47 protein-coding genes, 1 tRNA gene and 3 pseudogenes (1 of these 51 running past the window's edge) are annotated in these 57,671 nt (G+C 69.0%); 25 read left to right on the forward strand and 26 right to left on the reverse strand.

Features of this window, described 5'->3' with window-relative positions; translation table 11 throughout:
* From GA0115254_RS45185 to GA0115254_RS07010, 5 genes and pseudogenes are all read left to right on the forward strand, one after another.
* Positions 1 to 337: pseudogene (locus tag GA0115254_RS45185) on the forward strand (histidine kinase); the annotation flags it as partial.
* Positions 334 to 813, forward strand: coding sequence for a roadblock/LC7 domain-containing protein (locus GA0115254_RS06995; protein WP_093894418.1), 480 nt, complete (start codon positions 334 to 336; stop codon positions 811 to 813). The pseudogene GA0115254_RS45185 and the gene GA0115254_RS06995, both read left to right, overlap by 4 nt.
* Positions 810 to 1,223 carry a DUF742 domain-containing protein gene (locus GA0115254_RS07000; protein WP_037689183.1) on the forward strand — a complete coding sequence of 138 codons (414 nt, stop codon included), beginning with the start codon at positions 810 to 812 and terminating at the stop codon, positions 1,221 to 1,223. Before GA0115254_RS06995 ends, GA0115254_RS07000 begins: the two co-directional genes overlap by 4 nt.
* Positions 1,204 to 1,854, forward strand: coding sequence for a GTP-binding protein (locus tag GA0115254_RS07005; protein WP_093894419.1), 651 nt, complete (start codon positions 1,204 to 1,206; stop codon positions 1,852 to 1,854). Before GA0115254_RS07000 ends, GA0115254_RS07005 begins: the two co-directional genes overlap by 20 nt.
* Before the next feature lie 30 nt (positions 1,855 to 1,884).
* Positions 1,885 to 3,132 (forward strand): styrene monooxygenase/indole monooxygenase family protein, encoded by a 1,248-nt coding sequence (locus GA0115254_RS07010; RefSeq protein ID WP_093894420.1) that lies wholly within the window; start codon positions 1,885 to 1,887, stop codon positions 3,130 to 3,132.
* 84 nt (positions 3,133 to 3,216) lie between these two features.
* Here GA0115254_RS07010 and GA0115254_RS07015 read toward each other — a convergent pair whose 3' ends face one another.
* The 5 genes from GA0115254_RS07015 to GA0115254_RS07035 form a co-directional block, all read right to left on the reverse strand.
* Positions 3,217 to 4,392 carry a C40 family peptidase gene (locus GA0115254_RS07015; protein ID WP_256102434.1) on the reverse strand — a complete coding sequence of 392 codons (1,176 nt, stop codon included), beginning with the start codon at positions 4,390 to 4,392 and terminating at the stop codon, positions 3,217 to 3,219.
* A gap of 160 nt (positions 4,393 to 4,552) precedes the next feature.
* Positions 4,553 to 7,102: an outer membrane protein assembly factor BamB family protein gene (locus tag GA0115254_RS07020; protein WP_093894422.1), complete on the reverse strand. Its 2,550-nt coding sequence runs from the start codon at positions 7,100 to 7,102 to the stop codon at positions 4,553 to 4,555.
* A gap of 81 nt (positions 7,103 to 7,183) precedes the next feature.
* Entirely contained in the window at positions 7,184 to 7,450 is a 267-nt protein-coding gene (locus tag GA0115254_RS07025; RefSeq protein ID WP_093894423.1) for a hypothetical protein, read from the reverse strand.
* 17 nt (positions 7,451 to 7,467) lie between these two features.
* Complete coding sequence (locus GA0115254_RS07030; protein WP_093894424.1) at positions 7,468 to 8,223, reverse strand: TetR/AcrR family transcriptional regulator; 756 nt, start codon at positions 8,221 to 8,223, stop codon at positions 7,468 to 7,470.
* A 47-nt stretch (positions 8,224 to 8,270) separates the two neighbouring features.
* On the reverse strand, positions 8,271 to 9,206 hold the full coding sequence (locus tag GA0115254_RS07035; RefSeq protein ID WP_093894425.1) for an AurF N-oxygenase family protein: 936 nt from the start codon (positions 9,204 to 9,206) through the stop codon (positions 8,271 to 8,273).
* A gap of 380 nt (positions 9,207 to 9,586) precedes the next feature.
* On the opposite strand from GA0115254_RS07035, the gene GA0115254_RS07040 reads away from it, so the two are divergent.
* Positions 9,587 to 10,705 (forward strand): ferritin-like domain-containing protein, encoded by a 1,119-nt coding sequence (locus GA0115254_RS07040; RefSeq protein WP_093894426.1) that lies wholly within the window; start codon positions 9,587 to 9,589, stop codon positions 10,703 to 10,705.
* A gap of 196 nt (positions 10,706 to 10,901) precedes the next feature.
* Here the strand turns inward: GA0115254_RS07040 and GA0115254_RS07045 are convergent, their stop codons facing one another.
* From GA0115254_RS07045 to ligD, 8 genes are all read right to left on the reverse strand, one after another.
* On the reverse strand, positions 10,902 to 11,969 hold the full coding sequence (locus GA0115254_RS07045; protein ID WP_093894427.1) for an amidase family protein: 1,068 nt from the start codon (positions 11,967 to 11,969) through the stop codon (positions 10,902 to 10,904).
* A gap of 4 nt (positions 11,970 to 11,973) precedes the next feature.
* Positions 11,974 to 13,431: a peptidoglycan D,D-transpeptidase FtsI family protein gene (locus GA0115254_RS07050; RefSeq protein ID WP_093894428.1), complete on the reverse strand. Its 1,458-nt coding sequence runs from the start codon at positions 13,429 to 13,431 to the stop codon at positions 11,974 to 11,976.
* 76 nt (positions 13,432 to 13,507) lie between these two features.
* Complete coding sequence (locus GA0115254_RS07055; RefSeq protein WP_093894429.1) at positions 13,508 to 14,887, reverse strand: FtsW/RodA/SpoVE family cell cycle protein; 1,380 nt, start codon at positions 14,885 to 14,887, stop codon at positions 13,508 to 13,510.
* 120 nt (positions 14,888 to 15,007) lie between these two features.
* Complete coding sequence (locus GA0115254_RS07060) at positions 15,008 to 16,375, reverse strand: sensor histidine kinase (RefSeq protein ID WP_093894430.1); 1,368 nt, start codon at positions 16,373 to 16,375, stop codon at positions 15,008 to 15,010.
* Complete coding sequence (locus tag GA0115254_RS07065) at positions 16,372 to 17,148, reverse strand: hypothetical protein (protein WP_256102435.1); 777 nt, start codon at positions 17,146 to 17,148, stop codon at positions 16,372 to 16,374. The genes GA0115254_RS07060 and GA0115254_RS07065 overlap by 4 nt, the downstream gene beginning before the upstream one ends.
* A 101-nt stretch (positions 17,149 to 17,249) precedes the next feature.
* Positions 17,250 to 17,585, reverse strand: coding sequence for a zinc ribbon domain-containing protein (locus tag GA0115254_RS07070; RefSeq protein ID WP_093894431.1), 336 nt, complete (start codon positions 17,583 to 17,585; stop codon positions 17,250 to 17,252).
* Positions 17,582 to 19,762 (reverse strand): HEAT repeat domain-containing protein, encoded by a 2,181-nt coding sequence (locus GA0115254_RS07075; RefSeq protein WP_093894432.1) that lies wholly within the window; start codon positions 19,760 to 19,762, stop codon positions 17,582 to 17,584. The genes GA0115254_RS07070 and GA0115254_RS07075 overlap by 4 nt, the downstream gene beginning before the upstream one ends.
* Before the next feature lie 232 nt (positions 19,763 to 19,994).
* Positions 19,995 to 20,891, reverse strand: coding sequence for a non-homologous end-joining DNA ligase (gene ligD / locus GA0115254_RS07080; RefSeq protein WP_093894433.1), 897 nt, complete (start codon positions 20,889 to 20,891; stop codon positions 19,995 to 19,997).
* Positions 20,892 to 20,952: 61 nt separating this feature from the next.
* Here ligD and GA0115254_RS07085 point away from each other — a divergent pair, with 61 nt between their 5' ends.
* A complete protein-coding gene (locus GA0115254_RS07085) occupies positions 20,953 to 22,017 on the forward strand; it encodes a non-homologous end joining protein Ku (protein ID WP_093894434.1) in 1,065 nt (354 codons plus the stop codon).
* 73 nt (positions 22,018 to 22,090) lie between these two features.
* Here GA0115254_RS07085 and GA0115254_RS07090 read toward each other — a convergent pair whose 3' ends face one another.
* The 4 genes from GA0115254_RS07090 to GA0115254_RS07105 all read right to left on the reverse strand — a co-directional run bounded on the left by GA0115254_RS07090 (position 22,091) and on the right by GA0115254_RS07105 (position 27,827).
* Positions 22,091 to 24,349: a HelD family protein gene (locus tag GA0115254_RS07090; protein WP_093894435.1), complete on the reverse strand. Its 2,259-nt coding sequence runs from the start codon at positions 24,347 to 24,349 to the stop codon at positions 22,091 to 22,093.
* A 443-nt stretch (positions 24,350 to 24,792) separates the two neighbouring features.
* The gene (locus GA0115254_RS07095; protein ID WP_093894436.1) at positions 24,793 to 26,742 is read right to left on the reverse strand and encodes a S53 family peptidase; all 1,950 of its coding nucleotides are present in this window, start codon (positions 26,740 to 26,742) and stop codon (positions 24,793 to 24,795) included.
* Between the two features lie 315 nt (positions 26,743 to 27,057).
* On the reverse strand, positions 27,058 to 27,498 hold the full coding sequence (locus GA0115254_RS07100; RefSeq protein WP_141720772.1) for a hypothetical protein: 441 nt from the start codon (positions 27,496 to 27,498) through the stop codon (positions 27,058 to 27,060).
* 128 nt (positions 27,499 to 27,626) lie between these two features.
* Entirely contained in the window at positions 27,627 to 27,827 is a 201-nt protein-coding gene (locus GA0115254_RS07105) for a superinfection immunity protein (RefSeq protein ID WP_093894438.1), read from the reverse strand.
* Between the two features lie 161 nt (positions 27,828 to 27,988).
* On the opposite strand from GA0115254_RS07105, the gene GA0115254_RS07110 reads away from it, so the two are divergent.
* Entirely contained in the window at positions 27,989 to 28,366 is a 378-nt protein-coding gene (locus GA0115254_RS07110; RefSeq protein WP_176740008.1) for a hypothetical protein, read from the forward strand.
* 101 nt (positions 28,367 to 28,467) lie between these two features.
* Here the strand turns inward: GA0115254_RS07110 and GA0115254_RS07115 are convergent, their stop codons facing one another.
* Positions 28,468 to 29,838, reverse strand: coding sequence for a hypothetical protein (locus tag GA0115254_RS07115; protein WP_176740009.1), 1,371 nt, complete (start codon positions 29,836 to 29,838; stop codon positions 28,468 to 28,470).
* 107 nt (positions 29,839 to 29,945) lie between these two features.
* Between GA0115254_RS07115 and GA0115254_RS07120 the strand changes: the two genes are divergently transcribed.
* Complete coding sequence (locus GA0115254_RS07120) at positions 29,946 to 30,473, forward strand: GNAT family N-acetyltransferase (RefSeq protein WP_093894440.1); 528 nt, start codon at positions 29,946 to 29,948, stop codon at positions 30,471 to 30,473.
* Positions 30,474 to 30,571: 98 nt separating this feature from the next.
* Here GA0115254_RS07120 and GA0115254_RS47410 read toward each other — a convergent pair whose 3' ends face one another.
* The 4 genes and pseudogenes from GA0115254_RS47410 to GA0115254_RS07135 all read right to left on the reverse strand — a co-directional run bounded on the left by GA0115254_RS47410 (position 30,572) and on the right by GA0115254_RS07135 (position 33,193).
* Positions 30,572 to 30,730: a hypothetical protein gene (locus GA0115254_RS47410; RefSeq protein WP_370740839.1), complete on the reverse strand. Its 159-nt coding sequence runs from the start codon at positions 30,728 to 30,730 to the stop codon at positions 30,572 to 30,574.
* A gap of 107 nt (positions 30,731 to 30,837) precedes the next feature.
* A pseudogene (locus GA0115254_RS47415) lies at positions 30,838 to 30,888 on the reverse strand (hypothetical protein); the annotation flags it as partial.
* An 85-nt stretch (positions 30,889 to 30,973) separates the two neighbouring features.
* Positions 30,974 to 31,444, reverse strand: coding sequence for a GNAT family N-acetyltransferase (locus GA0115254_RS07130; RefSeq protein ID WP_256102436.1), 471 nt, complete (start codon positions 31,442 to 31,444; stop codon positions 30,974 to 30,976).
* Positions 31,445 to 32,062: 618 nt separating this feature from the next.
* Positions 32,063 to 33,193, reverse strand: coding sequence for a hypothetical protein (locus GA0115254_RS07135; protein WP_093894442.1), 1,131 nt, complete (start codon positions 33,191 to 33,193; stop codon positions 32,063 to 32,065).
* Between the two features lie 416 nt (positions 33,194 to 33,609).
* Here GA0115254_RS07135 and GA0115254_RS07140 point away from each other — a divergent pair, with 416 nt between their 5' ends.
* Genes GA0115254_RS07140 through GA0115254_RS07150 form a run of 3 tightly spaced genes read left to right on the forward strand, consistent with a single transcriptional unit; the run spans position 33,610 to position 36,301 of the window.
* Positions 33,610 to 34,077 carry a hypothetical protein gene (locus GA0115254_RS07140; RefSeq protein WP_093894443.1) on the forward strand — a complete coding sequence of 156 codons (468 nt, stop codon included), beginning with the start codon at positions 33,610 to 33,612 and terminating at the stop codon, positions 34,075 to 34,077.
* Between the two features lie 8 nt (positions 34,078 to 34,085).
* Positions 34,086 to 35,597: a hypothetical protein gene (locus tag GA0115254_RS07145; RefSeq protein WP_093894444.1), complete on the forward strand. Its 1,512-nt coding sequence runs from the start codon at positions 34,086 to 34,088 to the stop codon at positions 35,595 to 35,597.
* A complete protein-coding gene (locus tag GA0115254_RS07150; protein ID WP_256102437.1) occupies positions 35,594 to 36,301 on the forward strand; it encodes a hypothetical protein in 708 nt (235 codons plus the stop codon). The genes GA0115254_RS07145 and GA0115254_RS07150 overlap by 4 nt, the downstream gene beginning before the upstream one ends.
* 110 nt (positions 36,302 to 36,411) lie before the next feature.
* Here GA0115254_RS07150 and GA0115254_RS07155 read toward each other — a convergent pair whose 3' ends face one another.
* The 3 genes from GA0115254_RS07155 to GA0115254_RS07165 form a co-directional block, all read right to left on the reverse strand.
* Positions 36,412 to 36,864 carry an nSTAND1 domain-containing NTPase gene (locus GA0115254_RS07155; protein ID WP_141720773.1) on the reverse strand — a complete coding sequence of 151 codons (453 nt, stop codon included), beginning with the start codon at positions 36,862 to 36,864 and terminating at the stop codon, positions 36,412 to 36,414.
* 358 nt (positions 36,865 to 37,222) lie between these two features.
* A complete protein-coding gene (locus GA0115254_RS07160) occupies positions 37,223 to 37,441 on the reverse strand; it encodes a DUF397 domain-containing protein (protein ID WP_093894446.1) in 219 nt (72 codons plus the stop codon).
* Positions 37,442 to 37,448: 7 nt separating this feature from the next.
* Positions 37,449 to 38,300, reverse strand: coding sequence for a helix-turn-helix domain-containing protein (locus GA0115254_RS07165; RefSeq protein ID WP_093894447.1), 852 nt, complete (start codon positions 38,298 to 38,300; stop codon positions 37,449 to 37,451).
* Between the two features lie 204 nt (positions 38,301 to 38,504).
* On the opposite strand from GA0115254_RS07165, the gene GA0115254_RS07170 reads away from it, so the two are divergent.
* The 6 genes and pseudogenes from GA0115254_RS07170 to GA0115254_RS07195 all read left to right on the forward strand — a co-directional run bounded on the left by GA0115254_RS07170 (position 38,505) and on the right by GA0115254_RS07195 (position 49,690).
* Positions 38,505 to 38,921, forward strand: coding sequence for an ATP-binding protein (locus GA0115254_RS07170; protein WP_093894448.1), 417 nt, complete (start codon positions 38,505 to 38,507; stop codon positions 38,919 to 38,921).
* A gap of 145 nt (positions 38,922 to 39,066) precedes the next feature.
* A pseudogene (locus GA0115254_RS07175) lies at positions 39,067 to 39,156 on the forward strand (holo-ACP synthase); the annotation flags it as partial.
* A 529-nt stretch (positions 39,157 to 39,685) separates the two neighbouring features.
* Positions 39,686 to 42,967 (forward strand): ATP-binding protein, encoded by a 3,282-nt coding sequence (locus tag GA0115254_RS07180; RefSeq protein ID WP_093894449.1) that lies wholly within the window; start codon positions 39,686 to 39,688, stop codon positions 42,965 to 42,967.
* Entirely contained in the window at positions 42,964 to 43,443 is a 480-nt protein-coding gene (locus GA0115254_RS07185; protein WP_093894450.1) for a DUF7680 family protein, read from the forward strand. The genes GA0115254_RS07180 and GA0115254_RS07185 overlap by 4 nt, the downstream gene beginning before the upstream one ends.
* An 11-nt stretch (positions 43,444 to 43,454) precedes the next feature.
* Positions 43,455 to 46,379, forward strand: coding sequence for a DUF1156 domain-containing protein (locus GA0115254_RS07190; protein ID WP_176740010.1), 2,925 nt, complete (start codon positions 43,455 to 43,457; stop codon positions 46,377 to 46,379).
* Positions 46,380 to 46,381: 2 nt separating this feature from the next.
* The gene (locus GA0115254_RS07195; protein ID WP_093894452.1) at positions 46,382 to 49,690 is read left to right on the forward strand and encodes an SNF2-related protein; all 3,309 of its coding nucleotides are present in this window, start codon (positions 46,382 to 46,384) and stop codon (positions 49,688 to 49,690) included.
* 312 nt (positions 49,691 to 50,002) lie between these two features.
* On the opposite strand, the gene GA0115254_RS07200 is transcribed toward GA0115254_RS07195, so the two are convergent.
* Positions 50,003 to 50,074: transfer RNA gene (locus tag GA0115254_RS07200), tRNA-Arg, on the reverse strand.
* 171 nt (positions 50,075 to 50,245) lie between these two features.
* Between GA0115254_RS07200 and GA0115254_RS07205 the strand changes: the two genes are divergently transcribed.
* From GA0115254_RS07205 to rho, 7 genes are all read left to right on the forward strand, one after another.
* A complete protein-coding gene (locus tag GA0115254_RS07205) occupies positions 50,246 to 50,728 on the forward strand; it encodes a response regulator (RefSeq protein ID WP_093894453.1) in 483 nt (160 codons plus the stop codon).
* Positions 50,729 to 50,783: 55 nt separating this feature from the next.
* The gene (nrtL, locus tag GA0115254_RS07210) at positions 50,784 to 51,779 is read left to right on the forward strand and encodes an ArgS-related anticodon-binding protein NrtL (protein ID WP_093894454.1); all 996 of its coding nucleotides are present in this window, start codon (positions 50,784 to 50,786) and stop codon (positions 51,777 to 51,779) included.
* Between the two features lie 26 nt (positions 51,780 to 51,805).
* Positions 51,806 to 53,197, forward strand: a complete 1,392-nt coding sequence (gene lysA, locus GA0115254_RS07215; RefSeq protein ID WP_093894455.1) for a diaminopimelate decarboxylase — start codon at positions 51,806 to 51,808, stop codon at positions 53,195 to 53,197.
* Between the two features lie 95 nt (positions 53,198 to 53,292).
* Positions 53,293 to 54,648 carry a homoserine dehydrogenase gene (locus GA0115254_RS07220; protein WP_093894456.1) on the forward strand — a complete coding sequence of 452 codons (1,356 nt, stop codon included), beginning with the start codon at positions 53,293 to 53,295 and terminating at the stop codon, positions 54,646 to 54,648.
* 6 nt (positions 54,649 to 54,654) lie between these two features.
* A complete protein-coding gene (thrC, locus tag GA0115254_RS07225) occupies positions 54,655 to 55,725 on the forward strand; it encodes a threonine synthase (protein ID WP_093894457.1) in 1,071 nt (356 codons plus the stop codon).
* A gap of 308 nt (positions 55,726 to 56,033) precedes the next feature.
* Positions 56,034 to 56,951, forward strand: coding sequence for a homoserine kinase (thrB, locus tag GA0115254_RS07230; protein WP_093894458.1), 918 nt, complete (start codon positions 56,034 to 56,036; stop codon positions 56,949 to 56,951).
* Between the two features lie 393 nt (positions 56,952 to 57,344).
* Positions 57,345 to 57,671 carry the beginning of a transcription termination factor Rho gene (gene rho, locus GA0115254_RS07235; RefSeq protein ID WP_093894459.1) on the forward strand. The gene runs 1,692 nt beyond the window's last position, so the window shows 327 of its 2,019 coding nt (coding positions 1-327); it begins with the start codon at positions 57,345 to 57,347; its stop codon lies off the right edge, out of view.

A 57,671-nucleotide genomic window follows, 5' to 3' on the forward strand; every position in this document is an offset into this window, starting at 1 on the left:
CAGCACGCGCAGCTGCAGCAGGAGCGCATCACGGACAAGGGGCTGCCCAAGCGCACCCCCAACGGTCGTCAAGCCCACCACGGCATCCAGCACCGAGCGCAAGGGCAGCCTGGACAAGGAGGCGCTGCGTCGTCGGCTCGGCGGCTTCCACCAGGGCGCGAAGGACGGCCGCCGGGACGTCGAGGCGGAGATCGCCGAGATCACGGCGACCCAGCCGTTCCCCGGGGGCCCCGCACACGCAGGGCGCTCCGCACCTACCGAGCACAGTGAGCCGGCCGACCGTAGCGACGGCCGAACCGATGAGACGGGGGACACAGTCGAGGAGGCACGCAGTTGACTGCGCCCAGCACATTCGGGCTGAGCACCGAGGCCCGGAACCTTCACTGGTTGCTGAGCAATCTCGTGGAGGAGGTGCCAGGGGTCCACTCGGTCACCGTCGTCTCGTCCGACGGACTGATGCTGCTCTCCTCCGACCCCGGCCATCTGACAACTCAGAACACCGGCCGGCAGGACGGCCCGAAGGGCTCCAGCGCCGACCTGGCCACCATCGTCTCCGGCATCGGCAGCCTCACTGTCGGCGCCGCCAAACTGATGAACGGCGGCGGCGTCAAGCAGACCATGGTGGCCATGGACGAGGGCAGCGTCTTCGTCATGTCGATCAGCGACGGCTCGCTGCTCGGTGTGCACGCCACCCCGGACTGCGACATGAGCGTCATCGCCTACCACATGGCGCTCTTCGTCGGCCGAGCCGGACACGTACTCACCCCCGAACTCCGCAGTGAACTGCGCAAATCGATGGAGAGCGCCCAGTGACGCCCGCTGCTGAACCCGCCCGCAGGCTCCCCGTCCGCGGGTCCGACCGAAGGCCCGCACGGGTCCGCCCGTACTCGCTCACCGGCGGTCGCACCCGCTTCGGCCACGTCCTGCTCGTCGAGACGTTCGTCGCCGCGCTCGAAGCGCCCGAGGAGCGCCGCGAGCTGACCAACGGCAACCTGGCCACCCGCGTCATGCCGGAGCTCCAGGCCATCGTCGAAATCTGCCGCCGGATGCGTACGGTCGCTGAGATCTCCGCCCTGTTGAAGATGCCGCTCGGTGTGGTGCGGGTGCTGCTCAGCGACTTGGCCGACCAGGGAAAGATCCGCGTGTACGGGACCGGTCACGGCACCGGCCAGCCCGACCGCGCACTGCTCGAAAGGGTGCTCAATGGACTCCGCCGTCTCTGAGTCGCCGCTCTTCACCCCGCGCCAGCCGGGGGTCAAGGACCAGGCCGAGGAATCGCTGCAGGCCTGGCAGTTGGACCACACCAGGGCCCCCGTCGCCACGAAGATCGTGGTCGCGGGCGGGTTCGGCGTGGGCAAGACGACCTTCGTGGGGTCGGTCTCCGAGATCACCCCGCTGAAGACCGAAGCGGTGATGACCCAGGCCAGCGAGGAGACCGACGATCTCTCCGCGACACCCGACAAGGTCACCACGACCGTCGCGATGGACTTCGGCCGGCTCACGCTCGACGACGACCTCGTGCTGTACGTGTTCGGCACACCGGGCCAGCAGCGCTTCTGGTTCATGTGGGACGACCTGGTGCGTGGCGCGATCGGTGCGGTCGTGCTCGCCGACACCCGGCGGCTCGCCGACTGCTTCCCCGCACTCGACTACTTCGAGAGCTGCGGCCTGCCGTACATCGTTGCCGTCAACCACTTCGAAGGAACGCCGGGGTTCGAGGCGGAGGACGTCAGGGAGGCCCTGACTGTGCCGCCGCACGTGCCTGTTGTGATCATGGACGCGCGTAACAGGATCACCGTCGTCGAGTCGCTGCTGGCCCTCGTCGGCCACGCCCTCGATGCCACCCCGGCATAGCTCGCACGCAACACGTAACGGAGAACCGCGATGCGGAAGATACTCATAGTCGGAGCCGGTCAGTCCGGTCTCCAGCTCGCCCTCGGACTGCAGTCCCGAGGGTACGAAGTCACCCTGATGTCCAACCGCACCGCCGACGAGATCCGCTCCGGCCGGGTCATGTCGACGCAGTGCATGTTCGACACGGCGCTCCAGTACGAGCGTGACTACCAGCTCAACTTCTGGGAGTCCCAGGCCCCGCGCATCGAGGGCCTCGGCGTCTCGGTCGCCGCTCCCGACTCCTCCCGCGCCATCGACTGGGTCGGGAAGCTGGACGGCTTCGCCCAGTCCGTCGACCAGCGCGTGAAGATGGCCGGCTGGATGGAGACCTTCGCCCAGCGCGGCGGACAGCTCGTCATCCACGGCGCCGCCGTCTCCGACCTGGACTACTTCTCCCGCACCTACGACCTCGTGATGGTCTCCGCGGGCAAGGGCGAGCTGGTCTCCATGTTCGGCCGGGACGCGTCCCGTTCGCCGTTCGACGCCCCGCAGCGCGCCCTGGCCGTCGCGTACGTCCACGGCATGGGCCCGCGCCCCGAGCACCCCGAGTTCGACGCGGTCCGCTGCAACCTGGTCCCCGGTGTCGGCGAGCTCTTCGTGATGCCGACCCTGACCATGTCCGGCCGCGCCGACATCCTGTTCTGGGAGGGCGTCCCGGGTGGCCCGCTGGACGTCTTCCAGGGCATCAAGGACCCCTCCGAGCACCTCGCGAAGACGCTGGAGCTCATGGAGCGGTTCCTGCCGTGGGAGTACGCCCGCGCCACCAAGGTCGAACTGACCGACGCCAACGGCACCCTGGCGGGCCGTTACGCCCCGACCGTCCGCAAGCCGATCGGCCGGCTGCCCGGCGGCGGTCTGGTCCTTGGTGTGGGGGATGTGGTCGTCGCCAACGACCCGATCACCGGCCAGGGCTCCAACACGGCCTCCAAGTGCGCGAACTCCTACCTGAACTCGATTCTCGAGCACGGCGACCGCGAGTTCGACGCCGAGTGGATGCAGGCCACGTTCGACCGGCACTGGGAGAACACGCAGCACGTCGTGAAGTGGACCAACGCGATGCTCGGCGTTCCGCCGGAGCACGTGCTGAACCTGATCGGCGCAGCCGGCCAGCTCCAGCCGGTCGCCAACCGCTTCGCCAACGGTTTCAACAACCCGGCGGACTTCGAGAACTTCTTCTTCGACCCGGAGAAGACGAACGCGTACCTCGCCGAGGTGTCCGGGGCCGCATCGGCCGCCTGACCACAGCAGCCGGGCCGAGTCCCGTCGGGAATCCGACGGGACTCGGCCCGGCTGTCATGTGCGGACGTCACGGCCCCCGGCCGGCTACTGCTCGGGCGCCGCCGACGAGCTGTACCCCGCGTCCGAGCCCGAGGACGCCCCCTGCGGGAGCTGCGGCGACTTGTACGCGGACAGCGGCGCGCTCCGCGGATCCGGCCGTACGGCACCCAGCAGCGGATTCGACGCCACCGGCGAGACCTTCACCTGCGAACCCGGCCGGGGCGCCTGCACCACCTGGCCGTTGCCGATGTACAACGCCACATGGGTGGCCTTCGGGAAGTAGATCACCAGGTCGCCCGGGCGCAGCGCGTTGAGCGGAACCTTCGGCAACTGCCGCCACTGCTCCTGCGAGGTCCGCGGAATGACCCGGCCCGCCTTCGCCCAGGCCTGCGAGGTGAGCCCCGAGCAGTCGAACGAGTTCGGACCCTCCGCGCCCCACACATACGGCTTGCCCACCTGCCCGATCGCGTACTTCACCGCCTCGCCGCCCGCCCGGGACGGTGACCCGGTCGAGGACAGGGCGCCCGAGGCGGCCAGGGCGACCTGAGCGTCCGTCATGTCCTGCTGTTCCAGCCGGGACAGCTCGGCGAGCTGTGTGCCGGAGAGCGTGGCCAGTCTCGCCTCGACGGCCTTGAGCCGTGACTGCACCGCGTCCCGCTGCTTCTTCTGCTTCGTGGCCAGAGCCTGCTGCCGGTCCAGCACCTTGCGGGACTCGGCCGCCAGGTCGTCGGCGCGCTTCTCGGCGCCGGTGAGCCGCTCCACAGTGGCCGCCCGCCCGGCCGCCGCACGCCGGACCACATGCTCCTGGTCCAGGAAGTGCTCGGGATCACGCGCCAGCAGGAGCTGTATGTACGAGGAGATGTCGGACTGCCCCTGATACTGCTCACGGGCCAGCTGCCCCGCCTCGTCGTGGCTGTCGGACAGCGCTGTCCGGGCGGCGACGAGGGAGGTGTGGAGCTTCTTCGTCTGCGCCTTGCGCTTCTTCAGCTCCGCCGCGGTCCCGTTGTACGTCTCGGTGGCCTCCTCGGCCTGCTGGTACAGCTTGTGCAGCTCGGTCAGCAGCTGGGCGACGCTCTTGTTCGTGGCCGCGGGGGCGGCGGCCGAATTCGCGGCGGGGCCCGCGGCGGGGCTCGGGTCCACGGGAGCGGCGGCTGCCGGCGAGGTTACGACTAGCGTGGTCAGGGTCGCAGTGCAGACCGCACGCAGGAATCCGCCTGACACGACATCACCTCCGGTGACGGGGCGAGTCATGGGACTTCCCCATGAGTGAGCGCATCAAATACGGTCACTCGGTGTCACGAGATGCAAGAACCGTGCGGTGTGGCGGCAGACGGGTTCGCCCGGAAGGCGGCGGGCGGGGGCGGACCCCCTGAGCCTTCGCTCAGGCGACCGGAAAGGCGTAGAAAATCCGGTCGCGCTGGACGACGGCGGTCCTTCCGGCCGCCAGCACCCGGTAGGGAGCGGTGACCGTGGGCCCCTTCGGGTCCTGCGACCCGATGTCCTGGAACTTCCACAGCCGTCGCCCGTCCTGCGCGGCGAACGCGGTGACCTGGGCCCCGTCCGCGGCCAACAGCGTCCTGCCGGTCGTGCTGAGCGTCACCGCGGGGGCGGCGGTGCCGGGTGCCGCCTCCGTCGAGCGTCGCCAGCGCGGCCGCCCCGTCTCCCGGTCGACCGCGCCCACTTCCTGGTTGCGATTGGTGGTGTGCAGAAGCGTTCCGGTGGCGGCTGGGGTCCCGTACGGAGTCCCGGTGGTGCCGTTCAGCGTCCACTTCGGCTTGCCTGCGGGGATCTCGAAGGCCTGGAGATCGTCACCCACCGCCGCGTACAACAGGCCCCGGTCGTCGCCCATGGCTGCCCCGTCCGGTGCGATCGTGCCGAACGACCTGCTCCACAGCAGCTTTCCGGTCTTCTGGTCGAAGCCCCGGAAGACGGCTTTCCCCTTGGCGGCCTTCACATCGCCGGGTGTCAGCGTGCCTGTGCTCTGACGTACGACGAAGTCGTCCTGCCCGACAGCGATCAGCCGGTAGACAGGGGCGGCAGGCCCGCGCCCGGTGGGCACGGTGGTCCGCCACAGTTCCTTGCGTTGCAGGACGTCGTAGGCGAAGAGGTACGACTTGACGACCTGAGTGTCCTTGCCCCGCTTCTTGCCCTTCTTCGGAGCCGGGGCCTTGACCGTCACCTTGTTGGAGCCGGTGAACCAGACCACCGGTCCGAAAGTGCCGACGACCCCCGACACCGCGAGGTTCGGCGCCCCGGTGAACCCGTCCGCGTATCCCGCCCGGTGCGCGACCTTGCCGTCCTTCGGCGACAGCCACAGGAACTCGGACGGACCGGCGACGAAACAGAGATCCTGCCCGGCCGGCAGTGCGGCCTGTCCCTTGGCGGCGTCCGTGTTCTCCCAGACCCGGCGCCCGGTACGCAGATCGATGCCGGTCGCCCCGTTCTCGCTGGTCAGCACCAACAGCCGGCCGTTCCAGAGGGCGGCGGTGAGCGGCGGAGGTTCGGCCGCCGGGTGCGTGTACACCCAGCGCGGCTGGGGCGGCAGCCCCGCGACGGTGGGACCGCTGCGGCTCGGCGCAGGCTTGGGATCGTCCGTCGTCCCCCCGTCACCGGACCCGAGTGCGAGCCCCCCACCCCCGCCGACCACCAGCCCGGCGGCCCCCGCGGCGAGCCCGATGAAGAGGCTGCGCCGACCGACGGCGGGGGAGGCGGGAGCGGCCGGGGAGGCGGCGGGAGCCACGGGGACCGGCAGCGGGCGGGGCGGCGGCACAACGACGGGCGGGAGCACGGCAGGAAGGCCGGCGGCGGGCGCGGCAGGGGGCGCGGTGAGTTCGCGCGGTACGGACAGCTGGGTCGTGGGCCGGTCGGTCCTCGGGACGTGACGCCCGATGTCGCCCAGTTGAGCGGTACGGGTGTCCCGGGCGGGGGCGAGTTCGCGGCCGGGCGCGTCGGCCGGTGCGCCCGACGGTACGGCGTCCGCAGGTTCGTCGCCGGGCCCGTCGACCGGCGCATCCACCGGACGACCGGCCGACACCAACTCCCCGACCCTCAGCCGCTGTTCCGTCACCGCAGCCGCCAACCGCTCCGGCAGCCAGTCGTCCTTTGCCAGGCCCGCCGCCCCCTCGAGGGCCAGCTCCGCCGCCACTGTTCCCGCATTCGGCCGGTCGGCCGGGTCCTTCGCGAGGCAGCGGGCGATCAGGCCGCGCAACTCCTCTGGGACCGCGCCGAGTTCGGGGTCCGTGCGGGCGATCCGTTCGGCGCCCTCGGCGGCCGGGCCGTCGGCGAGCGGGGTCGTGCCGGTCGCCGCGTACGCCAGCAGCAGGCCCAGCACGAAGAGATCCGAGGCCGGTCCGGGCTCCTCTCCCTCAACGTGTTCCGGGGTGAGATAGCCGAGCCGTACGGACAACTGCCCGCCGGTCCGGGCCTCGGCAGCGGCCGCAGCGCCCAGCGGGCCGAACGCGGTGAGCCGCGGCCCGTCCTCGGCCAGCAGCACTGTCCCGGGAGCCAGGCCCTGGAGCACGGCACCGGTGGCGTGCACCCGGGAGAGGGTCTCGGCGATGCCCGCGCCCAGTATCCGCACAGCACGCTCGGGAAGCGGCCCCACGAGCCCGATCGCCTCGGAGAGCGTCAGCGCCGGTACGTAGGGGCCGGCCGTCCACGGCAGGTCGTCGTCCGCGTCATCGGCCGGGGCGTCGAGCTGTGGCTGGACCCAGCCGCCGGCCAGCCGGTCCGCGATGCGGGCCTCCGCCTGGAAGCGGCGCCGGAAGGCGGGCAGCGCGGCGAGTTCGGGGCGGGCGGCGGTGATCACCACGGGTCTGTCCGCGGCCGTGTCGTGCGCGAGGTACTGCACGGCGCTCGCGGTCTCGCGGCACCGGGCCAGCACGGCGTACGGACCGATGCGGCGTGGATCGTCCTGACGCAGCGCCTCCATGGCGCACCCCCTTGCTGACCGTGCCCGGCACCAGAGCGTCGATCTTAGACCGATCCCTCCGTCCCGCCGGGTGTCGCACCCTCAGTCAGGCTTCGACCAGGGCCACTTGGGGCTGTGCCGCACACGGCCCTCGGGGGCGTACTCGTACACCCAGCCCCGCGGAATCCCCAGCCGCTTGGAGTGACCGGCGGGCACCCGGCGGTACGCGTACACGGTGGCGGGCCCGCCGTCGGCGGCCGGTACCGGGACCTCGTACCACTTGGGCGGATGGCCGGTCGGACCGACGAGCACGGGCAGGACCCGCCCGTCCAGGGGGCCGCCGGTGAAGGGGGTGTTCTCGCTTCTCACCGTCCCAGTCTGACCGATCAGCCCTCGGGCAGCAGATGGGCCGCCCCGCCGACCACCGGGATCAGTCGTTCCGCCAGCTGCCCGGCCGGGCCTGCGGCGTTCTCCAGAGGCAGCAGCTCCGCCACCGCCGACGCGGTCTCCGGGTCCGTCGCCGCCGTCGCGGCCAGCAACGCGATCAGCTGGTCGACCAGCCAGTCGCGCAGATCGGCCGCGGCGGGCTGCTTCCCCTCGTCCAGCCATATCAGGGACGCCGCTTCGACGGCCGCGATCCAGGTGCGCACCATCATCCGCAGCCGGGGGCCGGGCTCGGCCCCCGCATCCGTGCCGCCCCGGCCCAGGTGCAGCAGGATCTGCTCGGCCGCCGCCCGCCGCACCTCGTCGACGATCGCGGTCGTACGGGAGGTCTCGACGACACTTCCGCCGCGCAGCAGTGCGCTGAAACCGGCGTCGTGCTCGTCCACGAAGGCGAGATAACGGTCGAGCACCCGCAGCACCCGCTCGGTGGGTGGCCCCACGGGCGGCTCGCTGAAGCACAGGATCAGTTTCTCGGCGGCCGACCTCAGCGCCGCCTCGTACAACTGCTGTCGTCCGCCCGGGAAGTAGCGGTACACGAGCGGGCGGGAGACCCCGGCGACCGTCGCCACCTCGTCGAGCGAGACCTCGTCGGGAGCCCGGTGTGCGAACAGGGTGAGCGCCGCACCGAGGAGCTGGGTGCGGCGCTCCTCGACGCTGAGCCTTCGGTACGCACGGGTCGGCGGCGCGGCAGTGGTCATGCCATGAAGCCTAGGCGCTCCGCCCGAACGGGCAACGGGGCGTCGGCTCAGGCGAGCAGGCCGGAGCTCTTCCACAGCCTGCGGCCCACCCCGTTGAGTACCCCGATGTCGTCCAGGAAGTCCGTCAGCCGCTTCGCGCCGGTCTGCATGATCTCCGCCCGGTGGCCGCTCGCCTTCACCTGGGCGACGGCCTCTCGGCGGTCCAGACCGACGTTCTCGTACACCAGCGGATTGATGAAACAGACGGAGAAGACACGGGCCGCCTCGCCGCAGCTCACCCGGGTGAGCTCGCGCTCCCAGCGCGGGGCGGTCACCATCTGGCGGCGCAGCTCCTCGCGGGCGTACCGGACGTGCCGCGCCTCCTCGACGACATGGATGCGGGTCACACCGCGCACCAGCGTCTGGACGCGCTCGTCCGGGAACGTCAGCCGCTGCATCCAGTCGAGGATCTCCTCGCCCAGCAGGGTCGCGGCGAACGAACCGGGCGTGGTGGAGATGGTCTTCAGCACGCGTGCGAGGTTGTGATAGACGCGCGGTACGGGGTAGTCGGGCGACCCGCTCCACTTGATCATGCGGCCGAACATCATCGAGTGCCGGCACTCGTCGGCTATCTCGGTGAGCGCGTAGCGGACGTGGTTGCTGGTCACCGGCTTGTCGTAGATGTGGCGGACCAGCAACTGCATGAGGATGATCTCGAACCAGATGCCCAGTGAGGCCAGCGATGCCGCCTCGTGCCTGGCCAGGTCCGACCGCTGCTCCTCGGACATCCTCCGCCACAGCGGGGTGTCGTAGAGCGAGACGAGCTCGGGCGGCCAGAACCACTTGCCGTCCTCCGCCGCCGATTCCCAGTCGAGTTCCTTGTCCGGATCGAAGGAGTGCTTGGCCGAGGATTCGAGCAGCCGCTCGGCGATCTGCTCGCGATCCCGGAGCGGGCCGAGTGCATCGCGAAGCAACTGCACGTCGCGTTCGGTCACTGTCGTCATGGCTGGAGGCACCTCGCACATGGGTTACCGGCGGTCACTTCTTATGAGACTATCCGTCAGCAAGGCCGTCAATCCCTTGCGCACGACTTGTTGACCCGGCGTCTACCAACGTGTGAACCTGCCAACTGACTTAGACCGACCGGCAAATGGGGGGTGGGAGAAGGAGCGGGGCTGGGTGCGTGCAGCTGCAAGGCGGAGGATTGAGACAGATGGGGTCTCCCCTGCTCGAGCGCAGCCGAGAGCTTGGGGAAGGAGCCATGGTGATTGACGACAACGCGGCAGATGCGCGTGCCCAGCCCCGCGACGCCGCCCCCCATTTGCCGGTCGGTCTTAACCGCCACGGAACTTATCGGAGCACGCAAGGCGAGAAGGAGCCGTCCGTGTCGACACACGACCTCTACACCACCGCCCCCGGCACACCGCTGTGGCAGGTGCCCGCCTCCGGCGCCGCCCGCTTCAGCTGGGACTACGACGACGGCCGCGAACGCCTGCTCGCCCTCTACCAGAAGGGCAAGGACAAGCAGTGGGACGGCAACAAACGCATCGACTGGTCCCTGGAGGTCGACCCCGCCGACCCGCTCGGCACCCCGGACGACGTCCTCACCCTGTACGACACGCCGCACTGGGCGAAGATGACCGACCAGGACCGGGGTGAGCTGCGCAAGCACTACACCGCCTGGCAGTTCAGCCAGTTCCTCCACGGTGAGCAGGGCGCCATGGTCTGCGCCGCCAGGATCGTGGAGTCCGTCCCCGACCTGGACGCGAAGTTCTACTCCGCGACCCAGACCATGGACGAGGCCCGGCATGCGGAGATATACAGCCGGTTCCTGCACGAGAAGGTCGGGATGCTCTACCCGATCAACGACAACCTCCAGGGCCTGCTCGGCGACACCCTCCGCGACTCCCGCTGGGACATGCCCTACCTCGGCATGCAGGTCCTCATAGAGGGCCTCGCCCTGGCCGCGTTCGGCATGATCCGCGACACGACGACCAAGCCGCTGCCCAAGCAGATCCTCGCGTACGTCATGCAGGACGAGGCCCGGCACGTCGCCTTCGGGCGGATGGCGCTGCGCGACTACTACAAGCAGCTGAGCGACGCCGAACTGCGCGAACGCGAGGAGTTCGTCATCGAGGGCTGCTATCTGATGCGCGACCGGCTCAGGGGCGTCGAGGTGCTGGAGAACTTCGGCATCCGCAAGCAGGAGGCCGAGGAACTCTCCGAGCAGTCACCGTTTCTGCAGCTCTTCCGCAAGCTGCTGTTCAGCCGGATAGTGCCGTGCGTCAAGGACATCGGCCTGTGGGGCGAACGGCTCCAGAAGGCCTACGTCGACATGGGCGTCTTCGAGCTCGGCGACTCCAGCCTGGACCTGCTGATGGCCCAGGACGAGGAACTGGCCGAACAACTGGACCGGGACCGTTTCGCGGCGGAGGAACAGGCCAGGGTCGCGGAGGTCGAAGAAGCGATGGCGCAGGGCGGGGCCGGCGCGTCCGGGGACTGAGAGCAGAGCGGCCGCCCGGCGGGGACCCGGGGGACGAGCCTCCGGCGTCGAGTTCCCGCACACTCGCGCGGAACGACGCCTCGTCCCGCGCGTAGGGGATGCCCAGCCCCATGCTGTACGTGGCCTGCTGCCGGGAATCCGAGGCGGGCCGTGTTCACCCGGGCCGGCTCATGGCCGGTCTGTCGGTCCTTGTGTGTCATGGCCGCACGGTAATCAGCACACGCTCCACCGCAAGGGCCATTCCGAGCAGTGGGACGTCCGCCCCGCGCTCCGCGGCCAACTGCAGCCCGACCGGGCAGCCGTCCGCCGTGAACCCGGCGGGCACACTAGCCGCGGGATGCCCGCTGAGATTGAAGGCCCAGGTCAGTGCGGTCGAGTAGAGATCGCCCGGACCCTCGTGGCCGTGCGGGCGGTTGGGGGTGGTCGGGGTGAGCAGCAGAGGGGTACGGGAGAACAGGGCGTCGAGCCGGCGGTCGTTCTCGCGGCGGATCTCCGTGGCGGCCGGGGACGGCTCCCCGCCCCGGACCGCCTCCCACGCCTCTCGCGGGTCGAGCAGCTCGCACGTACGGTCCACGAGCCGCACCACCCCGCCCGTCACGAGGCGCCCCACCGCGCGCCGGACGACCGACTCGATTTCCGGGTCGACCTCCGCATACCCCAGATCGGGGCTGAAGACAGCGGGGATCGGAAGATCCGTCGTCGCCGGTTCGCAGCTGTCCAGGACACAGCTCAGATAGGTCCGGGCCCGGGCCGCCGAACGGGTCAGCACCCCGGCGGAGGCGAGCCCGGACCGGTCGGGGGAGGGCAGCAGGCCGTTCGTCGTCTTCAGGCCGAACACCCCGCACCATGCCGCCGGAATCCGTACCGACCCCGCCCCGTCGCTGCCGGTCGCCAGCCCCACCAGATCCGCCGCGACCGCCACCGCCGAGCCCGCCGAGGAGCCGCCGGGTGTGCGCTCGGGGTGCCACGGGTTGACCGTACGGCCGTGTGCGCCCAGCCCCCAGGTCTGCCAGGGCGTACCGGGACCGGGCACCGAGGTCGCGCCGACCGGGACACCACCGGCCGCGACCAGTCGCCGGGTCGCGTACGAGCGGATACCGGCCGGCCCCTTGACCGCGAACGGCATACCGGCCAGCGGAAGCCGACGGGCCCGGGCCTCGTCGGCGAGCGCCCTCTCGGGCCACACCTCGATGAACGCGCACAGGCGCGGATCCTCCCGCCCGATCCGCTCCAGCGCCCGGCCCACCTCACCCGCGTCCGTCACGCGCTCATTTTCCCAGAGCCGCCTGCATGACGGAACGGGCGATCGGGGCCGCGCTGCCGCCGCCGCTGATGTCGGCCCGGTTCGCGGCCGCGTCCTCGACGACCACGGCGACCGCGACGGCCGGCTGCGCCGAGTCCGGCGCCTGCGCCCAGGAGATGAACCAGGCGTAGGGCCTGCCCGAGTTGTCGATGCCGTGCTGTGCGGTGCCGGTCTTGCCGCCGACCTCCACCCCGTCGATCGCGGCGTTGGCCCCCGTGCCCTGCTCCACGACGTCGACCATCATCCGCCGCAACTGCACGGCCGTCCGAGGGCTCATCGCCTGGTGGTAGGTGTGCGAGCCGTTCCGGTGGACGGTCGAGCCGCTTCTCGTGGTCGTACGGTCCACCAGATACGGGTACTTGAGGTCGCCGCCGTTCGCCACGGCCGAAGCCACCATCGCCATCTGGAGCGGTGTCGCCGTCGTGTCGAACTGCCCGATCGAGGAGAGCGCCAGCTGGTCGTCGGACATCTCGGTGTCGAAGTTGCTCTTCGCCACCCCCGACGGGATCTGCAGCCCGGTGTCGTTGAAGCCGAACTTCCGTACCGCGTCCACCATGCCCTTCAGCCCGACCCGCACCCCCAGCTCCGCCATCACGGTGTTGCAGGAGACCCGGATCGCCTCGGCGAGCGAGGCGTTCTCGCAGCCTTCCGCCTCATTGGGGAGCGTGGTCGACGTACCCGGCAGCACATAGGGGGACGGGGTGTCGGTCTCGTTGTCGGGGTCGGTGACGACGTTCGCGTCGAGAGCGGCCGCCGCTGTCACGATCTTGAAGGTGGAGCCCGGCGGATAGGTCTGCCGGATCGCCCGGTTGAGCATCGGCTGGCTCTTCGCCGCGTTCAGCTGCTGCCAGGCGTCGGTGACCGACGAACCGGTGCCGGAGAGCCGCCCGGGATCGTACGAGGGGGTCGAGACCAGTGCCAGGATCCTGCCGGTCGACGGCTCGACGGCGGCGACCGCGCCCCGCCGCCCGCCGAGCCCGTCGTAGGCGGCGCGCTGCATCGAGTCCTTGATGGTCGTGACGACATTGCCGCCGGGCTGCCGGCTGCGGGTGATCTCGTTCCACAGGGGGAACGGGGCGAGCATCGAGTCGGTGCCGGAGAGGATGCCGTCCTCGGCGTTCTCGATCAGGGTCGTGCCGTACGTCTGCGAGGCGTAGCCGGTCACCGGTGCGTACAGCGGGCCGTTCTTGTACGTGCGCTCGTACTTGAGCTGCTCGCCGGTGTCCTCGGTGTCGGTGACGGACTTGCCGCCGACCAGGATGTTGCCGCGCGGCTCGCTGTAACGGGTGATCGTGACGCGGCGGTTGGCGGGATTGTGGTCCAGGCTGTCGGCTTCGAAGACCTGGATGCGGGCGGCGTTCAGCAGCAGCGCCACGAGCAGCAGCAGACAGAGCGCGGCGGCCCGGCGGATGTAGCGGATCACGGCCTGGCCTCCGGGGCTCGCGGCGGGTACGGGGTCACGGCTCGCGGGTACGGGATCACGGTTCGCGGGGGCGGGATCACAGCCCGTCCTCCGCCATCGGCGCGATGACTCCGGTCTCGACATGGTCGGGACGGGGTCTGCGGGCCTGGTCGCTGACCCGGATCAGCAGCGCCACGATGATCCAGTTGGTGACGACGGACGAACCGCCCTGGGCGAGGAAGGGCATCGCCATGCCCGTCAGCGGGATCAGTCCCATCACCCCGCCCGCGATCACGAACACCTGGAGCGCCAGGATCGAGGCGAGGCCGATCGACAGCAGCCGCCCGAACGGGTCGCGCAGGGCGAGGCCGGCCCGGTAGCCGCGGGCGACGAGCAGCGCGTACAGGAGGAAGACCGCGGTCAGTCCGGCCAGGCCGAGTTCCTCGCCCGCGGTCGCCAGGATGAAGTCGGACTTGGCGGCGAAGCCGATGAGGATGGAGTTGCCGAGCCCGAGCCCGGTGCCGAGCATCCCGCCCGCGGCGAACGCGAACAGCGACTGTGCCAGCTGGCTGGGGCCCCGGCCGGCGTCGATGGACGCGAACGGGTCGAGCCAGTCCTGGACCCGGCTGTGCACATGCGGTTCGAAGGAGCCGACGACGAACGCGCCGACGGCGGCGAGCAGCAGACCGACCGCGATCCAGCCGGTCCGGCCGGTCGCCACGTACAGCATGATCACAAAGAGGCCGAAGAAGAGCAGCGAGGTGCCCAGATCGCGTTCCAGGACCAGCACACCGACGCTGAGCAGCCAGATCGCCACGATCGGGCCGAGCACCCGGCCGGTGGGGAGCTGGAGCTTCCAGATTCTGCGGCCGGTGTGGGCGAGGGCGGTGCGGTTCGCGGCGAGATACGCGGCGAAGAACACGGCGAGCAGGATCTTGGCGAACTCGCCCGGCTGGAAGGAGAATCCGCCGACCCGGATCCAGATCTTGGCACCGTTCACCGCAGGGAAGAAGATCGGCACGATCATCAGGACCAGGGCGGCGGCGACCGAGAGATAGGCGTACCGCTGGAGCACCCGGTGGTCGCGCAGGAAGACGACCACCGCGATGAAGAGCGCCACGCCGAGGGTGGACCAGACCAGCTGGGTGGGGGCCGCCTGGTCCTTCGGGGTCTCCAGGTCGAGCCGGTAGATCAGCACCAGGCCGAGCCCGTTGAGCAGTACGGCGATGGGCAGCAGCAGCGGATCGGCGTACGGGGCACGGAAGCGGACCGCGAGATGGGCGAGGAGGGCGAGCAGCCCCAGGCCCGCGCCGTAACCGGCCACATCGGGCGGGACCGCGTCGTTCCTGGCCAGGCCGACGGCGGCGTAGCCGTAGACGGAGATGAGGACGGCCCCGACGAGGAGCAGCAGCTCGACTCCGCGCCGCTTGGGCAGACGTGGATCGGGCGGGGGCGCGTCCGCCGTCGTTGCGGTCATGCCACGCAACGTAGCAAGAGGTGGTGTCTATTTCCCTTATGTCATAGCGGGTATGTCCACAGACGTGTTCATGAGGGTCTGCCCGGCGGCAGGCATCGGGCGGGTCCGGCTGACGGCCCCTCACTCCTTGTGATGCGGTCCGGATTCCGGCTCGTCCCGGCTTTCCGGCGCCTCGTCGTCCAGGCGTACGTATTCGGGGAGCCTCAGCCGGGCCACGGCCCCGCCGTCCTGGGCGTTGGAGAAGGTGAGGTCGGCGCCGATCGCCTCCGCCTGTCCGACGGCGATGGTCAGCCCGAGACCGTGTCCCTTGCTGCCGCCCTCGGTGCGGAACCGCTGCGGGCCGTCCTCCAGCAGATAGTCCGGAAATCCCGGCCCGTGATCGCGTACGGTCACCACCGGCCCGTCGACCGTCACTACCACCGGGGGGCGGCCGTGCTTGTGCGCGTTGGTGATCAGATTGCCCAGCACCCGTTCCAGGCGGCGCTTGTCGGTCTCGACCTGTACGTGCTCCCGCGGTCGCCCTGCGGCGGTTCCTCCGGAATGGATCTCGGTCTCCGTTCCGGATGCGCGGACCACGCGTTCGACGAGCGGCGCCAGTTCGTGGACATCGAGATCGACCTGCTCCGTACGGGCGTCCAGCCGGGAGATCTCCAGCAGATCCTCCGTCAGCCCCCTCATCGTCCGGACCCGGTCCCGTACCAGTTCGGACGGCCGCCCAGGCGGCAGCAGTTCGGCGGCGGCCGAGAGGCCGGTGAGCGGGGTGCGGAGCTCGTGCGCCACATCGGCCGTGAACCGCTGCTCGGTCAGCAGCTTGCGCTGGAGCGTGGACGCCATCGTGTCCAGCGCGCCGGCGACGATCGCCACCTCGTCCTGCGGGCGCGAAGGGTCCGCCGTGCGCGGGTCGCCCACGCGGGCGTCGAGGTCGCCCGCACTGATCCGGCGGGCCACCTGGGCCGTCTGGTGCAGCCGCCGGGTGACCCGGGTGACGGCGAACGCGCCGACGAGCAGGGTGGCGCCGGTGGCCAGCAGGGAGGAGCCGACGATCGCCCCGTCGAGATCGTTGATCGTGCGGGCGCTCTGGCTGTAGTCCACCTCCGTGGCCAGCGCACGGCCGTCGGCCGGAGCCGCCGCCCACATGACCGGACGCCCGTTGTGACGGGCGACGAGCGTGCCGCTTTCGCCGCCCGCGGCCAGTGCGCGCAGGGAGGCGGGCAGCCCCGGCGGATCGATGCCGGACCCCGGCGGGAGCGGCTCGCCCGTCTCGTACGCGACGGTGACGTCCTCCAGCCGGGACAGCGCCTTGTCGCGGGCCTGACCGACGGTCTGACGGGTCACCTCGTTGTGGACCAGCACGCTCAGCAGCGCGGCGAGGACGCAGCACATCACGGTGATGAAGACGGCCGACTTCCAGGCGAGCGTCGCGGTCCAGGCAGGTGCGCGCAGCCCGCGCCGCTTCGTTCCGTGCCGGCCGGCCCCGCGCCGCCTCATCGGCGCTCCGCGGAAACGCCGACGGACGGTGCGGCGGTGGGTCCGGCGGTGGTGGACCGGGTCGTCGGGCCGGTGGTCGTGGGGTGCGGCTGCGGGGCCCGGGACGCAGGCATCCGCAGGATCTCGTCCCGGGTGGGCAGCATCGCGCGCTGTCTGCCGTCCCAGGACCAGGCGGTGCGGTACTCGTACCCGGTGATGGCCGACGGCACCCGCATGATCAGATCCCGCCCGGCCAGCTCGACGCTGATCACGGCGTCCGCGGTGGACAGGATCCGGGTCAGCCCGCCCGCCTCCGGCATATAGACCCGTACGGAGAGTTGGCGGCCGGGCAACCGGACGCCGAGCACCATCTCGTCCTTGCCGTCGCCCGTCAGATCACGGAAGTAGGGCTGCAGCACGGGACAGGAAGCCGGCTCGGTACGGCACGCGGTGATGCGGCGGACCGTGTCGGCGGAGAGGCCGACCGTGCCGCTGGACCGGTTGGGCCGGGCTTTCAGGCCCGCCTGCACCACCGCCACCGGATCCAGACGGTGCACATCGCCGTCCGGCACCTCGATCCCCGGGATGCGCGCGGTCTCACCCTCGCCGTAGTCGTACGGAGCGGCGGAGGCCGGCGGCAGCTCGGGCCAGAGCCGGGCGGGCCCGATGGCGGTCGGGGTCGCTCCGGCGCTCCGCAGCCCGCCGCTGGTGCCGCAGCCGACCAGCAGCACTGCGCCGACGACGGCCCCGAAGGCCGCCGCCGTGCGGCGCTGCACCCGGCGATGCGGACGCATGACACCCTCCCTTCTCGCGGTCTGTGCCTCATAGACCTTATTCGGAAGGAAGTCATTTTTGTCTATTTAGTGACGGTTGGGGCGCCGGTTGGGATGCTGCTTCAGCGCTGGTACGGGTTCTGTCCCTGTCCGCCGGGCGCGTATCCCGGCTGTCCCTGCCCCTGTCCCTGCGCCTGCCCGAACGGATTGCCGCCCTGCGAGGCGGCATGCTGCGCCAGCAGCTGTTCGGCCTGCTCCTTCGGGATCTGCTGCTCCCCGCCGCAGAACGTGCACTGCGTCGCGAACTTCGTCGAGAACGGGAACAGCGGCACGAAGAACAGCGTGAACTTCGTGACCCGCTTGCGCAGCGTGTGCGCGGCGGGATTGCCGCACCAGCCGCAGACCAACGTCAGGATGGCCAGTTGGTACAGATAACCCCGCGTACCGAAAATGATCATGTTGTGGGTCCCTTCCCCGTACTGCCCAGAAGCGCCTGCCGGCAGAGCGCCAGCAGCTTTTCGTCCTCGTATGTGTCGTGGCTGCCGTATCCGCCGTCCATCGCGTTGTGACGGCGTACGGAGGCGAGTTCGGCGCGCAGCACATGTGCCACGTCCGACCCTGCACCAGCGACACCCGTCCGCGCCAGACATTCCGCCACCCGGACCCGGACGTGACGGTTCTTCTCCCAGGCCGCCAGGAGCACCGGCACGGACTCCTCGGCCCGCCCGGACACGTCCCACAGCGCGATCGCCGCATCCACCCGCAGCCACAGCTCCTCGTGCCCGAGCAGTGCGCGCAGCCGGGGCGCCGTCACCGCCGCCCGCGTCCCGAGCCTGCCCAGCGCGTTCACCGCGGAGCGCCGCTCGTGGACCCGCTCCGCCTGCAGGCCCTCGATCAGCACCGGCAGCACGGCGTCGGCGTCCCCGTCGACCGCCCACAGGGCCTCCGCGACCTCCGTCGCCGAGGTGTTCCCGGGGCGGCGCAGCAGAACCCGCAGCTCCGGTACGGCGCCGTGCGCCGCGGGCCCGAACGAACCGAGGGCCCGCAGCGCCGCCGTGCGCAGCCACTCGCCCCGGTACTCCGGCGCGCCGCGCAGCACCCGCAGCACCTCCGGCATCGCCTCGTCCGCCCGTAGCGCGGTCAGCCCCGCGAGCAGCGGGCTCGCCTGGTCGTACGCCCCCTCGTGGAGACGGACCTCGCCGAGCCGGCGGCGCAGCAGAGCGGTCAGCGGGGCCGCTGCCGTCCCCATACAGTCGATGGCGAATCCCACGTCGTGCGGCACCTCGGGCCGCTCCAGCGCGGCGGCCAGCGCGGGCACGGCACGGGCGTCACCGAGCCTGGCCAGCGCCTTCACCGCGCTGCCGAGCCCCGGAGGCCCGCTCGGCCAGTCCTGAATCCAGGCGCCGGGGTCCGCCACCACCCGGGCCGCCAGCGCATCGGCGGCGGGCGCGGCGAGCCCGAAGAGCTCCTCCAGCACATGCGCGGCGGTCTCGGCCAGCCGCGGCTCGGGGGTGGCGAGCTGCTCACCCACCAGTCGGACCAGCTCCTCGTACGAGCCGCGCCAGGCCCGGATCAGCCCGCTGCTCATCCGGAGCGCATCGATCCGCTGCTGGTGGTCGGGGCTGCGCAGCTGATCCGTCAGCAGTGCCGTCCGCTCGGCGACCCGGTCGTCGAGCCCGACATGCAGCGTCCGCAGCAGGTCCGCCGTCCACGGGGCGGTGCGCCCCGAAGTCCCCTCCTCGGACAGCGCCCGCAACTGCCCCACCAGGGTCACGGGCGCGGCCCGCTCCTCGACGGGCGGCTCCCCGGTCCCGGCCGCCTCCGAGTGCGCGTCGACGGCCGCGACCGCCTCGGCCGGACCGGCCTGCGCATCGACCGCGGGAGCCGTCCCGGCCCGGCGCACGGGCACCGAGCGCAGCTGCCGCAGCAGCCCCGTCACCACTCGTACGACATCGCCCGGCAGCGCATCCGGCGCGCACCGCGCCAGCTGGGCCAGCGCGGCCAGCCGCAATCCCGGCGGGAAACCCTCACCGGCCAGCCGGGTCAGCCAGTCGGCCACTGGCCCGGCCAGCGAACGATGCCGCAGGGCGATCCGCCCCGCGGCCTCCACCAGGGCGAGCCGTACCTCCTCGGCCGGCTCCACCGGCAACCGCTCCCGCAGCAGCGCGAGGACCCGTACCGGGTGGCTGTGGAGCGTGGCGAGCGCCAGGGGCGCGGAGAGCCGCGCGCCCGGGTCCTCGTCGGCCATCAGCTCGAAGAACACCCCGGCGCCCGCGGTGACGGCGGTCGCCGCCATCGCGTAGTTCGCCGCGCCCTCGATCTCGTCCTCGTCGATCTCGTCCTCGTCGTCCCCGTCCAGATCGATGCCGCCGATGCTGGTGAGCAGTTCGACGATGCTGCCCCGGTCCTGGACGCCCGGATCCACGACCAGCTCGAAGAGAAACGGAATGCAGGCCAGCGTGCAGGCGTACACATCACCCTGGTGGTGGACGGCCCCGTACATGCCGTCCAGCGCCGCCTCGCGCACCGCCGGATCGGCGGACGCGAGACCCCGCAGCATCGCCGGCACATCATCGGCAGGCCCATAGGCATGCTCCATCGAGGCCCAGTCGACTTCGTCGATCCCTGCGAACACGCCATCGCCTCCCCACGCAATTCCACGAAGCAGTGTCTGCGAGGAGTCTGCACCACGGCTCGGACGCTCCGCCCTCCACATACGGTCTTTTCCTGACGGACATGACAAGATCGTCCGCCATGCGCTATGCGCTCCGGGGGCGAATTCCGGACGCGTCGACCGACCGATGGAAGCGGCTCGTCCGGCGATCGAGGACAGAACGGCGGCCGCCCCGACCCCGCCCCGCCCGCCCCTACCGTGCAGCCGGCAACCGCCCTGCCCGGTCCGGATCGACGAGCGGCCCCAGCAGATCCCCGTACCGCTCCAGCCGCGCCCCCATGTCACCGGCCAGAAAGACCAGCTCCCCCGGCGCCCGGCACTCCTCGATCTCCGCCCAGGTGACGGGCGCCGAGACGGTCGGTTCGGGCCGGGCGCGCAGCGTATAGGGCGTGGCGGTCGTCTTCGCCGCCGCGTTCTGGCTGAAGTCGACGAACACCTTTCCCGGCCGCAACGCCCGCGTCATCCGGCGCACGACCAGCTCCGCAAGCTCCTGCTCCGCCTCGACGGCCAGCCCTTTCGCGTACGCCGACACCCGATCGGCGGGGGTGGGCTCCAGCGGTACGAGCAGATGCAACCCCTTTGACCCCGAGGTCTTCCCGTACGCGGGCAACCCGTCCGCCGCCAGCCGCTCGCGCAGCCACAGTGCCACCGCGCAGCACTCCACCACGGTCGCGGGCGCACCGGGGTCCAGGTCGAACACCATCCGGTCGGCGATCCCGGGCGCGTCGGCCTGCCACTGCGGCGTGTGGAATTCCACCACCAGATTGGCCGCCCACATCAGCGAGGCCAGATCCTGCACGACCACCTGTCTGGCCTGTCTGTCCTCGTGGTGCGGAACGGCGGTGGTCCGTACCCAGGACGGCGTACCCGGAGGCGGATTCTTGGTGAAGAAGCGCTGCCCGTCCGGCCCGTCCGGATAGCGCAGGAAGGACACGGGCCGGTTGTGCAGATGCGCGAGCAGAGCCCCCGCCGCGGTGGCCGCGTAGTAGTGGAGCACCTCGCCCTTGGTCGTTCCGGTGGCCGGATACAGCACCTTGTCGAGATTGCTGAGGGCCAGCCGCCGCCCCTCCACCTCTGTGATCGGCGTCATACGATAAGAATCACATGTTTCCCTCATCTATAGGTATCTATACGGACACAAGGGGTGAACAGTGCGGTCCATCTGGAACGGCGCCATCTCCTTCGGGTTGGTCAGCATCCCGATCAAGCTGGTCAACGCCACCGAGAACCATTCGGTCTCCTTCCGCCAGATCCACCTCGCCGACGGCGGCCGGATCCGATACCGGAAGGTCTGCGAGATCGACGAGCAGGAGGTCACCGTCGCCGACATCGGCAAGGCGTACGAGGACGCCGACGGATCGATGATCCCGATCACCGACGAGGACCTCGGCTCCCTCCCGCTCCCCACCGCAAAGACGATCGAGATCGTCGCCTTCGTGCCGGCCGCCTCGATCGACCCGCTCCAGATGGACGCGGCGTACTACCTCTCCGCCAACGGGGTCCCGGCGGCCAAGCCGTACGTCCTGCTGCGCGAGGCGCTGAAGCGGAGCCAGAAGGTCGCCGTGGCGAAATACGCGCTGCGGGGGCGCGAACGGCTCGGCATGCTGCGGGTGGTCGACGATGTGATCGCCATGCACGGCCTGCTCTGGCCGGACGAGATCCGCAGCCCCGAGGGCGTCGCCCCGGAGACCGAGGTCACGGTCCGCGATGCCGAACTCGATCTGGCCGACGCGCTGATGGCCACCCTGGGCGAGGTCGACATGGACTCGCTCCACGACGACTACCGCCAGGCGGTCGAGGAACTCATCGCGGCGAAGGCGGACGGCCGGACCCTGGAGCCGGCGCAGGCGGACGCCTCGGGCGCCGGCAAGGTCATCGACCTGATCGCAGCGCTCGAGAACAGCGTCCGGGCCGCGAAGGCGGCCCGTGGCGAGGAGCCGGAGGCCGCCGGAGAATCGGCAGACGCGCCCGTCGCCAAGGTCACCTCGCTCACCGGCCGCAAGAAGTCGGGTGGAACCGGAGCGAAGAAGAAGGCCGCGGCGTCAACCAAGAAGACGGCCGCGAAGAAGCCGACGCCGAGCAGGGCACCCGCCAAGAAGACCGCCGCACGGTCGACGGCGAAGTCGTCCGCCGAGACGACGGCGAAGAAGACCACCGCGAAGTCGGACGCCAAGCCGACGAAGAAGGCGGCCTCGCGCAAGCGCGCCTCCGCCTGACGGGTGCCTGCCGCGCGGCGGCACCTGCGGCTATTCGTTCTGACGGGCGCCTGCGCCGAGGCGACGACCGCAGCTACCCTTCCTTCTCCTCCGCCGGTGCCGGTGCGAAACCGATCAGCCCGAGCCGCTGGGTGGCGCGGGTCAGCGCCACGTACAGGTCGTTGACGCCGCGCGGCGAGCCGGTTTTGATCCGCTCCGGCGCCACGACGATCACCGAGTCGAACTCCAGCCCCTTGGACTGCCGCGCGTCCAGCAGGACGACGGGGCCGGTCAGATCCGGCTCCGGCCCGTGCGACGCATCCGGCATCGCGTCGGCGAGCGCGGCGTGCAGTTCCGGCGGTGCGATCACAGCGACCTTCCCCTCGGCGCAGCACTCCTTGGCGACGGCTTCGGATGTGGCATGGACCAGCTGCTCCGGCTCCACCGCCATGGTCCACGGCCCGACACCGGTCGAGCGCACCGACCGGGGCGGCTCGAAGGCGGGATCGGCCTCCCTGCGGACCTCGGCGGCGGCCTCCATGATCTCCGCCGGGGTGCGGTAGTTGATGCCGAGACGGGCGTGCTGCCAGCCGTCCCCGACGTACGGGCCGAGGATCTGCTCCCACGAGTCGGCGCCGGCGGCGGAGCCGGTCTGCGCCGGGTCGCCGACCAGCGTCATGGACTGCGTGGGGCAGCGGCGCATCAGCAGCCGCCAGGACATCGCGGAGAGTTCCTGCGCCTCGTCGACGACTATGTGGCCGAAGGCCCAGGTCCGGTCGGCCGCGGCCCGCTCGGCGGCGCTGCGGTGGTCCGTCTGCTCCTGGCGTTCGGCGAAGCGCTCGGCGTCGATGATGTCGTGGGCGGAGAGCACTTCCGCGTCGTCCTCGTCGTCGAAGTCGGTGCTGCGCGAGCCGAGGGAGAGGTCGAGGACGCCCTGGGCGTAGGCGATCCGCTCCCGGCGCTCGGTCTCCTCGGCGGCGCGGAGGGCGCTGTCGTCCTCGCCCAGCAGCTCGGCGGCCTCGTCGAGCAGCGGCACGTCGGCGGCCGTCCACTCGGTACGGTTCGTCAGGCCGGTCGGATCGACGCCGGGGCGACGGATCAACGCGGCCTCCTCGGCCGGCAGATGCGTGGGCCGGGCGAGGAGGTCGGCGACCAGCGTTTGAGGGGTGAGCCGAGGCCACAGGCTGTCGATCGCGGCGTGCACCTCGTGGTTGGCGGCCACTTCCTTGTGGAGCTGCTCGATGTCGGAGGCGTCGAGCAGGTTGGGGCCGCCGAGCGGGTCGGCGCCGATGCGGTCGGTGAGCTGCTCCGTCAGCGCGTCGACGATCCGGGCGGCGAAGTGGCGGTGGGCGAGGTTGTGGGGCAGTCCGGTGCCACGGGCACCGGCCCGGGCGCGGGCCGCCGTTGTGCGGTCGAGGACCAGGTTCTCCTGGCCGTGCCTGATCTCGATGGCGGGATCGGGCAGTTGCTGCCGGTCGGCCACCGCCGTGCGCAGGATGCCGGCCATCCGGACGTCGCCCTTGACGGCGGCGGCCTCCGGGCTGTCCGTGCCGGTGGCCTGTACGCCGGGAAAGAGCTCGCCCACGGTCGCCAGCAGTACGCCCGTCTCGCCGAGGGAGGGCAGCACGTTGCCGATGTAGCCGAGGAAAGCGGGGTTGGGGCCGACGATCAGCACCGCGCGGCGGGCCAGCTGCTCGCGGTAGGCGTACAGGAGGTACGCGGCGCGGTGCAGGGCGACCGCCGTCTTGCCGGTGCCGGGGCCGCCCTCGACGACGAGGATGCCTCGGTGCGGAGCGCGGATGATGTGGTCCTGCTCGGCCTGAATGGTGCGCACGATGTCGGTCATGCGCCCGGTGCGGGTCGCGTTCACGGCGGCGAGCAGGACGGCGTCGTCGTTGGGGTCCTCGAAGCCGGTGCGGAGGCCGGGCTCGGTCTCCTGGAGATCCAGGATCTCGTCGTGCAGAGCGGTGACCCGGCGCCCGCGCGTGGTCAGGTGCCTGCGGCGGCGGAGGCCCATCGGTGTGTGGCCGGTCGCGAGATAGAACGGGCGGGCCACCGGAGCGCGCCAGTCGATGAGCAGCGGTGTGTGCTCCTCGTCGCTGATTCCCAGACGGCCGATGTGATGGCGTTCGCCGTTCCGTAGATCGATCCTGCCGAAGCAGAGCCCGTTTTCCACGGCGTTCAGCGCGGCGAGGCGGTCGGACTGCTCCGCGACCGTGATATCCCGCTCCAGCCGGGCCTGCCGTCCTTCGGCGGCCTGGCCCAAGGAGGTCCGGACGGCTCCTTCGGCCCGTTCCCGGAGTACGTCGACACGCTCGTGGAGCAGGGTGATGAATTCCTGTTCCCGCACCATTTCTTCGCTTGGCAATTGCGCTCCAGGCCCCGATATCATGCGGATGTTGAATAACTCTGCAGGCTCATCGTGCAGGCCATATAAATATTCTATATACGAAGACAGGTGACCCGGACGTCAATTTCGTCCGGGATTTTTTTGTGCCCTGCCCGGGTGCCCGGCCCTTACGGGCCCGAGCGGGGCCGGCGCGGTACTCCGAGCGCTCCATGTGATTTCAATGGGGAGTGGTGATCATTGATTCTCCGGCGTGAATGGGCGCCGGAAGTCGGCTTTCGGCTGCCCGTCTCCCGCGGGCGCCCGGCAGCCCTCGCGATCCCCCGGTGAAGCGGCATCGCGGGGGCGGGGCGCCGGGGAGTCCGGCGGGCCGTACGCGCGGGACCGCCCCGGAGCGGCGGCCCCGGGGCGGTCCTCACCTCGTGCTGGTACGGCGTGTAGCCCGAACGTCAGTGGCGGCGGTACGAGTTCACGTAACCGGCCGCCGGAGTCCCGACACCCGTCACGTCGTCATACCCCTTGACCGCCTTGAGCGAGGCGTCCTTGCCGAGACTGCGCACCGACGTCAGTACGCCGTCCGCCGCGTCGAAGCCGTTGGCGAAGTCGACCCGGGCCACCGCGAGGTCGCGGTTCGGGCCCAGCGGGTGGTCGGTGACGTCGTGGTACGCCTTCGAGCCGTACCGCGCGTAGATCGCCGGGTTGGCGAAACCGATCGGCAGACCGTGCCGGGCCTGCTGCGCGAGCGCCTGGACACCGGCGATGACCGGCGCGGCCAGTGACGTACCACCGATGCGGTACTCGTCGTAGCCGAGCGATCCGTCGGGCAGCGTCTGGGTCTGGCCGACCAGGAAGCCGGTGTTCGGGTCGGCGACGGCCGCGATGTCCGGGGCCGTGCGCATCCGCTTCTTCCCGTTCGCCTGCGCGAGCGAGTCCGGGACGACTCCGCGCTGGTAGAACGGCTGCTTCACGGACGAGCTGGTGCCGCCGCCCGCGCCGGAGGTGTACGCGCCCGGGAAGCCGGTCCAGGTCTTGCCGTCGTCGGCGAGGCTCGCCTTCAGCGTGCCCCAGCCGGTCTCCCACTGGTACGTGTCGTTCTTGCCGACGGCCAGCGCGGTGCCGCCGACCGAGGTCACCCACGCGGAGTTGGACGGGACGTCGATCTGCTTCGTGCCCGTGGACGCGACATTGTCGCCGTCGTCGCCGGACGAGAAGTAGAAGCCGATGCCCTCGATCGCACCCATCTTGAAGACCTGGTCGTACGCGGCCGCGATGTCCGGGGTCTCGTTCGCCTCGATGTCGCCCCAGGAGTTGGAGACGATGTCCGCGAGCCGGTGGTCGACGACCTTGTTCAGCGAGTCCAGCAGATCGGCGTCGTAGCAGGAGGCGCCACCCACGTACACGATGTCGGCGGCGGGCGCGACCGCGTGCACGGCCTCGATGTCGAGGGTCTCCTCGCCGTACCAGCCGGAGGCCCCGCACTCCTCGGTCTTCGTGTAGTCGGCCGGCAGCACCTGGCTGAGCTGCCCGCGACGGTACGGGGCGTCGCCGTTGCGCTTGGCGTACTCGGCGGCGTCCTTCGCGATGGTCGGCGAGGCGTACGCGTCGGTGATCGCGACGGTGACGCCCTTGCCGGTCCAGTCGCCCGCACCGTACGCGGCGCGGAGCTGCTTTCCGGTGTAGCCCTTGACCGCATACGGCACCTTGGACCCGTAGGCGCTCGGCAGCGTCGACGCGGTCTTCGAGCCGTAGTACGAGGAGAAGGGGCCGGAGTTGCGGAACACCGCGTCCGGCGGCGGCAGCGTCTCGTCGTGGCTCGACTTGTGCGGCGCGTTGTCCAGGCCGGAGACGGCGAGAACGGCATCGCTCAGCCCGGCGGGCACGGAGGCGGTGGAGGCCGGGGCGCGGTAGGTCCGGCCGCCCTTGCGGTAGTTGCGCAGCTGGGTGCCGAACGCCTTCTCGGCAGCGGCCACGTCACCGGTGGCCGAGACATAGTGCTGGTTGGCGCCGGTGACGGTCAGCCCGTTCGACCTGAGCCACTGGCCGACCCGGTCGATCTGCTGCTGAGTGGCCCCGAACCGGGCCTGCGCCTGCTCGGCGCTCAGGTACTTCCCGTACGAAGCGGACTGCGGGTCGGACACGGCAGCGGCGTAGGCGGCCAGCCCCTTCGCGTCCCGTCCTGCCAGGTGGACCCGGATGCTGACCTTGTTGCTGTCGGACGTGGCCCCCTGGTCGGCGGCTGCGGTCGCCCAGGCGGGCTTGGTGCCCTGCAGCGCGTCCCGCCCGCTCGGTGCGGAGTCGGCGCTGGCGGTCGGTATCCCGAGGGCGAGCGCACCGGCGAGCAGCGGCAGTGTCGCTGCCATGCTCAGCGCGGCGCGACTTCTCGCGCGGCTGGTTCTCATGTAACCCCCTGCGATGTGGTTCTTCGCGTGTGGAGCATGTGCCGGATGATGTGCACATGTAATGCGCCACTCTGGCGAGGAACGCCTCATGCAGGGGGCATGTATTCGCCAAGAATCGACCAAGTGAGCCTGGTGACGGGATAGTTCACGGAGAATCTACGGAAATGCGCCCTCAGGTGTTCGAAACCGAGTCCGTCGGGCCGGTGCCGAGCGAGGTCGGATCCAGCGCGTCGACGGACGCCGGGCCGCCATCGCGGGACGGTCCGGGCGGAGCCGGTGGCGTTGTCCTCATCGGCCCGGCGGTCGGACCGGCCCTCAGGCCGTCCGCTGCGGAGCCGGTGCGGACCAGCTCCGTGGCCGCAGGACGACGGAGGACAGGGTGGTGACGGCGATGAACAGCGCCAGAGGCCCGAGCGGCATCACGATGTCCGGCCGGTCGTTGAGCTGATCGATGTAATGGCCGACGGTGAAGAACCAGCCGACGGTGCCCACGGCCACGGTCAGATACACGCGACGCTCCCGCAGCAGTCGCATCCCCACCCACAGCACGACCGGCATGGCCAGCAGGGTGTTCACGATCGCGGCCGAGAACGCGGTGTCCCCCGAACCCCCGAGGTCACCGCCCACGTTCGCCGCCGCCTGCTGCCACTGGGACAGTGACAGGCCGTCGGACAGTAAGAGATGGGACAGGGCGGCGGCGATCACGGTCACGACCAGCGCCTTACCGATGCGTCGAGCTATGGGTGTCCTATGCATGGCGTCACGATAGGTCGCGTACGAATCCGGGCCGGAGCGGGGCCCCGAGGGGTCCGCCCCCGGACACTCCCGACATCACCGACCGGCTGAGCCGCCGAGCCCCGCCGTCCGCCTTGCGAGCACGGACATCACGCCGCGGCCGGCACCCTGGGCTTGCGCAGCGCCAGATAGAGGGCCACAGCCCAGCCCACGACAGTCGCACCGAAGACAACATTGATGCCCAGGACCAACCAACGGTCCCTGCTGCTCCGGTTGAAGGCGATCAGCGACGGCAGCAGGAAGAGCGCTGCGCAGATCACAACGACCACCACGGTCAACGCCGTGTTCATGAGGGTCCTTTGTTCGAAGAATCGTGGCCGGTCACCGTATCGGACCGAGGCGTCCAGCGGCTACGTACGGTTCTCCGGTCCGCACCCGGACCGACGGTGGCACGAACGCGTGAAAGACCGAGTGATCACCGGCCGCACGGCTTCGCGCCTATGCTCACTGGATGGAGCAGAGTGAAGTGGTGAAGCGTGTCGTGGGAATCCTCACGGAGGCGGGCGAGATCCGCCGGCTCCTCGAAGAGAACGTGGACCGCGACGATGTGGAAACCGATTCGAGCGTGGTGACCGCGCTCCTGAACGAGACGATGCCACGGATCACGATCCCCGAGGACGCCTCGATCGAAGAGGTCGCCGTCCTTGTCGGCCGGGAGGTCGGCAGCGCGGTGGAGCAGCTGGTCGGCGCGTTCACCCTGGCCTTCGCGATGCTGGCCCAGGTGCACGACTCCGGGCAGACGGACGTGACCTCCGCGGACGTCCTGCAGGACCTGGCACTGCGAGCGGAGCAGATCGGTTCCGGCGGCCCGGAGGACATGGACCCGTAGACCACACGGCACGGGCCGACCGGCGGTGGCTCGTCCCTCGCGCCGGACCGAGGGATGCCTGCCGTCCTTTGTGCCCACAGGTGTTCGTGCGGCCGACAGGGTCACAGGCCGCGCCGGTCGAGGAGCCGCATGAGATTCCGCTTGCGCTTGTGGGCGGCTCGCAGGGCGGCGACGTACGACATGTACTCGTCCTCGGTGCCCAGGCGGCGGTGGCAGTCGCGGACACTCGACAGCAGGTTGGTCAGCTGTTCGTAGATCGTGTTGCCGGTCTGCTTCGTGAGAGGTTCGGCCAGGCGCAGGTAGACGCGGAGCGCGTCGGAGGGACGAGAGGTGCGTGCCTGGTCGGCGAGGGCGAGCCACTGCCGGTCGTGGGCGCCGGTCTCGGCCGCGGCCTGCCAGGCGGCAGCGATGTCTTCGTCGTCGAGCAGGGCATCGATCAGGACAGGCCCGCCGTACCAGGACGACTGCTGCCGTTGCGCATCGGCCCGCAGCAGCGCGAGAGCTCGCTCACGCTCTGCCTGCCAACAGCCGACCGACTGCGCCGCCGTACGCAGCTGCTGGTGCGCGACCAGGGAACGGTGCGCGGCGAGGACGACGCGGCGCAGCGCGACGGCGTCGGAGAGCCGATCCGCGCGGGTGTAACGGTCGCAGAGGTAGTCCACCAGGGCGATGTCGGGGGTCACGGGGCCGGACGCTTCCTTGATGCCGCGCTCCGCCCACCGGAGGGACTCGTCGGGACGGCCCGCGGTGTCCAGCTCGCGGGCGATGACCAGGTGGGTGCTGCCGCCAGGTGCGAGGTCTGCCGCGTGAACGGCGACCACGGTGTCCACATCGTTGCCCGCCCTGGCCAGCCGCTCCAGCAGGTACTTCTCCGCCCACCCCGTGCGGTTGCCGCGCCACGCCTCGACAGCCAGCTGCCTCACGGTGACCATGCCTTGCTCTCCGAGGACATCCGCGTACTCGAGCGGGTCGATGTCCGTCAGGTCGTTCAGGTCATTGAGCACATGCCGGACCAGCCACTGCCCGGTCTCGTCCGGGTCCGGACGAGCCGTACGGCACGCGTCGAGATGGGCTTCGGCGAGAGCGGTCCCGACCCCGCTCAGCCGCCCGTCGGAGTCGTCGATGCCGTCCTGCACCTCGCTCAGCAGCCGCATCGCCTCCCGCGACAGATGGATCGCGTCCTCGGCCCGCCCGGTGGAGGTCAGCGCGGTGATCGCGGACACCGCCTGCGCGGCTTGTTCGCCATACGCGCGGGCATCGGCGTACTCCACGTATCCGTACCGCACGAAGGGAGTGACATCGAGGAGTTCACTGATCCGGGTACGGATCTCGGCCAGGTCTCCGCCGGCGCTCGCCGCCCGCAGCTCCAGGCGGCGGCGTACCTGCCGGTCCTGGCGATCTGCTCCCGCTCCTGAAGATCGTGCGGTGGCCGCGGGCCATAGCGTAGACCCTGCCCGCTGGCGGGAGGCCATGGCCCGGATCGCGGGACGGTTCGGCCGGGTTGAGCCCCTGGCGAGTGCCCGTGCCTATCTACATAGGCTGGCCGTCTCATCCGACGCACCGCGACGAGGACCGGCCCATGCGCAGCAGCACCAGGATCCGCCTGATCGAGACCACCGACGCCGCCCCGATCGCCGCGCATCGAGTGCGGGACTTCGAGGCTTTCCGGCCGTGGGAACCGGCCCAGCCGGCCGACTTCTTCACCCCGGAGGGCCAGGCGGAGCGGATCGACAGCCTGCTGGCCGGATACCGGGCCGGCACGGTCTGGCCGGGCGTGGTGCTGGCCGACGACCAGGTGATCGGGCAGGTCACCGTCGGAGGCATCCTGCCGCAGCCGCACCTGCGCCGCGGCTCCGTCGGATACTGGATCGCCAGCGTCGCCCAGAGACAAGGGCACGCCGGGCACGCCGTCGGGCTTGTACTCCGGGTGATGACGGACGAACTCGGGTTGCACCGCGCCGAGGCGTCCACCAATCTGGAGAATCTGCCGTCGCAGCGGGTGCTGCGCCGCAACGGGTTCAGCCCGTACGGCGTCGCGCACTCCTCGATCTTTCTCGACGGGAGCTGGCGGGACGGGCTGCTGTGGGAGCGGGTCCTCGGCGACTGACCAGGTGCGCCTGCCGTGTCGCGTTCCGTTTTCACCTGGAAGGCCCATGAAGATCTTGTTGAGGGGCCACCCGACCCATGGCCGGGTGGCCCCTCGGTCTATGCGGTGGCCGGGTTGATCGTCCAGGTGCTGCCGGTGCGAGTGAGTCCGAGGTTGATCAGTCGGCGGAGGTTGAGGGCGGCGGCTCGGGTGTGGAGCCAGGTGTCGTTGGCGATGGTGCCGCGGTAGCGGAGTTTGCGGTTGCCGTGGTGGACGATCCAGGCGACGGCGCGTTCGACCGGCGGCCTCCAGCGACGGTAGTCGGCTTGCCGGTCGGGTCGGTGGCGGCCTGGCGGCGGGCGGCCGCAAGCAGGTCGTGGTGGGGGCGGATGGTCAGGATGCGGCCGGCCTCGGCCTTGGTGCACCGTTCGCGCAAGGGACATCCCCCCGCCGCTCGAGCGGCGGGGCCAGAACCCCAAGATCTTCATGAATCTTCTATGGCGAACGCTTTCCGTATGAGCTCACCGAGTGGGGAAGGTGAGCCGCAGAACGATCTCGCCGTCGTCGATCTCCCCGGTGGGCTCGAACCCGAACTTCTGGTAGAAGGGCCACGGTTCGCCGTCGCCGGGCTCGTAGCTGGTCAGCAGCTCGGTGGCGCCGTCCGTGCGAACCAGGGCGGTGATTTGCGTGAGCGCCTCTCGGCCGATCCCTCGCCCCTGGTACCGCTTGTCGACGAGGAGGCGCCAGATGAAGTGCCGCCCTTTGTAAGGACCAGCCGGCGGTTTCCACGAGAGCATCACGAAGCCGACTGGCTCGTCGTCGCGGTACAGGGCGCGGTACCAGGGATTGGCCTCTGGTTTCTTTGTCGCCTCCTTGAGCGACTTGGACACGGAGGCGACGAACTGCTTCTGGTCACGTCGGACGCGGAGGGCACGAACGGCATCCAGGTTGTCGTCGGTGATCTCCCGCAGCTGCACGCCTGGGGACCTCATGCCACACCCCTTCCTGTATTCGGCAGCTGCGCCATCCGGGCCGACGTGAAGAGCCGCCGCCGCGCGGTAGTCCATTGTGTGTACGCAATATCAAGGACGTCAGGTTGGACGTCTTCGCAGCGTATTCGACGCAGCGGATCTGGAGCGGGACTGGCACGCCGGGCTGTGCCCGCGTCCGAGGCAGCTGCTTTGACCTGGGCAGACGCTCCAAGATCCTGTCCACGAATAGTCCACAGACCCCGTCCTAGCTAGGGCCGCTCAGCACTGCACATGCCTGCGCATACGCGAAGACCCCAGCCTCAGCGTTTCCGCTGATGACGGGGTCTTCGGGCACTTCAATCGAAGTTCCCCGGCGGGGCACTCGGAGCATGGGGGCGGGCGGAACCGCTGGTCGGTGGCGGACAGTTGGTGATCGAGACGGTTGTCCGGCTGAACCGGTGGGTCGGCGGTGATTGACCGCAGGTACGGGTCCCGGCAGGAGCCACAAGACATGGCTGGTCGTGCGCACGGCGCTGACCTGCACATGCGGGGCGAGCATCGGTGGTGTGTGTGGGGGCTCTTGAACTCAGCCGCGCGGTGGTCCCGGGGCGGAAGCCTGCAGACGGGGGAGTGGCGTTGTTACCGGAGGCCGTGGTGGTCGAGGCGGTGAATGAGGCCGGGGCGACGCTGGTAGTCCTCGCGTAGGTCGGTGAGGCGCTCTCGGAAGTCCGCGCTCCGTCCGGTGTGTACGTACGCGTTGCGTAGTTCCGCGAGGAGGGTGACGGCCTGGTCGTAGGCGTTGGTCTTCTTGGTGGCGATGTGCGCCTCGACCTGCTGCCAGATGTGTTCGGCCTCGCCCGCGAGGGCGGCCAGGTGCTGATTGCGGGCTGCGGCTCGTTCGCGTTCGGCGCGCTGTCGACGTTCGGTGCGCCGTGTGTGGGCGGCGTCCAGGAGGTGGGCCGCTGATCGGCGCCCGGGGACCGCGGTGGGGGCTGTGGTGCCGCGCAGGTGGTGCAGGAGTTCGGTGCGCAACCCGGTTTCCGGGCCAAGGGCGAGCCGCAGCAGCAGAACGTCTTTTTCCTTCTGCGGGAGGGCGGCGATCAGCGGGGCGAGTTCCTTTTTCGTGGATTTGACCGGTTCCTTGGGCGCGGTGGTACTGGCCTGGGCCGCTACTGCCAGCAGGTCGTCATTTACGCGCAGGAAGTCCGCGAGCGCGCGCTGCGGGGCGGTCAGTTCGCCGAGCCCGGCCGGGACGAGCGGCTCGGGGCAGGTCTGGTACTCCTCTTCTTCGTCGTCTTCGAGTTCCCAGGCGGTGAGCGCGGAGAGCCAGGCGAGGTAGAGGGGGCGCAGGTCGCCATTGGCGAGTTCGTCGCGTACGCCGATGATGGCGGCCAGTGAGTCGTCAGCGTCCTCGACCCAGTCGCCGCCCTCGTCCTCGCTGGTGAGGTCAAGCAGGAGGTGAGTGCGGGTGGTCCAGGCGTCGATATGGTGGTCGAGGCAGTACGGCTTCACCGTGGGCAAGGTCAGGGCTGCCTTGGGCAGGCGCAGCATCAGCCGGTGGGTGCCCCAGTTGGTGACGTACAGGTGGGCGTCGAAGTAGCGCTCGACCATGCGGCGTGGACTGCCACTCAGGTCGCCCCAGTTGTAGGTGTTGGTGAAGCTGGTGGCCGTGATCCGAGCACGCGCGGAGATGGCCAGCAGCTGCTCCTGCTCCTCGCGGCTCAGCGGTCGATCGAGGGTCTGGAACTCGTAGTACTGGTACTCGCTCACAGGGCGGACCCTATCGCCGCCGCGGGTGGGTGCGGACGCGAAGCCGGCCGGACACCGTACCCAGACGCCGCAAGGTGAGCGAGGCGAGCGGTTCTTACTGGTGCGGTCCCGCACATGTCCCGCGAGAACGAAATGCCCTGTTTTGACGTCATGTCGGCGCGGCTATATCGCGTTGATCGGCTGGCGTCGCGGCCTGGCGATGCTCGCGAGGCTTGGTGGGCGCAGGGGTGCGCTTGCCCGACCCGGGGCTTGACCGAGCTGATCACGTAGGGACTGGATCTCTTGGTTCGTGACGGGGGCGTGCTCGGCTACGGTGAGGGTGATGAGTCCTTGGGGAATGATGGGGGACCCGAGAACGGTGGACGGAACGGATGGCCGCGTTCACTGCACTCGATGAAAGGGAAGGACGGGGACGCATGGCCTGGGAAGAGTGGGAACGAGCCAAGGCCGCGGTGCGGGATCGCCACGAAGCCAGGATGCAGCTGAATCAGGCCGCGCCTGGAAGCGGCGCCGGTGACGGGGATCTCGTCGTGCACCAGGACGACTTGGGGGCCGTGGGCCACGAGGCGTTCATCCTCCACGGCGAGCTGAAGAAGAAGGCCGATATCGCCGGGGCAGGTGCCGACAAGAGCGGATCAGGGTCCACCATGCAGGCCGCCGCCGCGCTCAAGAGTCACAACCTGGGACTCGGCGCGGAACTTGAGTCGACCGTCGAGTTCTGGAGCTCGCAGGTGAAGCACGTCCTGCAGGCGTGCGCGCACATCTCGAACCACCTCGACTACAGCAAGAAGGCGTACGCGCAGGACGACGCGGTGATCGCCGCCGAGCTCCGCGGCCGGACAGGCCCCGTGTCCGTCTCGGCGCTGAACGAGTATTTCAAGTAGGAGGAACCGTGGGGGACTTCTCGTACTCGGATCTCATGGCCCTGGACCTCACCAAGCTGGGTACCGCGACGACCGACTGGAAGACGATGGCCGGCGAACTGGCCAAGCTCGCGACCGATGTCCGGGACGGACTGGCCAAGAAGTCGCACGCGGCTCGCTGGCAGGGTGTCAATGCCACCGTGACCAGAGAGTTCGTCGGCAAGACGGCCAAGGAGTTCTCCGACCTCCAGATGGAGGCCGAGAGCATCGCGAGCGTCCTCGTCGACGCCCACGCCGAGCTGACGCGGTACCAGAGGCAGGCGCAGACCCTCACCGAATCGGCCGGCAAGGGGGACCCGTCCCATCAGCCGCCGGACCCCGGACTCCTGGTCTTCGACGGCCCGAACGGTACGGTCCGCGTCTCTGAGAAGATCTGCACCCCGGAGGGAACCGACCAGCGCACCAAGGACCGGATCCGGTGGTACGCGGACACCCTCACTGGCATCGTCCAGCATGCCGCCGAGGTCGACGCGGCAACCGTACGCGCGCTCCGCAAGAGCCACGGCAACGACCCGCAGAACGCTGGCCACGTCCGGTACACCTCCCTCGACGAGGAGCAGTTGCCGCGAGCCAACGAACTCGCCGGGCTCGGCAAGGACGCGAATCCGCAGCAGCGCGCGGAATTGTGGCGCTTGTGGGAGTCCCTGAGCCCGGCGGCAAGGGCCCAGCTCTGGCTGGCGCAGAAGGACGACCTGATGGCGGCGGGCATTCTCAGTCCGACCATGCCGCAGGTCGCGCCGGACGCCGGCGCCGGGAAGCATGACTCCGAGTCGCCGGGCTTCGAGGAGTGGGCCACCGAGCAGAAGATGAAGCTGCTGGCGGAGGGCTCCGACTGGAAGGGCATGACGGACGCGTCCCGCCACATGGCGCACTATCTGGGCAACAGCGGCAGTCCCATGAACCTGCCGGTGGACAAGATGATGACGGACGTGCCCGGCTTCAAGTCGTACGTCGACGACATCGTCCGGATGAACCAGGACGACTGGCGTAAACAGGCCCTGGAGGAATTCCGGAAGAACGGTGGAAAGCCGGTCGCCTTCCCAGTCGAGGCGAAAGCGCCCGAGGGCTTCTACTTCTCCAAGGAGACCGACGAGAACTGGTTCTACGCGGTGGGCGGAGCCAACTCCAACGTCACCGGTGTGGTGACGGCGGTTCCGGATGCCAACGGCAACCCCGAGATCAGCATCGATTACCAGGCCAACGTCTGGGACCGCTACAACTGGGATGAGGGCAAGGGCGTCGAGATCGGTCCGATGGAGATCCCCGACGGACAGATGGCCAAGCTGCACCGCGTGGGACTCGCCCAGGAATTCGACATGTCCGGCAGCAGTGGCGTCCAGCACTATGACCTGGGCTCCGCGGATCCCAACACAGACCCGCTCCCGGGTCCCGAAGAGAGCAGGGACGGACGGATGAATCCCGGCCGCGAGCAACAGCAGGAGCGTACGACCCCGGAGGCGGGGAGGGGCACCGGCCGATGAACGAGTTCCACACGGACAGCACCCGAACCGCCCGCGCCGGCCACTTCGCGGGCCGTGGGCGGCTCGTCGCATGGACCGCAGCGGGTGTGATGGCCGTCTCGCTCGGAGTGGCGGGGTGCGGCGATCAAGACAACGGCGGAGGCGGCGGACGCACCACCCACGGCGCCGACCGCGAGGCGGAACAGGCGGCGGGCTCCACATGGGCCGCGGGCATCACGCCGGAGTGGATGAGCGAGCGGATGGGCCTTACGGTGCCGGCCACGGCGAATTCACCCGAGGCCGCGTACGAGATCACCTCCCGCTTCGACACGGGCCTGCTCACCTTCACACTGACCAGGTCCGAGGCCGAGACGTACCTGAAGGAGAACCCCCCGAAAGGCAAATGGCTGGAGCCCACGGCCGCCGCGACCGACGTCAAACCCCACGACTTCGCCCACTTCGGCCTTCCGGAGCCGGAGACGTTCAAGGACGGCGTGCGCTACGGCTACGTCTGCCCGAGCACCAAAGCCCCTCAGGCCACCGGGACCCCTTCCGGCGCGTCCGAGGACCCCTTCGGCTCGTCCGACGCGTACGACACGACCGATGAACGCTGCGTCCGCCTGTACGCACACGAGTACTCCCCGGACCGCACCCGCATCTACCTCCGAGCCCACTACGAACCCGGGATCAGCAACCTCCCGGCGCCTTCGTCGTCACCGAACTGAGAGAGGCCCCGCGGAATTCATCGGTGCCCCGTGCAGGCGGTCCCTCGCGGGGCTGGATGCTGCACTGATCGCCGGGGCCGTTCCACTGGCGGCCGTTAGGGTGAGGGCCGTCAAGCGGGCCCGAGCCGGATCGGAGTGTCGTGGGCGGTCTTACCGAGCAGCGAAGAATTGCCGCTGCCGGAGGCTCCGGTCAGCAGCAGGAACCGGTCGACCGGGCGGGGCCCGGAGGCGTGCAGCCTGCGCGTCAGCTCGGCAGCCTGTGCCTCCCGGCCGAAGTAGACGGTGGCCTCGTCCTCGCTGTAGGCGTCCAGCCCCGGGTATGGAATTCGGTCACGCGGCCACTCCGTCTGCTGGGGCGCCGGGTTCTCCAGCCGGTACACGACGACCTGACCGATCACCATGGCGACGATGAGCAGCCCGATGGCCGGTATGGACCCACGCCGGATGACCTCCAGTGCCCAGGGCACGTGGGTCGCGTTGGTGGCGTAGTTGGTGGCGATGCCGAGAAGGCAGGCGACCAGCGCCAGCATGATCTGGAGCACCACTTGCAGGCGCTGCCTCATGTGGCACCGGCCCCGTGTCGGCCTGCTCGATACCCGCGCACCACTGTCACGCCCCCGCCACGTTCGTCATCCTGTGCCCCTTCGTGTACTGGGACCGCGCGAGTCCACGGTCCGGAGATGCGCGAGGAAGCCTTGGACATCATCCGCGGGTGACAAGGCAGGATTCAAGAACACCTGCCGGAACCGGCCACCCGGACACTCAACCCAGAGGCGTCCGGACGGGCACCCGACGTATTCGTGAACCGCTCCTCAATCGCCGGCGCCGGCAAACCCGGCTGGGCAGTTCAGCCGCTGGTGGCGACAGTGCCGTTGCAAGTGTTCGCGTGCGAGTGGCGACGGCTCGGGGGAACGAGGTGGATCAGCCTCGGAACCTGGTGGAGTCCGTCGCAGGGGAGTGAGTCTTCAGGGCCTCGACGAAGGTGGTGAAGGCTCCGGTCGGGAAGGAGAGGGTTGCCCCGGCTGGGGTCTTCGAGTCGCGGATGGCTATATGGGTGAGATGGTTTGCCATTTCCACGCAGGCGTTGCCGTCGCCGCTGCCGGAGTGGGAAGACTTCTGCCAGTTGTCGCGGGTGATCACGAGTGCCTCACAGTTCCTTGGCCAACCTGTGGATGAGGTCACGCGACCGTGCGGGATCGAGTGACGCCCCCTCAACTCTACGGAAGAGCGTTCGGAAGACGCCGAGCTGTGCTTCGGAGTCGATGAAGAGCACGCCGTGCGGGCCGTCGCGTACCACGGTGTCCAGCTTTGGGACAGGGCCACCGGCGTACACCATGACGGCTGTGACGTCGGCGAAATCATCCAGTTCGAAAGGGATGACGCGCACCGTCACGTGCTCTGCCTCGGAGAGTTCCAGGATGCGGTCCAGCTGAGCACGTGAGGCGGCGCGGCCGCCCACCCTGATCCGCAATGCTGCCTCGTGCACCAGCACCTTGTACGGGATCGGCTCCGCTTGCTCGAGGATGACACGTCGCTGCATTCGATGGCGGATGCGCAACTCGAGTTCTTCTCGCGGCAGTTCGGGAACACGGCAAGAGAAGAGCGCCCGAGCGTAGTCCTCGGTCTGGAGCAGGCCCGGGACGTGCAGGAAGTCCACGTCCCATCGGAAGGTGGCGTGGAACTCCAACTCGGACAGGTCCAGGAACGAGGTGGGGAGTAGCCCCCGGTACTCCTCCCACCAGCCGCGTGTGCGATCGGTGGCCAGTGCGGCCAGGGCGTCGACGAACTCGTCGTCCGCACACGCATAGTGGGCCGCGAGGCGGCGTAGCCGCTGCTCGCTCAGGCCTGCGAGGCCCGACTCGATGTGGCTGATCTGGACGCGACTCGCTCCGATCAGCGCTGCTGCCTCGCGAGCGGAGAGTCCTGCCGCGTCGCGGAGTCGGCGCAGTTCCATCGCCAGGCGCACCTGACGTGCCGTGGGTTCGCGCCTCAGGACCATCGATTGCTCCTCGGTTCAACACGCCTGCTGGCGTGACTCGTTCGGGGTCGGATTGCGCAGTCGGCTTGCTCCGTATGACATGTTAGCCCTACCGTCAGTGACGCAACGCACACACTGCGGAAGTGCACCGCTCCGTCCTGTCGCGACGGCTGCGGCAACGCCACCGCCCGCCCCGCAACCTCCCCACCCGAACGGAGCTGACGCATGCCCGAAAACGTGAACGAACCCTGGGAGTACTGCCTCTACATCCCCAACGACCTACGCGCCGTCACTATCAGCCGCCGCACCCTCCGCCTGATCCTCACCATGCACGGCCTGATCCGCCTGGTCGACACCGCCGAACTCCTCGCGACCGAGCTGGTCTCCAACGCCGTACGCCACACCAAGGGCCCGGCCGCACTGCGCGTGCGCTGGTCGGCGGGGGTTCTGCGGCTCGGGGCCTGGGATGCCGACCCCGAGCCACCGGAGCCGCCCGTGTCTTTTGAGCAGGCGGCCGACGTGGTGGAGGAAGGGCGGGGGCTGGCGCTGGTCCGGGCGTGCGCCGACCTGTGGGGCTGGCAGCCGCTGGCGAGAGACGGCAGCCGGGGGAAGGTCGTGTGGTGCGAGTTGGCCGCCGCGTAGCCGCTCCGGTACTGATTGGCAGATGCGTTCCATCGCCTGGATGCCCGATCTGGGGATTGCTTGAAGGTCTGAAACAGATCTGCCAATCACCGCTCACAGCCTCGGAAGGAACCGTCGTGCGCCGCATCCCCGTGGGGGTCCGAGCATGAGCATCATCGGAGTCGGGATTGACGCGGTGGAGATCGACCGCTTCCGGGCGGCGCTGGAGCGTACGCCCGGATTGGCCGAACGGGTGGCGCCGACGAGGTGGTCCACTTGCCAGCCACGGCCTTGGCGTCGTAGGCGGCCGTGAGGACGTGCTGGGGGTGTCGTCGTTGTGACGGCCGGAGGCCCAGACCTGGGCTCTGGAGGAGTAGCAGAGCTGGAATCCGTTGACGGCGCCGCCAGCAGGATTCGAACCTGCGCACACGGCTCCGGAGGCCGTCGGTGCTTCCGCTGTTCCAGCAGGTCACAGACCTTTCAACTGCCACGAGCGACTTGCTTGTCCACGGATGGTCCACGCTGCCCCGCAATAAGCCCGAGCCGGCCGCTCCGGCGCGCGTCCGGATGCTCGGGTTGGGCCCTGGACGCCTCCCGCTTGTCGTGCGCTGCGAGCGCGGGGGGCGGCTTGCGGAACGGGGAGTCCGAGGAAGGCGGCCTCGACGAATCCGAGGAGTCCTACGCCAGATGCCGACTCAACTCGGCGCAATTGTTGGTGACTTACAATCACACGATACGTAGGAGGGGCGACGCCGCGTGCACGGCGTCTGGGGGGCAGGAGAGGCATGGCAGCGTCGAGCCTGGTGGCTCTGCGGAAGGTGTGTGTTCCGCGGGGGGACGTACTCGAAGGCGGGTTGGCGGACAACCACTTCGCAGCACAACTGGACAAGGTGGTCCGTGACGCGGAGCACTATCCGGTGTACGGCGATGCGGAGGCATTTTTCGCGCAGACATACCCCACGAGCGGCCTGAAGACGCTGCTCACCAAAACATTCGGCCGTCTGACCGGAGCGAAGGGTGTTGCGGGGGAGAACGGCGTGCTTCGCCCGACGACCTCGTTTGGTGGCGGTAAGACCCACGGCCTGACCGCCGTCTACCACCTCGCCAAGGGTGCCCGGCCGTCCAGCATCACCGAGTTCCTCGACCTGGGCCTGCTTCCCGACGGCCCGGTCCAGGTCGCGGCCCTGGTCGGCGACGCCCTCGACCCCACTGCGGGCATCGAGACCAGCGGCCATCGCACCTACACGATGTGGGGTGAGATGGCCGCCCAGATTGGCGATGACGCGTTCGCTGCGATGGCGGCGAACGACACCCAACGCACCGCTCCGGGCACCGCGACGATCAAGGCCGCCTTCCGTGGCAAGCCGACGGTGGTGATCGTCGATGAGATCGCCAAGTACCTACGCGCAGTGGCCTCCTCCGGCAGCGAGGACGTACGCCGCATGGCCGGCGCGATCCCTGTCTTCCTCGGCAACCTCTTCGAGGTCGCCTCCGACCCGACCAACAAGGTCTCGGTCATCATTACCCTGGCCGCGACCACCAACGCGTTCGGTGCGGAGACCACCGAGATCAGCGAGCTGACCGGTGAGGAGAAGGAGAAGGCCGACGCCGCCAACGCCGCCTCGGTCAAGGCCGCCCAGGAGACCGGCGACGTGTTGACCCGCGCGGTGCAGCCGAGCGCGGTAATCAAGCCGGCCGATGACAACGAGATCGGAGAAATCCTCAAGAAGCGCATCTTCGCCTCCGTCGACGAGGACGCCGCCAGGGCAGCAGGGGAGGCCTACCGGGCATTCTACGAACAGCTCACCAAGACCGAGCAACTCGCCGGTGGAGCAGAGCATCCGTCTTCCTATGGCGACTTGGTCACCAAGACCTACCCGTTCCACCCCGAGCTGGTTCGCGTTCTCGACAAGCGTCTGGGCAACATATCCGAGTTCCAGCGCGCCCGCGGAGCCCTGAAACTCCTGGCCGAGGTCGTGGCCAACATCTACGCCACCAATGACGAGACAGCGATCATTAACGTCGGTGACATCGACTACTCCGATGAGCCAGTCCTCAACCACCTCACCGACGGCCTCGGCCGCGCCGAGTACGCGAGCGTGGCCAAGGGTGACTTCGCCTCCACGGCCTCCCACGCGGCTGTCGTCGACGTCGACGTCTTCCCCGGCAAGCCTGCCTACGCCACCCGCGTGGCCCGCACCGTGTTTACCCACTCCCTGGAAATGGTCTCCACCGCAGGGGCGGGCCGCAACGACTGGCTGGTCGGCACCCTGCGCCCCGGCGAGGACGCCACCATCTTCGAGAAGGCGCTAACCGAGTCCGAGAAGGTTTTCTGGCACCTGTCTTACGACGGTGCTCGCTGGCGCTTCAATATCGAGCCCAACGTCAACGCCATCATCGAGACCGAGAAGCGCAACGTCGCCAACACTGCGGTCGCCGCGGAAGTCGACAGCCTGATACAGAAGGCGTTTGCCAATGACGGTGGCGTTACCGCGATCCATTTCCCGTCAGGCCCTGCCGAGATCCCAGACAAGGACGCGCTGCGCGTGGTCGTGCTCGACCACGATGTCGTCACCGTCGACCAAGGCCACGCCGACCAGCCGCCGGCACAGATCGTGGAGATGCTTGACAAGGTCGGCTCGGTCGGCGCGCCGCGCAAGTACCGCAACTCCCTGGTTTTCGCCCTGGCCGACGCCGAGCAGGTCCATGTGCTCAAGGACCGCGCACGTGCCTTGATCGCCTCTAACAACCTTGCCGCTGATACCCACCGGCTGGGTCAGTTCAGCGAGGAGGTCCGCAAGAAGGTCGAGGCCTACGACAAGGAGGCCCGCCTCCAGGCACGCATCGCGGTCACCCGGTGCTTCAAACACATCTACTACCCGGCTGACGAGAAGGCCACCAGCTACCTGCGCCACCGTGAGCTTCCTGCCCAGGCCCAGGGCAACCCGAAGAATGCCACCTCTGCAGTCATCACGCTGCTGACTGACGAGGAGAAGATCCGTACCAGCCCGTTCACCGCGTCCTTCCTGCGCAACCGAACCTGGGCCAACAAGGAGGCCACGAGCACGGCCGCGATCGCCGACTACTTCTGGTCCGACCACAAGGCCTCCATCGTCCGCAACACCTCCCTGCTGCGTGACGCGATCGTCAACGGTGTCAACCACGACGGCTGGGTCTGCTACGACTCGGCTAGCGGCAGGGCTTACACGGCCAACAACCAGGCTGGCATGTCGATCACCTTCGGTGCCGACACCGAGGTCATGACCATGACCGAGGCGCAGAAGCGCGGCCTCTTGGTCCGCAAACCTACCCAGACCGACCTTCGCTCGGTGCTCGCCAGCGACCAGCTCACCGGTGCGGACATCCGTGCCCGCCTCGAGGCAGCCTGCGGGGGCGAGCCCTCCAAGACCGATGTCCTCGACCTGCTGGCCACCGCCGTCCAGTCCAGCGAGTACAGCTGGTTCGTCGTCACCGACACCGAGCCTGCCGCTGGCGTCCGGGCGCTCTCACCCTCGGCGATCAAGGACAAGGGCCTCGACACCCTCCATATCCTGCCCCGCGAGACCGCCGACGAGGTCGGCGTCCAGGTCCCCACCCGCACCGCCATGTCCAAGACCTTCACCGCGAACGGTCCCGGCGGCGCGGCCATGCAGACCCTGCTCGATGCCGTCTCCGACTACGCGATCCGCGCCATCAGGACCCTTACCTTGAAGGTGAGCGCGGATGCCGCGTCCGGCACGAGCGACATCGACCTCGCCGTCGCCTCGCTCGGCATGCTGCAGAAACAGACCATTACGGTCCGCTCCACCATCCGCGCCGAATACAAGGGGCTCACCGGAGGCGGCGTCCAGTTCCAGGGCACGGCCGAGCGCGCCGACTTCCAGATGGCTTACGGCCATGCCAAGAAGGCTCTCACCGCCGCCACGAAGGTGGTCGGCGACATCACTCTCACCTTCCGGTTCGACCCGGCACTCGACGTCGACGGCCCGCAGTTCGCACAGATCCATGACGTGATCAAGAAGCTCGGAATGAAGAGCACAACGATGACGGCGGAGGTGACTAAGTGACCACGCTCCAGCGCGCGACGACCGTCCCGAGCCGACGGCTCGCTGCCGTCGACGGCGCCCGCGGTTTCCGTCTCATCGTGAAGCCCGGCCGCGGCGAGATCTACGGCCTCACCATCGAGGAGACGTACGGCGAGGTGGGCTCTGTCCTCACCACGGCCGTCGTCACCCTCACTCCGCAGCAGACGGGTCGCGTCGTCGACGCCCTCTTCGCCGCCGTGAGGCGATCGGGCCACCGGCCCAGCGCTCTGGCCTTCACCCGCAAGGCACCCATCCAGCTTGCCGAACCCGACGGCGTACGCCTGGCACTGATCCTGCTGGCCACCCAGCCCATCGCCAAGCACGAGCGGGTCCGAGCCCTCGTCGCCGGCATCAACGCCATGAGCACCGAGGAGACCTACTACTGGTACTCCAAGTGCATCGGCGTCGACGCCAACCGCGCCCGCAAGGCCCTCCGTACCCTCCTCTCTGACAACTGAAAGGACTCGCCTTGAGCAGCACCAAGCCGCGTGTCCTCATCGAGGACTGGCTCCCCGTCGCCGAGCTCAGCATCGAGTCCCGCCGCGAAGCGGCCCCCATCCCGGGCCAGTTTCCGAAACTGAAGGCGCTTCACGTGTGGTGGGCTCGCCGTCCGCTGGTGGCGTCGGCCGCAGTCGTGTTGGCAGGCCTTCTCCCTGCATGGAACCCGCAGCTGGGCGACGCCTTTCCCGACCATCCGGAGTTGTTGAACCCGGCTGCCTACAAACTCTGGGTCCTGAAGTTGGTTGGGATCTGGGGTGACCCCATTGCCGCACGTCGGCGGATTGCCGCCGCCACCGAGCGAGGGGAGACGCTGGGTGCCGCCGCATACGGGTACCGCCCTGCCTTCAAGAACCTACCGGACGCTGGCGACATGGCACTTCTCCACGAGGTACTGCGTCATACCTGGGGTGGCTCCCTGCCGTTGGTGGCGGACCCAACCGCAGGAGGCGGATCCATCCCCTTCGTTTCAGCTCGGCTCGGGCTTCCTACCGCAGCGAATGATCTCAACGCGGTAGCCGCTGCCGTTCTGAAGGCCGGGGTCGAGATCCCCGTCTGTTTCGGCCACGAGCTGACGCCTGAGCTCGAAAGGTACGGGCATCGTTGGCGTCGCAGAGTGGAAGAGCAGCTTGGCAAGTTCTTCGTCTACGAAGAGGGCGAGAAGTACCTTACCTATATCTGGGCGAACGCCGTCCGCTGCCCGCGCACGGGCGGGCTCGTGCCGCTCATCACTGATCAGTGGCTGGACAAGACCAAGGGCCGCGAGACAGCCGTGCGAATCGTCGTACACGACCAAGACGGCAACCTCCTGAGCGAGCCCACGTTCGAGATCGCTCGGGGCGACGAGATCGACTTCGACCCCTCTGTCGGTCTGATGACTGGCGGCACCGCCCGCAGTCCTTATGACGACCTCGCGATTGATGACGCTTACGTCAAGGCCGAGGCCCAGTCCGGTCGGTTCGAGCAGGTTCTCTACGCGGTCTACTACCGCAAGACCGACCGCACCAAAGGGTATCGGGAGCCAAGCAGCGAGGACGCGGCTTGCCTCGAACGCGCCAGTGACTACCTCGCAGAGCATCGGGCTGACTGGGAGGCGACCGGCTGTCTCCCGACAGAGGAGATCACCGAGATCTCGAACTACGACCGCGGCCACCGTATGTACGGGATCACCAAGTGGGCCGAAATGTTTACGGAGCGCCAGCTGGTCGTCCATGCCGTCTTCGCAGAAGAACTGCAACGTCTCCTGACTGAGGCAGAAGAGGAGCTTGGGCAGGAGAAGACTCGTGCGCTTCTGACGGTGCTCGGAATGATCCAGGCCAAGGCGCTAAACTACAACTCCCGGCTGTCAACTTGGGATATCGGTAGGCAGAAGACGCGGAGTGTCTTCGAGAAGCACAATTTCACGTTCAGGTGGACCTTCGTTGAATTCCAGGGCTCGCAGGAACTTCCCTCATTCGTGCTACACCAGGTCCTTGACGCGTACGACCAGTTGGTAACGCTGGTCGGGCATGTGTCGCCCGATTCTTTGGTTGAGTCTCAAGTCCAAACGCCGGTCATGGTGACCCAGGGGACCGCGGCCAACCTCGGCGGGCTGGCGTCGGGGAGTGTCTCCCACCTGTGTATGGACCCGCCGTACTACGACAACGTCATGTACGCAGAACTCTCTGACTTCTTCTACGTCTGGGAGAAAGCGACACTCGGCCGCCTGTACCCAGACTTCTTCGCCGACACGGAGAGCGACAAGGAGAACGAGGCGATCGCCAACGTCGCGCGTTTCGCCGCGTTCGGGCGACGGAAGAAGCAACTCGCGGATGCCGACTACACGGCGAAGATGACTGCAATCTTTGCGGAGTGCAGTCGTGTCCTGCGCGAGGACGGTGTCATGACCGTCATGTTCACACACAAGAAAGCCGAGGCGTGGGACGCGCTGGGCACCGCCATCATCGACGCAGGCTTCACGATCGAGACGTCCTGGCCGGTAAACACCGAGCCGGCAGCATCGTCCCATCAGAAGAACAAGAACGCAGCGAATAGCACCATCATGCTCACCTGCAGGAAGCGCGAGCAGGCTGAGCGCAACGGACCGATCTACCTCGAAGACGTCGAGGCCGAGATCAGGAGCGCGGCTCGCGCTGCGGTGCTTCGATTCCAGAACGACGGCATCGGCGGGGTCGACCTTCTGCTCTCGACCTATGGGCCGACGCTATCTGTCATCTCGCGTCACTGGCCCGTGTACTCCTCGACACCGGGCGAGGACGGGCGCGACCAACTTCTTCGGCCCGAGGACGCCCTATCCCTGGCTCGGGAGGAGATCGTTGACCTTCGCCGGGCGAGGCTCATTGGACAGGGCGCGAAGTCTGACACACTGACCGACTTTGTCCTCCTCGCTTGGGACACCTTCGCGGCCAGGGAGTTCCCGTACGACACAGCCCGCCTGCTTGCCCTCGCGGTGGGCGGCCTTGATGTGGACAAGCTTGAGCGCGCGAAGATCCTCAAAAAGGGATCTGGCACGGTCAAGCTTCTGCCCCCCAAAGAGCGAGTGCGGCGTGGTGCCGAGAGGGATCTTCCCGGTGTGCGTCCAGAGGCAGAGTCCTTCGCAAACGTCATCGACGCGGTCGACACGGCCCTTTATATCGCTGAACACGACGACTGGCCAGCAGCCAAGAGGTTTCTCGACAAGCACGGCTACACCAGCGACGCAGGATTCAACGCCGCACTGCAAGGCCTTGCCAACGCGATCCCTCGGACGAAGGTCAAGGGCACGTGGGCTGTGCCCGAGGCGGGTCGCCTCGACACGATGTGCACGCTCTACTTCCCTGACGTGGTCCTGCCCGAGGCCACTGACCTGGGCAAGCAGGATGACGACAAGCCCGACACGCTCTTCGAAATGGAGTGAGGTTGTCCCAGCAGGACGACGCCCTGTTCCCCGGTGCCGCCGCCAAGCCAGGGGCACCGGCGCGGGATGGTCTCTTCGACCACGACCCTGCCACGGCCGAGGACTCGTTCCGCAGCGTGACGCTGAAGGCTATGTACTCGCCAGACGATGCACCGTTTGAGATGTTCTACGAGCCGCTGCTTTCCAGGGCCGTTACCTACGACCGTGCAGTCGGCTACTGGTCCGGGGCAGAGCTGCAGTTCGCCGCGCAGGGTACGGCGTACTTCATCGCCGGTGGCGGCGTGATGAGACTCATCGTCGGTGCCCAACTCGGGAAGAAGGACGTCGACGCGGTGCTCTCCGGCACTCCGCTCGACGATGTCGTCGCCGAGCGACTACTGGCTGACCCTGGCCTGGAGGGCACGAAGATCGTGCAGAGCGAGTACCTCAGCGTGCTCGCCTGGATGGTCGCCAACAGCCGGCTCCACATCCGGGTCGGCGTCCCGGTCGACAAGCACGGCCACCTGCTCACCCACCATGAGTCTGGCCGCTACTTCCACACCAAGTACGGCGTCTTCACAGACCGCTACGGCCACAAGGTCGCGTTCAGCGGCTCCAACAACGCCTCGGTCACTGCATGGGTGAAGAACCACGAGACCTTTGACGCCTACCGCTCCTGGCGTACCGAGTCCTGGGAGGACTACGGCGCGTCCAAGGAGCACGCCTTCGATCGGCACTGGCGTGCCAACCCCGACCAGGGTTGGGCGATCATTGACCTGCCCACCGCCGTCCGGGAACACCTGATAGAGCACGCTCCCGACGCTCTGCCGTTCCCCTTCGACACGCTCGTACCGCAGCCGAGGCGCGAGGAGGCCAATCACGAGGCACCGCCTGTCGACGCGGACGTCGATATCCAGGCAGCATGGGGCGAGCTGGTCGCCCTCCGGGACGCACCGAAGCAGTCGGCGTGGACCGGCGTGGGCACGGCCTGGGCTCAGCCGCTGCCGCACCAGGCGGAGCTGATCCACCGGGTGGTGTCGACGTACCCGCGCGGCTATCTCTTCGCCGACGAGGTCGGTCTCGGCAAGACCATCGAAGCAGGCATGGTGCTACGTGAGCTCTTCACCTCCGGCCGGGCGAAGAAGGCGCTGCTGCTGGTGCCTGCCTCGGTGATGAAGCAGTGGCAGGAAGAGCTCCACGAGAAGACGAACCTCGACGTCGCCCGCTACGACAAGGGCGGCTTCATCGATCGGTTCGACCAGCCCATCCCGACCGACCCGAAGGTGAACCCGTGGTCGGCCTTCCCAGTCGTGCTCGCCTCCTCCCACCTCGCTCGCCGCCGCACCCGCCGTACCGAGATCCTCGACGCCGGACCGTGGGATGTCGTCCTCGTCGACGAGGCCCACCACGCCCGCCGACGTGGCTCCAAGGCGACAGACACACCCAACTCCTTGCTCGCGCTGCTCCAGGAGATGAAAAGGCGTGACCTGTGGAGGGCGCTCTACCTTGCTTCGGCGACCCCGATGCAGATGCACCCCCACGAGGCCTGGGACCTCATCGAACTCCTTGGGCTGCCGGGCAAATGGGGTAGGCAGGCGTTCTTCTTCACGCAATACTTCACCCACCTTGTTGACCCGCCCGAGAGGCGCGACTGGAAGCTCATCTGCGGCATGCTGGAGGACTATTTCTCCGACCAGCTTGCCGAGCACGACTACGAGCTGGAGCAGCAGGTCAACGACGCACTTGGGTGGGCCGACGCGTGGACGGTGACCGGGATGGCCAGCAACCCACCCTCGCCTGATCTCAGGGCACAGTTCCCCAACGCCACCTCCGAGTGGATGGATAAGTGGGCTCGCCGCCACACCCCGATACGCGATCGGGTCTTCCGTAACACTCGCAAGACCATGCGGGCCTACCAGGCGGCCAGCATCATCCCGGCTTCGGTCGTCATCCCGTACCGGCACGTCACCGATGAGTTCATCCCTCTGGCGCCGAACGAGCGGAAGCTGTATGACCGCATCGAGGAATACATCCGCCGCCACTACAACGCCTACAAGTCTGACAAGGCCACCAAAGCCCTCGGCTTCATCATGACCGTCTACCGGCGCCGGCTGACCTCCTCCTTCCAAGCGATCAAGCAGTCCCTGCAACGCCGCCTCGACGTACTCGAGCAGGGCAAGAGCCTCGGCGATCTTCTCACCGACGACGACGGCGTCGACCTGGAGAACTCCCTCTTCGACCCCGAGACCCTCGACGTCCGCGCCGACCGCCTCAAGGAGGAGATCGGCGAGCTCCGCTCCTTCCTCAACGACCTCGGCGATATCACTGGCGAGGACACCAAGGCCCAGCAGCTCGTCAAGGACCTGGTCGAGTCGTTCAAAACGTACGACTCCGCAGTGGTCTTCACTCAGTACGCCGACACCATGGACTACGTCCGCGAGCGCCTCCTGGCCGCTGGCTACTACAAGCTCGGCTGCTACTCCGGCCGCGGCGGCGAGATCTACGATCCCGTAGCAGGGAAGTGGACCCCGGTCACCAAGGCCGAGATCAAGGCCCGATTCCGCAACGGCGATATCGAGGTCTTGATCGGCACCGACTCGATGAGCGAGGGCCTCAACCTGCAGACGTCGGGCCGCCTCATCAACTACGACATGCCCTGGAACCTGATGCGTGTCGAGCAGCGCATCGGCCGTATCGACCGCATCGGCGCCACCTACAAACACCTCCAGATCAGCAACTATTTCTACCAAGACACCGTCGAGGAGCAGGTCTATAGGGGCATCAAGGAGGACTACGACGACTTCACCAACATCCTCGGCGGCGCTGCCCCCGTCCTCGGCACTGTCGAGAAGGTCATCGAAGACCTCGTCCTCACCGCGAACCTCAGCGACGAAGTCATCGCCAGCGAGATCGCCGGCATCCGAACCCAGATCGACGACATCAACAACCAGCCTGTCAGCACCGACAACCTCGGAACCCCCGACGACGACATCACCATCAAGACCCCGCCGGACCTGACCGGAGACATCACTCCGTCAGACCTCGCCACAAGGCTCACGAACAACCTCCTCTCAGGCCGCTGGCTGACCCCAGACGACGGACGTCCTGGTCTCTACAGCCTCTTCCTTCCGCGTGACGGCGCCCGTGTGTCCTTCGGACGTTCCGGCGGCGCGACGTCCGCCAAGAGCTACTTGGGTCAGCCGTCCACGGCCTCAGTCCCCGTGACATTCGACCGCGACATCTGGGACACCAGCAGTGACAGCGACCTCGTCTTCCTGACCTACGGGTCACCCGAGCTGGGCTCCCTCTTACCCGCCGAACCCGGTGAGTGACCGATAGGGAGGTGGCTCCCTTGGCACCGAGACCTGGATGACGGGCGCGGCTTGCTGTCCGCACGGCACGGTCGCCGCGGAGTGGGGTGGTCCCTCGTCGGCCGGGCAGCTTTGCCGCACTCGGGTTCTTCGAGGGGCGCCAAGGCTCACACCGTGACCCTTCGGGCTTGGCCTTGGCGCCCCTCGAAGAACCCGGATACGCACTCCGGGTGGCCGACCGACGAGGGACCACCACCAGCGGCGCTACATACGCGAAGACCCCGGCCTCAGCGTTTCCGCTGGTGACGGGGTCTTCAAGCACTTCAATCGAAGTGCCCTCGGCAGGATTCGAACCTGCGCACACGGCTCCGGAGGCCGATGCTCTATCCCCTGAGCTACGAGGGCGTATCGCTGTGGTGCTCGGCGACGGGTGAAACACTACCAGCTTCCGCGGGGTGTCCGTGAACAGGTATTTCCGGGCTGTCGGAGGCGGCGGTACAGGCCGCGCAGAGGGGGCGTAGGGGTGGTCCTGGGTGTATCCGGCCACCCCCTCGCACCACTCGTCCGGGGTCGGAAATGGGCAAAACCCGGACGCAGCCCCTACACCCCGCCTACTCTCGGAGTGTGTCAGGCGCTTGTGGCCGCGTGCTTGTTGTCGACGACAACAAGGTCATCCGGCAGTTGATCAGGGTCAATCTTGAGCTTGAGGGCTTCGAGGTCGTGACCGCGGCCGATGGTGTCGAGTGTCTGGATCTGGTGCATCGGGTCTGTCCCGATGTGATCACGCTCGATGTCGTCATGCCCCGGCTGGACGGTCTGCAGACCGCCACCAGATTGCGCTCCGATCCGCGGACCAGACATCTCCCCGTGGCGGTCATCAGTGCGTGTACGCCGTACGAGGTGGACAGCGGGGTCGCTGCAGGCGTCGATGCGTTCCTGGCGAAGCCCTTCGAGCCGAGCGAGCTGGTACGGCTCGTACGGCAGTTGACGGACAGGGGGGACCCGCCGTCGGTCGACGGCAGACACGGTGCCGGGAGGGCGGAGAGCGCCGCAGGGTGACCGCATGGCGAAACCGGGTCGCAGTGTGCCCCCCTTTCTCCCATACGCTTGTCCTGTGACCCCCGCCGATCTCTCCAGGACCGTGCTGCACGCCGTGCGCCGCGCGGTCGACGAGGACGCCTTGCGCGCGCCCGTGCCCGCGCGCGTGCGGGTGGAGCGGACAAGGCCGGGCGGGCGCGGGGACTACGCCACTGCCGTCGCCCTCCAGCTGGCCGGGCCCGCCGCGCTGCCGGCCAGGGAAGTGGCCGAGATTCTTCGGGAGCGGATGCAGGGGGCGCCGGGGATCGGTGGTGTCGAGGTCACCGGGCCCGGGTTCCTGAACTTCACCCTGGACGGTGACGACGGCCTGGCCGCCGTTGTCGGCGCCATCGAGGCGCGCGGTTCCGAGTACGGTCACGGGAACGCCCTCGTCGGCGTCAGGGCCTCGTTCGCACCCGTCGACGAGCTGCGCGCGCGTGTCGTCACCGGGGCCGTCGAGCAGCTGCTCCGGTCTCAGGGGGCGGAAGTCGGGGCGCGGGCGGCCGACGGGGAGGCGCTGCATGTGGTGCCCGTGCCCGCCGCGGACCGCGATCTCTTCGCACGGCTCGGGAGCGACGCCGCGCGCTGGGCACTGCTGCGGGCCGCCCCGCACGACCACGCCCGGTGCACAGGGAGCGATGAGCTCCTCGTACAGCAGGAAAGCAATCCGTTGTTCCGGGTGCGGTACGCGTACGCCCGGACCAGGGCCCTGAGCCGGAACGCTCAGCAGCTCGGGTTCCGTGGCGCCTACGAGGAGAGTGTGGACGCGCCCGTGCTCGGTGCACTGCTCGCCGACCATCCCGGTGTGCTCGCCGCCGCCGCCCGCCACCGTGAGCCCGACCGGCTCGCCCGGCAGCTGGAAGCGGTCGCGCAGGCCTTCTTCGACTTCCACGACGGCGCCGCTCCGCTCCCCGTCGGTGACGAGAAACCCTCGGCCGCCCACCGCTCCCGGCTCGCCCTTGCCGAAGCCGCCGGGACGGTGCTGGCAGGCGGCCTGTCCCTGCTCGGCATCAGCGCACCCGAAGTCCTCTGAGAGACCCGAGAGAGCAGAGCAGCACGATGAGCCGATCCGCACACCCCGCCGGACCCCGTCACGCCGATGTCATGACGGAAGGGCACTACACGGCCCCGCCCGCCGATCTCAACGTCCTGGACGAGAAGGTCTGGGCCCGTACCGTCGCCCGCAACGAGGACGGTGCGGTCACCGTCGGCGGGATCGAAGTGACGCGACTGGCCGAGCAGTTCGGCACCCCCGCCTACTTCCTCGACGAGAGCGACTTCCGGGCCCGCTGCCGGGCCTGGGCCGACGCGTTCGGACGCGACGCCGATGTGTTCTACGCCGGGAAGGCGTTCCTGTCGCGGGCGATCGTGCGCTGGCTCAAGGAGGAGGGGCTCAACCTCGACGTCTGCTCCGGGGGAGAGCTGACCTGCGCTCTGGACGCCGGGATGCCCGCCGAGCGCATCGCCTTCCACGGCAACAACAAGACCGTCGCGGAGATCGAGAGGGCGGTCACCGCCGGCGTCGGGCGGATCGTGCTCGACTCCTTCCAGGAGATCGCCCGGGTCGCGCACATCGCGCAGGGGCTCGGCAAGCGGCAGCGCGTACAGATCCGGGTGACCGTCGGCGTCGAGGCACACACCCACGAGTTCATCGCCACCGCACACGAGGACCAGAAGTTCGGGATCGCGCTGGCCGGGGGGCAGGCGGCCGAGGCGGTGCGCCGGGCGCTCACCCTCGACGGGCTCGAACTCATCGGCATCCACTCACACATCGGCTCGCAGATCTTCGACATGGCCGGCTTCGAGGTCTCCGCCCGGCGCGTGGTGCAGCTGCTCGCCGAGGTGCGCGACGAGCACGGCATCGAGCTGCCCGAGATCGACCTGGGCGGCGGGCTGGGCATCGCCTACACCTCCGAGGACGATCCGCGCGAGCCGCACGAGATCGCCAAGGCGCTAGGCGACATCGTCACCCGTGAGTGTGAGGCGGCGGGGCTCGCCACCCCGCGGATCTCCGTCGAGCCGGGGCGCGCCATCGTCGGCCCCACCGCGTTCACGCTGTACGAGGTCGGCACGATCAAGCCCCTGGAGGGGCTGCGTACGTACGTCAGCGTCGACGGCGGCATGTCGGACAACATCCGCACCGCGCTGTACGACGCCGAGTACAGCGTCGCGCTCGTCTCGCGCACCTCCGACGCCGAGCCGATGCTCGTGCGTGTCGTCGGCAAGCACTGCGAGAGCGGCGACATCGTGGTCAAGGACGCGTTCCTGCCGTCCGACCTGGCGCCCGGCGATCTGATCGCCGTGCCCGCCACCGGTGCGTACTGCCGCTCCATGGCGAGCAACTACAACCATGCCCTGCGCCCGCCCGTCGTCGCCGTGCGCGACGGGGAGGCGCGAGTGATCGTCCGGCGCGAGACGGAGGAAGATCTCCTGCGTCTCGATGTCGGCTGATGAAATAGATGTCTCAGGATCCGGACGAGTGGCAGAAACTCCCGTCTGGTGAGTGAGACTGGTCCACACATCAGATGTAAAGGAAACGAGGTCGGATGATGCGTACGCGTCCGCTGAAGGTGGCGCTGCTGGGCTGTGGAGTGGTCGGCTCAGAGGTGGCGCGCATCATGACGACGCACGCCGCCGATCTCGCCGCGCGCATCGGCGCGCCGGTCGAGCTCGCCGGTGTCGCCGTGCGCCGGCCCTCCAAGGTGCGGGAGGGGATCGACCCCGCACTGATCACCACCGATGCGACGGCCCTGGTCAAACGGGGCGACATCGACGTCGTCATCGAGGTCATCGGTGGCATCGAGCCCGCCCGTACCCTCATCACCACCGCCTTCGAGCACGGCGCGAGTGTCGTCTCCGCCAACAAGGCGCTGCTTGCCGAGGACGGCGCCGCTCTGCACGCCGCCGCCGAGCAGTACGGCCGGGACCTCTACTACGAGGCCGCCGTGGCCGGCGCCATCCCGCTCGTACGGCCGCTGCGTGAATCCCTTGCCGGGGACAAGGTCAACCGGGTCCTCGGCATCGTGAACGGCACCACCAACTTCATCCTCGACCGGATGGACACCAGTGGCGCCGGATACTCCGAGGCGCTCGACGAGGCCACCGCTCTCGGGTACGCCGAGGCCGACCCGACCGCCGACGTCGAGGGCTTCGACGCCGCCGCCAAGGCCGCGATCCTGGCCGGAATCGCCTTCCACACCCGGGTGAAGATCGGTGAGGTGCACCGCGAGGGCATCACCGAGGTCACCGCCTCCGACATCGCCTCGGCCCGCCGCATGGGCTGCACCGTCAAGCTCCTCGCCATCTGCGAGCGTGCCGCCGACGGGCAGTCCGTCACCGCGCGTGTGCATCCGGCGATGATCCCGCTGAGTCACCCGCTCGCCTCCGTCCGCGAGGCGTACAACGCGGTCTTCGTCGAGGCCGAGGCGGCCGGACAGCTCATGTTCTACGGCCCCGGCGCCGGTGGCTCGCCGACCGCCTCCGCGGTCCTCGGCGACCTCGTCGCGGTCTGCCGCAACAAACTCAACGAGGCCACCGGCCCCGGCGAGTCCGCGTACACGCGTCTGCCGGTCAGCCCCATGGGCGAGGTCGTCACGCGGTACCACATCAGCCTCGACGTGGCGGACAAGCCTGGCGTACTCGCCCAGGTCGCGACGGTCTTCGCCGAACAGGGCGTATCCATCGATACGGTCCGTCAGCAAGGCCGAAATCCAGGCAGCGGCGACGAAGTCGCCATCGAGCAGGGTGGCGGCGGGCGACGGTCGGGCGGAGGCGGCGAGGCATCCCTCGTCGTCGTCACCCACCGCGCGCCCGACGCCGCCCTCTCGGCGACCGTCGAAGCGCTGCGCAAGCTCGACACCGTGCGCGGTGTCGCCAGCATCATGCGTGTTGAAGGGGAGTAAGGACCCATGACCACCAAGGGCACCCACCAGTGGCGCGGCATCATCGAGGAGTACCGGGACCGCCTTCCGGTCACGAGCACGACGCCGGTCGTCACGCTTCGTGAGGGCGGTACCCCGCTCGTCCCCGCTCAGGTCCTCTCCGAGCGCACGGGCTGCGAGGTGCACCTCAAGGTCGAGGGCGCCAACCCCACCGGGTCCTTCAAGGACCGCGGTATGACGATGGCGATCACCCGGGCCAAGGAGGAGGGCGCACAGGCCGTCATCTGTGCCTCCACCGGCAATACCTCCGCCTCCGCCGCCGCGTACGCGGTGCGGGCCGGCATGGTCTGCGCCGTCCTCGTACCGCAGGGCAAGATCGCGCTCGGCAAGATGGGCCAGGCGCTCGTGCACGGCGCCAAGATCCTCCAGGTCGACGGCAATTTCGACGACTGCCTGACGCTGGCCCGCTCGCTCTCGGACAACTACCCGGTGGCGCTGGTCAATTCGGTCAACCCGGTCCGTATCGAGGGCCAGAAGACCGCTGCGTTCGAGATCGTCGACGCGCTCGGCGACGCCCCGGACATCCATGTCCTCCCGGTCGGCAACGCGGGCAACATCACCGCGTACTGGAAGGGTTACAAGGAGTACGCGGGCGACAGCATGTCCACGCACACCCCGCGCATGTGGGGCTTCCAGGCCTCCGGCTCCGCGCCCATCGTCCGCGGCGAGATCGTCAAGGACCCGTCGACCATCGCCACCGCGATCCGGATCGGCAACCCGGCCTCCTGGCAGTACGCGCTGGACGCCCGGGACGAATCGGGCGGTTTCATCGACGAGGTGACGGATCGCCAGATTCTGGCCGCCTACCGGCTGTTGGCCTCCCAGGAGGGCGTCTTCGTCGAGCCCGCTTCGGCCGCGTCCGTCGCCGGTCTGCTGAAGGCCGCCGAAGAGGGCAAGGTCGACCCGGGTCAGAAGATCGTCTGCACGGTCACCGGCAACGGGCTCAAGGACCCCGACTGGGCCGTCGCGGGCGCTCCGCAGCCGGTCACGGTCCCGGTCGACGCGGCCACCGCTGCCGAGAAGCTGGGCCTCGCGTAGGCCCCGAGGTCGGCCGGCAGGCGCCTCGTTCGTCTGTCGGTAAGAACCCAGCTCAACCGCCCCTTTTCGGGGCGGAGAGCGCATAGGAGGCGGGCGACACGCATCGTGCGCCTCCTGTGCGCCCTATGTCGCCACGGAACCTTCCTTCGATAAGCTGTACCCAACCCGCCCGCCGCATCTGCCGCGGTGCAAGGGCCGTTGTGGCCGTCGGTTCCCCGGAATCCCACTCCCCGCCGCCACGACCTCCCGCCAGCATCGAGAAAACGCTTCACCACCCCCGCTGTCTCACAAGGAGAGTCGTCTAAGCGATGGCCGGTCCCGCCTTCCGAGCCGCCGCCGTCCGGGTGCGCGTCCCTGCGACCAGCGCCAACCTGGGCCCGGGTTTCGACGCCTTCGGCCTGTCGCTGGGGCTGTACGACGACGTCGTCGTCCGCGTGGCCGACTCCGGACTGCACATCGACATCGCGGGTGAGGGCGCGGACACGCTGCCCCGCGACGAGAGCCACCTCCTCGTACGCTCCTTGCGCACGGCCTTCGACCTGCTCGGCGGACAGCCCCGCGGCCTGGAGATCGTCTGCGCCAACCGGATCCCGCACGGACGTGGCCTCGGCTCCTCCTCCGCCGCCATCTGTGCCGGCATCGTCGCCGCCCGCGCCGTGACGACCGGCGGTGACGCCCGGCTCGACGACGCCGCGCTGCTGGAACTCGCCACCGAGATCGAGGGCCACCCCGACAATGTCGCGGCCTGTCTGCTCGGCGGGTTCACCCTTGCCTGGATGGACGGCGGATCGGCCCGCGCCATCAGGATGGACCCCGCAGATTCCATCGTTCCGGTGGTTTTCGTCCCCAGCAAGCCGGTCCTGACCGAGACCGCCCGCGGACTGCTGCCGCGCACGGTCCCGCATGTCGACGCCGCCTTCAACGCAGGCCGTTCCGCGCTCCTCGTCGAGGCCCTGACCAGACACCCCGAGCTGCTGCTCACCGCCACCGAGGACCGGCTGCACCAGGAGTACCGTGCCCCGGCGATGCCGCAGAGCGTGGAACTCGTGAACCGACTGCGCGCCGACGGCATCCCCGCAGTCATCTCCGGTGCCGGGCCGACGGTGCTCGCACTGGCCGAGGACGGTGCGGCCGACAAGGTCGCACAGCTGGCGGGCGAGGGATGGGCGGCCAATCGGCTGACTCTCGACGCCCCGGGTGCGAGTGTGCTGCCGCTCGCCCCGTAGCCGAGAAGTGATTGCCGGTGAGTGAGAGGGGGAATGTTTGTTGGAGCCGGTAGTGTTAACCTCAAGTCTGCAACCGACGTCTATGTGGCGCGTTGCTTCGTGTCCCTTTCCGGGACCACCAATTCTTCCGGGAGCCTCCCCAACTGCCTGAGCAGCCTGCCTGAGCAGTTTCGTGCACGCTCCGGAACCGGCACGACACCCCTCGCTTGTCCAGGAGTGGGCCGAGCAGGGGGATGCTCGCGCCGGACCCTTGCACACCTTCATCTCTCCGCCGTACCCGGCGGACCACCGCCCCGGCACGGTCCGCGATCCGCAAGATCACAGACCGCAGTCGGACAGCACAACCGGTCGCCGAGCCAGAAGGCCGACGTCCGCTCCAGGGAAGGACCCTTCGTGAGCGACACCACCGATCTGATGGGCGTGACTGCCGACAAGAGCGTCGACAGCGCCGCGCCCGCCGAAGGTGCTGCCACTGGCACCACCGCACGGCGCCGCCGCTCCGGCACCGGCCTTGACGGCATGGTCCTGGCCGAGCTGCAGCAGGTCGCGTCCGGCCTCGGCATCAAGGGCACTGCGCGGATGCGCAAGGGCCAGTTGATCGAGGTCATCAAGGAGGCGCAGGCCGGTAGCTCCGCCGCGCCCAAGGCCGCCGCGCCCGCCGCGGATGCCGAGACCAAGCCGAAGCGCCGTGCCACCTCCAAGGCGCGCACCGGGGACGAG

The organism is Streptomyces sp. Ncost-T10-10d, from assembly GCF_900091955.1.
In the GTDB taxonomy this organism is placed as follows: domain Bacteria; phylum Actinomycetota; class Actinomycetes; order Streptomycetales; family Streptomycetaceae; genus Streptomyces.

Excerpts from the sequence above, each read along its gene's own strand:
- GA0115254_RS07180 (WP_093894449.1), top strand. The coding sequence starts at position 39,686 with ATGGCAGCGTCGAGCCTGGTGGCTCTGCGGAAGGTGTGTGTTCCGCGG.
- GA0115254_RS07140 (WP_093894443.1), top strand. The coding sequence starts at position 33,610 with ATGGCCTGGGAAGAGTGGGAACGAGCCAAGGCCGCGGTGCGGGATCGC.
- ligD (WP_093894433.1), bottom strand. The coding sequence starts at position 20,891 with ATGACGCCGATCACAGAGGTGGAGGGGCGGCGGCTGGCCCTCAGCAAT.
- thrB (WP_093894458.1), top strand. The coding sequence starts at position 56,034 with ATGGCCGGTCCCGCCTTCCGAGCCGCCGCCGTCCGGGTGCGCGTCCCT.
- GA0115254_RS07055 (WP_093894429.1), bottom strand. The coding sequence starts at position 14,887 with ATGACCGCAACGACGGCGGACGCGCCCCCGCCCGATCCACGTCTGCCC.
- GA0115254_RS07115 (WP_176740009.1), bottom strand. The coding sequence starts at position 29,838 with ATGGCCTCCCGCCAGCGGGCAGGGTCTACGCTATGGCCCGCGGCCACC.
- GA0115254_RS07120 (WP_093894440.1), top strand. The coding sequence starts at position 29,946 with ATGCGCAGCAGCACCAGGATCCGCCTGATCGAGACCACCGACGCCGCC.
- GA0115254_RS07095 (WP_093894436.1), bottom strand. The coding sequence starts at position 26,742 with ATGAGAACCAGCCGCGCGAGAAGTCGCGCCGCGCTGAGCATGGCAGCG.
- GA0115254_RS07065 (WP_256102435.1), bottom strand. The coding sequence starts at position 17,148 with ATGCGTCCGCATCGCCGGGTGCAGCGCCGCACGGCGGCGGCCTTCGGG.
- GA0115254_RS07035 (WP_093894425.1), bottom strand. The coding sequence starts at position 9,206 with ATGACGACAGTGACCGAACGCGACGTGCAGTTGCTTCGCGATGCACTC.
- GA0115254_RS07100 (WP_141720772.1), bottom strand. The coding sequence starts at position 27,498 with ATGCATAGGACACCCATAGCTCGACGCATCGGTAAGGCGCTGGTCGTG.
- GA0115254_RS07155 (WP_141720773.1), bottom strand. The coding sequence starts at position 36,864 with ATGAGGCAGCGCCTGCAAGTGGTGCTCCAGATCATGCTGGCGCTGGTC.
- GA0115254_RS07130 (WP_256102436.1), bottom strand. The coding sequence starts at position 31,444 with ATGAGGTCCCCAGGCGTGCAGCTGCGGGAGATCACCGACGACAACCTG.
- GA0115254_RS07010 (WP_093894420.1), top strand. The coding sequence starts at position 1,885 with ATGCGGAAGATACTCATAGTCGGAGCCGGTCAGTCCGGTCTCCAGCTC.
- GA0115254_RS07165 (WP_093894447.1), bottom strand. The coding sequence starts at position 38,300 with ATGGTCCTGAGGCGCGAACCCACGGCACGTCAGGTGCGCCTGGCGATG.
- GA0115254_RS07150 (WP_256102437.1), top strand. The coding sequence starts at position 35,594 with ATGAACGAGTTCCACACGGACAGCACCCGAACCGCCCGCGCCGGCCAC.
- GA0115254_RS07090 (WP_093894435.1), bottom strand. The coding sequence starts at position 24,349 with ATGGTGCGGGAACAGGAATTCATCACCCTGCTCCACGAGCGTGTCGAC.
- thrC (WP_093894457.1), top strand. The coding sequence starts at position 54,655 with ATGACCACCAAGGGCACCCACCAGTGGCGCGGCATCATCGAGGAGTAC.
- GA0115254_RS07030 (WP_093894424.1), bottom strand. The coding sequence starts at position 8,223 with ATGACCACTGCCGCGCCGCCGACCCGTGCGTACCGAAGGCTCAGCGTC.
- GA0115254_RS07060 (WP_093894430.1), bottom strand. The coding sequence starts at position 16,375 with ATGAGGCGGCGCGGGGCCGGCCGGCACGGAACGAAGCGGCGCGGGCTG.
- GA0115254_RS07020 (WP_093894422.1), bottom strand. The coding sequence starts at position 7,102 with ATGGAGGCGCTGCGTCAGGACGATCCACGCCGCATCGGTCCGTACGCC.
- GA0115254_RS07170 (WP_093894448.1), top strand. The coding sequence starts at position 38,505 with ATGCCCGAAAACGTGAACGAACCCTGGGAGTACTGCCTCTACATCCCC.
- lysA (WP_093894455.1), top strand. The coding sequence starts at position 51,806 with ATGAGCCGATCCGCACACCCCGCCGGACCCCGTCACGCCGATGTCATG.
- GA0115254_RS07105 (WP_093894438.1), bottom strand. The coding sequence starts at position 27,827 with ATGAACACGGCGTTGACCGTGGTGGTCGTTGTGATCTGCGCAGCGCTC.
- GA0115254_RS07070 (WP_093894431.1), bottom strand. The coding sequence starts at position 17,585 with ATGATCATTTTCGGTACGCGGGGTTATCTGTACCAACTGGCCATCCTG.
- GA0115254_RS07110 (WP_176740008.1), top strand. The coding sequence starts at position 27,989 with ATGGAGCAGAGTGAAGTGGTGAAGCGTGTCGTGGGAATCCTCACGGAG.
- GA0115254_RS07005 (WP_093894419.1), top strand. The coding sequence starts at position 1,204 with ATGGACTCCGCCGTCTCTGAGTCGCCGCTCTTCACCCCGCGCCAGCCG.
- GA0115254_RS07205 (WP_093894453.1), top strand. The coding sequence starts at position 50,246 with ATGGGCAAAACCCGGACGCAGCCCCTACACCCCGCCTACTCTCGGAGT.
- GA0115254_RS07220 (WP_093894456.1), top strand. The coding sequence starts at position 53,293 with ATGATGCGTACGCGTCCGCTGAAGGTGGCGCTGCTGGGCTGTGGAGTG.